Annotated in this window: 52 protein-coding genes and 11 tRNA genes (2 of these 63 cut by a window edge); 16 read left to right on the top strand and 47 right to left on the bottom strand. The window is 64.6% G+C overall.

Features of this window, described 5'->3' with window-relative positions; all coding sequences use genetic code 11:
* A protein-coding gene (locus tag ASD15_RS26305; RefSeq protein ID WP_057157977.1) for a DUF4214 domain-containing protein crosses the window boundary here: on the top strand, positions 1–1078 show its 3' portion. Its footprint begins 761 nt before the window's first position; the window shows 1078 of its 1839 coding nt (coding positions 762–1839); its start codon lies off the left edge, out of view; it ends in the stop codon at positions 1076–1078.
* Between the two features lie 77 nt (positions 1079–1155).
* Here ASD15_RS26305 and ASD15_RS26300 read toward each other — a convergent pair whose 3' ends face one another.
* The 20 genes from ASD15_RS26300 to gltX form a co-directional block, all read right to left on the bottom strand.
* Positions 1156–1731 carry an elongation factor P gene (locus ASD15_RS26300; protein WP_057157976.1) on the bottom strand — a complete coding sequence of 192 codons (576 nt, stop codon included), beginning with the start codon at positions 1729–1731 and terminating at the stop codon, positions 1156–1158.
* Between the two features lie 150 nt (positions 1732–1881).
* On the bottom strand, positions 1882–3078 hold the full coding sequence (earP, locus tag ASD15_RS26295) for an elongation factor P maturation arginine rhamnosyltransferase EarP (protein ID WP_057158085.1): 1197 nt from the start codon (positions 3076–3078) through the stop codon (positions 1882–1884).
* 52 nt (positions 3079–3130) lie between these two features.
* Positions 3131–3206: transfer RNA gene (locus tag ASD15_RS26290), tRNA-Glu, on the bottom strand.
* 29 nt (positions 3207–3235) lie between these two features.
* Positions 3236–3311, bottom strand: a tRNA-Glu gene (locus ASD15_RS26285).
* Positions 3312–3379: 68 nt separating this feature from the next.
* On the bottom strand, positions 3380–3697 hold the full coding sequence (locus ASD15_RS26280; RefSeq protein ID WP_057157975.1) for a cytochrome C oxidase subunit IV family protein: 318 nt from the start codon (positions 3695–3697) through the stop codon (positions 3380–3382).
* A 12-nt stretch (positions 3698–3709) separates the two neighbouring features.
* The gene (locus tag ASD15_RS26275) at positions 3710–4387 is read right to left on the bottom strand and encodes a heme-copper oxidase subunit III family protein (RefSeq protein ID WP_057157974.1); all 678 of its coding nucleotides are present in this window, start codon (positions 4385–4387) and stop codon (positions 3710–3712) included.
* Positions 4388–4390: 3 nt separating this feature from the next.
* Positions 4391–5137, bottom strand: a complete 747-nt coding sequence (locus ASD15_RS26270) for a cytochrome c oxidase subunit 3 (RefSeq protein ID WP_229418340.1) — start codon at positions 5135–5137, stop codon at positions 4391–4393.
* Complete coding sequence (locus ASD15_RS26265) at positions 5134–6960, bottom strand: cbb3-type cytochrome c oxidase subunit I (protein WP_082552158.1); 1827 nt, start codon at positions 6958–6960, stop codon at positions 5134–5136. The genes ASD15_RS26270 and ASD15_RS26265 overlap by 4 nt, the downstream gene beginning before the upstream one ends.
* 13 nt (positions 6961–6973) lie before the next feature.
* Entirely contained in the window at positions 6974–8161 is a 1188-nt protein-coding gene (locus ASD15_RS26260) for a cytochrome c oxidase subunit II (RefSeq protein ID WP_057157973.1), read from the bottom strand.
* Between the two features lie 93 nt (positions 8162–8254).
* Positions 8255–8746: a hypothetical protein gene (locus ASD15_RS26255; protein ID WP_057157972.1), complete on the bottom strand. Its 492-nt coding sequence runs from the start codon at positions 8744–8746 to the stop codon at positions 8255–8257.
* A 188-nt stretch (positions 8747–8934) separates the two neighbouring features.
* Positions 8935–9010 (bottom strand) — tRNA-Glu (locus ASD15_RS26250).
* A gap of 29 nt (positions 9011–9039) precedes the next feature.
* Positions 9040–9115: transfer RNA gene (locus ASD15_RS26245), tRNA-Ala, on the bottom strand.
* Positions 9116–9153: 38 nt separating this feature from the next.
* Positions 9154–9229 (bottom strand) — tRNA-Glu (locus ASD15_RS26240).
* Positions 9230–9248: 19 nt separating this feature from the next.
* A tRNA-Glu gene (locus ASD15_RS26235) sits at positions 9249–9321 on the bottom strand.
* Between the two features lie 29 nt (positions 9322–9350).
* Positions 9351–9426 (bottom strand) — tRNA-Ala (locus ASD15_RS26230).
* 35 nt (positions 9427–9461) lie between these two features.
* A tRNA-Glu gene (locus tag ASD15_RS26225) sits at positions 9462–9537 on the bottom strand.
* A 31-nt stretch (positions 9538–9568) separates the two neighbouring features.
* Positions 9569–9644, bottom strand: a tRNA-Ala gene (locus tag ASD15_RS26220).
* A 48-nt stretch (positions 9645–9692) separates the two neighbouring features.
* A tRNA-Glu gene (locus tag ASD15_RS26215) sits at positions 9693–9768 on the bottom strand.
* Between the two features lie 32 nt (positions 9769–9800).
* Positions 9801–9876: transfer RNA gene (locus ASD15_RS26210), tRNA-Ala, on the bottom strand.
* An 85-nt stretch (positions 9877–9961) separates the two neighbouring features.
* Positions 9962–11371, bottom strand: a complete 1410-nt coding sequence (gltX, locus tag ASD15_RS26205; protein WP_057157971.1) for a glutamate--tRNA ligase — start codon at positions 11369–11371, stop codon at positions 9962–9964.
* A gap of 87 nt (positions 11372–11458) precedes the next feature.
* Between gltX and ASD15_RS26200 the strand changes: the two genes are divergently transcribed.
* Entirely contained in the window at positions 11459–12910 is a 1452-nt protein-coding gene (locus tag ASD15_RS26200) for a serine hydrolase (protein WP_162249948.1), read from the top strand.
* A 53-nt stretch (positions 12911–12963) separates the two neighbouring features.
* Here ASD15_RS26200 and ASD15_RS26195 read toward each other — a convergent pair whose 3' ends face one another.
* Genes ASD15_RS26195 through apbC form a run of 3 tightly spaced genes read right to left on the bottom strand, consistent with a single transcriptional unit; the run spans position 12964 to position 15661 of the window.
* On the bottom strand, positions 12964–13362 hold the full coding sequence (locus tag ASD15_RS26195) for a DUF4399 domain-containing protein (RefSeq protein WP_200954085.1): 399 nt from the start codon (positions 13360–13362) through the stop codon (positions 12964–12966).
* A gap of 33 nt (positions 13363–13395) precedes the next feature.
* Positions 13396–14580, bottom strand: a complete 1185-nt coding sequence (locus tag ASD15_RS26190) for a hypothetical protein (protein ID WP_057157970.1) — start codon at positions 14578–14580, stop codon at positions 13396–13398.
* Complete coding sequence (gene apbC / locus ASD15_RS26185; protein ID WP_057157969.1) at positions 14573–15661, bottom strand: iron-sulfur cluster carrier protein ApbC; 1089 nt, start codon at positions 15659–15661, stop codon at positions 14573–14575. Before apbC ends, ASD15_RS26190 begins: the two co-directional genes overlap by 8 nt.
* A 133-nt stretch (positions 15662–15794) precedes the next feature.
* Between apbC and metG the strand changes: the two genes are divergently transcribed.
* Positions 15795–17966, top strand: a complete 2172-nt coding sequence (metG, locus tag ASD15_RS26180; RefSeq protein WP_057157968.1) for a methionine--tRNA ligase — start codon at positions 15795–15797, stop codon at positions 17964–17966.
* A gap of 4 nt (positions 17967–17970) precedes the next feature.
* On the top strand, positions 17971–18450 hold the full coding sequence (locus ASD15_RS26175; protein WP_057157967.1) for a GNAT family N-acetyltransferase: 480 nt from the start codon (positions 17971–17973) through the stop codon (positions 18448–18450).
* 4 nt (positions 18451–18454) lie between these two features.
* On the opposite strand, the gene ASD15_RS26170 is transcribed toward ASD15_RS26175, so the two are convergent.
* The 4 genes from ASD15_RS26170 to ASD15_RS26155 all read right to left on the bottom strand — a co-directional run bounded on the left by ASD15_RS26170 (position 18455) and on the right by ASD15_RS26155 (position 25416).
* On the bottom strand, positions 18455–19522 hold the full coding sequence (locus tag ASD15_RS26170) for a porin (RefSeq protein WP_057157966.1): 1068 nt from the start codon (positions 19520–19522) through the stop codon (positions 18455–18457).
* A gap of 75 nt (positions 19523–19597) precedes the next feature.
* Positions 19598–23227, bottom strand: a complete 3630-nt coding sequence (locus tag ASD15_RS26165; RefSeq protein ID WP_057157965.1) for a hydantoinase B/oxoprolinase family protein — start codon at positions 23225–23227, stop codon at positions 19598–19600.
* Positions 23228–23271: 44 nt separating this feature from the next.
* Positions 23272–24558 carry an MFS transporter gene (locus ASD15_RS26160; protein ID WP_057157964.1) on the bottom strand — a complete coding sequence of 429 codons (1287 nt, stop codon included), beginning with the start codon at positions 24556–24558 and terminating at the stop codon, positions 23272–23274.
* An 84-nt stretch (positions 24559–24642) separates the two neighbouring features.
* The gene (locus ASD15_RS26155) at positions 24643–25416 is read right to left on the bottom strand and encodes a putative hydro-lyase (protein WP_057157963.1); all 774 of its coding nucleotides are present in this window, start codon (positions 25414–25416) and stop codon (positions 24643–24645) included.
* A 153-nt stretch (positions 25417–25569) separates the two neighbouring features.
* Here ASD15_RS26155 and ASD15_RS26150 point away from each other — a divergent pair, with 153 nt between their 5' ends.
* Positions 25570–26505, top strand: a complete 936-nt coding sequence (locus tag ASD15_RS26150) for a LysR family transcriptional regulator (protein ID WP_057157962.1) — start codon at positions 25570–25572, stop codon at positions 26503–26505.
* Here ASD15_RS26150 and ASD15_RS33580 read toward each other — a convergent pair.
* On the bottom strand, positions 26489–26623 hold the full coding sequence (locus tag ASD15_RS33580) for a hypothetical protein (protein WP_267877839.1): 135 nt from the start codon (positions 26621–26623) through the stop codon (positions 26489–26491). The genes ASD15_RS26150 and ASD15_RS33580 overlap by 17 nt on opposite strands.
* Before the next feature lie 129 nt (positions 26624–26752).
* Complete coding sequence (locus tag ASD15_RS26145; protein ID WP_057157961.1) at positions 26753–27643, bottom strand: DMT family transporter; 891 nt, start codon at positions 27641–27643, stop codon at positions 26753–26755.
* Positions 27644–27738: 95 nt separating this feature from the next.
* Between ASD15_RS26145 and ASD15_RS26140 the strand changes: the two genes are divergently transcribed.
* From ASD15_RS26140 to ASD15_RS26125, 4 genes are all read left to right on the top strand, one after another.
* Positions 27739–27948, top strand: a complete 210-nt coding sequence (locus ASD15_RS26140) for a DUF3460 family protein (protein WP_057157960.1) — start codon at positions 27739–27741, stop codon at positions 27946–27948.
* A gap of 32 nt (positions 27949–27980) precedes the next feature.
* Positions 27981–28826 (top strand): ScpA family protein, encoded by an 846-nt coding sequence (locus ASD15_RS26135; RefSeq protein ID WP_057157959.1) that lies wholly within the window; start codon positions 27981–27983, stop codon positions 28824–28826.
* Between the two features lie 26 nt (positions 28827–28852).
* On the top strand, positions 28853–29692 hold the full coding sequence (panC, locus tag ASD15_RS26130; protein ID WP_057157958.1) for a pantoate--beta-alanine ligase: 840 nt from the start codon (positions 28853–28855) through the stop codon (positions 29690–29692).
* A gap of 101 nt (positions 29693–29793) precedes the next feature.
* Positions 29794–30816, top strand: coding sequence for a porin (locus ASD15_RS26125; protein ID WP_057157957.1), 1023 nt, complete (start codon positions 29794–29796; stop codon positions 30814–30816).
* Here ASD15_RS26125 and ASD15_RS26120 read toward each other — a convergent pair.
* From ASD15_RS26120 to flhD, 15 genes are all read right to left on the bottom strand, one after another.
* Positions 30813–32036 carry an EAL and HDOD domain-containing protein gene (locus tag ASD15_RS26120; protein WP_057157956.1) on the bottom strand — a complete coding sequence of 408 codons (1224 nt, stop codon included), beginning with the start codon at positions 32034–32036 and terminating at the stop codon, positions 30813–30815. The genes ASD15_RS26125 and ASD15_RS26120 overlap by 4 nt on opposite strands.
* Before the next feature lie 70 nt (positions 32037–32106).
* On the bottom strand, positions 32107–32496 hold the full coding sequence (gene cheY / locus ASD15_RS26115) for a chemotaxis response regulator CheY (RefSeq protein ID WP_028104141.1): 390 nt from the start codon (positions 32494–32496) through the stop codon (positions 32107–32109).
* Between the two features lie 122 nt (positions 32497–32618).
* Positions 32619–33689, bottom strand: coding sequence for a chemotaxis response regulator protein-glutamate methylesterase (locus ASD15_RS26110; protein WP_057157955.1), 1071 nt, complete (start codon positions 33687–33689; stop codon positions 32619–32621).
* A gap of 36 nt (positions 33690–33725) precedes the next feature.
* On the bottom strand, positions 33726–34325 hold the full coding sequence (cheD, locus tag ASD15_RS26105; RefSeq protein ID WP_057157954.1) for a chemoreceptor glutamine deamidase CheD: 600 nt from the start codon (positions 34323–34325) through the stop codon (positions 33726–33728).
* A gap of 17 nt (positions 34326–34342) precedes the next feature.
* Entirely contained in the window at positions 34343–35173 is an 831-nt protein-coding gene (locus ASD15_RS26100) for a CheR family methyltransferase (RefSeq protein WP_057157953.1), read from the bottom strand.
* 67 nt (positions 35174–35240) lie between these two features.
* Positions 35241–36959, bottom strand: a complete 1719-nt coding sequence (locus ASD15_RS26095) for a methyl-accepting chemotaxis protein (protein ID WP_057157952.1) — start codon at positions 36957–36959, stop codon at positions 35241–35243.
* A gap of 71 nt (positions 36960–37030) precedes the next feature.
* The gene (locus ASD15_RS26090) at positions 37031–37516 is read right to left on the bottom strand and encodes a chemotaxis protein CheW (protein ID WP_057157951.1); all 486 of its coding nucleotides are present in this window, start codon (positions 37514–37516) and stop codon (positions 37031–37033) included.
* Positions 37517–37593: 77 nt separating this feature from the next.
* Positions 37594–39807, bottom strand: a complete 2214-nt coding sequence (gene cheA, locus ASD15_RS26085; RefSeq protein ID WP_057157950.1) for a chemotaxis protein CheA — start codon at positions 39805–39807, stop codon at positions 37594–37596.
* A gap of 38 nt (positions 39808–39845) precedes the next feature.
* Positions 39846–40211, bottom strand: a complete 366-nt coding sequence (locus ASD15_RS26080) for a response regulator (RefSeq protein WP_057157949.1) — start codon at positions 40209–40211, stop codon at positions 39846–39848.
* A gap of 63 nt (positions 40212–40274) precedes the next feature.
* The gene (locus tag ASD15_RS26075; protein WP_057157948.1) at positions 40275–40823 is read right to left on the bottom strand and encodes a hypothetical protein; all 549 of its coding nucleotides are present in this window, start codon (positions 40821–40823) and stop codon (positions 40275–40277) included.
* A 39-nt stretch (positions 40824–40862) separates the two neighbouring features.
* Entirely contained in the window at positions 40863–41828 is a 966-nt protein-coding gene (motB, locus tag ASD15_RS26070) for a flagellar motor protein MotB (protein ID WP_057157947.1), read from the bottom strand.
* Positions 41829–41887: 59 nt separating this feature from the next.
* Entirely contained in the window at positions 41888–42748 is an 861-nt protein-coding gene (gene motA, locus ASD15_RS26065) for a flagellar motor stator protein MotA (protein WP_057157946.1), read from the bottom strand.
* 94 nt (positions 42749–42842) lie between these two features.
* Complete coding sequence (locus tag ASD15_RS26060; RefSeq protein ID WP_057157945.1) at positions 42843–43613, bottom strand: cyclopropane-fatty-acyl-phospholipid synthase family protein; 771 nt, start codon at positions 43611–43613, stop codon at positions 42843–42845.
* 46 nt (positions 43614–43659) lie between these two features.
* Entirely contained in the window at positions 43660–44202 is a 543-nt protein-coding gene (gene flhC / locus ASD15_RS26055) for a flagellar transcriptional regulator FlhC (RefSeq protein ID WP_057157944.1), read from the bottom strand.
* A gap of 44 nt (positions 44203–44246) precedes the next feature.
* Complete coding sequence (flhD, locus tag ASD15_RS26050) at positions 44247–44564, bottom strand: flagellar transcriptional regulator FlhD (protein WP_057157943.1); 318 nt, start codon at positions 44562–44564, stop codon at positions 44247–44249.
* A gap of 525 nt (positions 44565–45089) precedes the next feature.
* Here flhD and kynU point away from each other — a divergent pair.
* The 4 genes from kynU (at position 45090) to ASD15_RS26030 (ending at position 48593) form a co-directional block, all read left to right on the top strand.
* Positions 45090–46349, top strand: coding sequence for a kynureninase (kynU, locus tag ASD15_RS26045; protein WP_057157942.1), 1260 nt, complete (start codon positions 45090–45092; stop codon positions 46347–46349).
* Positions 46350–46360: 11 nt separating this feature from the next.
* Positions 46361–47257 (top strand): tryptophan 2,3-dioxygenase, encoded by an 897-nt coding sequence (gene kynA / locus ASD15_RS26040; protein ID WP_057157941.1) that lies wholly within the window; start codon positions 46361–46363, stop codon positions 47255–47257.
* A gap of 71 nt (positions 47258–47328) precedes the next feature.
* On the top strand, positions 47329–47871 hold the full coding sequence (locus ASD15_RS26035) for an alpha/beta hydrolase (protein ID WP_057157940.1): 543 nt from the start codon (positions 47329–47331) through the stop codon (positions 47869–47871).
* Positions 47872–48026: 155 nt separating this feature from the next.
* Positions 48027–48593, top strand: coding sequence for a CHRD domain-containing protein (locus ASD15_RS26030; RefSeq protein ID WP_229418339.1), 567 nt, complete (start codon positions 48027–48029; stop codon positions 48591–48593).
* A gap of 57 nt (positions 48594–48650) precedes the next feature.
* Here ASD15_RS26030 and htpG read toward each other — a convergent pair whose 3' ends face one another.
* The 3 genes from htpG to ASD15_RS26015 form a co-directional block, all read right to left on the bottom strand.
* A complete protein-coding gene (htpG, locus tag ASD15_RS26025) occupies positions 48651–50573 on the bottom strand; it encodes a molecular chaperone HtpG (RefSeq protein WP_057157938.1) in 1923 nt (640 codons plus the stop codon).
* A 94-nt stretch (positions 50574–50667) separates the two neighbouring features.
* Positions 50668–51786 (bottom strand): HAF repeat/PEP-CTERM domain-containing protein, encoded by a 1119-nt coding sequence (locus tag ASD15_RS33420; RefSeq protein WP_057157937.1) that lies wholly within the window; start codon positions 51784–51786, stop codon positions 50668–50670.
* A 159-nt stretch (positions 51787–51945) separates the two neighbouring features.
* Positions 51946–53475 (bottom strand): PLP-dependent aminotransferase family protein, encoded by a 1530-nt coding sequence (locus tag ASD15_RS26015; protein ID WP_057157936.1) that lies wholly within the window; start codon positions 53473–53475, stop codon positions 51946–51948.
* 102 nt (positions 53476–53577) lie between these two features.
* Here ASD15_RS26015 and ASD15_RS26010 point away from each other — a divergent pair, with 102 nt between their 5' ends.
* The 3 genes from ASD15_RS26010 to ASD15_RS26000 form a co-directional block, all read left to right on the top strand.
* Positions 53578–54552 carry a threonine dehydratase gene (locus ASD15_RS26010; RefSeq protein WP_057157935.1) on the top strand — a complete coding sequence of 325 codons (975 nt, stop codon included), beginning with the start codon at positions 53578–53580 and terminating at the stop codon, positions 54550–54552.
* A gap of 52 nt (positions 54553–54604) precedes the next feature.
* Positions 54605–55507 (top strand): DMT family transporter, encoded by a 903-nt coding sequence (locus tag ASD15_RS26005; protein WP_057158080.1) that lies wholly within the window; start codon positions 54605–54607, stop codon positions 55505–55507.
* Between the two features lie 77 nt (positions 55508–55584).
* On the top strand, positions 55585–55927 hold the 5' portion of the coding sequence (locus ASD15_RS26000; protein ID WP_057157934.1) for a RidA family protein. Its footprint extends 119 nt past the window's final position; the window shows 343 of its 462 coding nt (coding positions 1–343); its start codon is at positions 55585–55587; the stop codon falls past the right edge of the window.

Here is a 55927-nt window from a genome sequence, read left to right as displayed (position 1 = left end):
CTCCAGCCAGGCCGACAACCTGGTGTGGCGCGACACCAATGGCGTACGCGACGTGTTCCGCAAGGATCTGCTGACCGGCGAGACCATCCGCGTCTCGGTGAGCACCGAAGGCCAGCAAGGGCTGGGCGAATCGAGCAACGCCTCGATCTCGGACAATGGCCGCTACGTGCTGTTCGAGAGCAAGGCCGACTTCACGGCCGGCGACGGCGATGGCCGCACCGACGTCTTCATCAAGGACCTGGAGACCGGCGCCCTGACGCGCCTGTCCAGCGGCGGCGACGCCAACCACTACAACTACGCCAGCAACGCGGCGCTGGCCAGCGCCAGCCTGGACGCCGTGTTCGTCCACTACCAGATGGTGGCCAACACCACCGCCGACCAGCGCACCGTCACCCACACCAAGGTCGGCGCGGGCTTTGGCAGCCTGGCCGGCGAGACCATCACCGGCGGCGCCGGCGTGGACGTGATCAACGCCAACCAGGGCCGCGACCGGATTACCGGGCTGGGCGGCGATGACATCATCGACGGCGGCGGCGGTGTCGACACCGCCGTCTACGCCGGCAACCGCGACGCCTACACGGTGGCCATCACCACCAGCGGCACCCTGGTGACCAGCGTGGCCGCCGGCGACGGCAAGGATGCGCTGGCCAACGTGGAGCGCCTGCATTTCGCCAACGCCGACGTGGCGCTGGACATCAACGGCCACGCCGGCCAGGCCTACCGCCTGTACCAGGCCGCGTTCGACCGCGCCCCCGACCTGCCCGGCCTGGGCTTCTGGATCAATGCCCGCGATGCCGGCGTGTCGATGGAATCCATCGCGCACGACTTCCTGGTGTCGGACGAGGGCAAGTCGCTGTATGGCGTCAATCCAAGCAACGCCGAAGTGCTGACCCGCTTCTACGCCAACACCCTGCACCGCGCGCCGGACGCCGCCGGCTACGCCTTCTGGCTGGACGCGCTAAACAACAATATCGTCTCGCAGACCAGCGTGCTGGCCCAGTTCTCGGACAGCCCGGAGAACCAGGCACAGGTGATAGGCGCAATCCAGAACGGCATCAACTACACGCCGTACGGCTAAAAAAAAGCCAGGTTCCGGAGAACCTGGCTTTTTTGTAGTGGCGCGGCCTTGGCTGCGCCATAAGGCTAGCTTGCAGCTTAGTTGCGAACGACGCGCTTGTATTCGTTGGTACGGGTGTCGATCTCGATCACGTCGTCCTGGGACACGAACAGCGGCACCATCACGATGTGGCGCTTGGATTCGATCGCGTTTTCGATCTTGGCTTCTTTCAGGACGTTGCCCGAAGTGTTGCCCTTGACTGCAGGCTCCGAGTAAGCAACCAGGCGCGCGATGGTGGTCGGCAGTTCTACCGAGATGGCCTTGCCATCGTAGAACACGGCTTCGCATTCCATACCGTCTTTCAGGTAGTTCAGTGCATCACCCAGGTTTTCTTCTTCGATTTCGTACTGGTTGTACTCTTCATCCATGAAGACGTACAGCGGGTCGGCGAAGTACGAGTAGGTCACTGGCTTCTTGTCCAGAACGACGACGTCGAACTTGTCGTCACCGCGGAACACGTTTTCCAGGGGTGCGTTCGTCAGAAGATTCTTCATCTTCCATTTGTAGGTGAAGCCCGTGCGGCTCGAACCGTTGACATCAGAACGCAGAACGATGAAAGGCTTGGCGTCAACCATGATGATGTTGCCAACACGAATTTCTTTTGCGGGTTTCATAGCGAGTGTACGTATAAAGTGGGTTGCGTGAAAATCATCTGTCGCCTGCTGGCTTCTAACGCCGTAAGCTCTAGTTTGATCGAGTAAAAATACCGAGTAAAAATACTTGATAGAGTAACCGGGCAGTATACCTGATTTTTGTTGCGCCGCCTACTTGAGCGACGCAGCGAAACGCAGCAGGTTTGTTGCCAAGTCGCCATGAGCGGTGATCTGCTGCTGCCACTCGGCGGCGCGGCTGGCGGCGGCCGGCATCACCGCCTGCAGCGCCGGCCACAGCGCGCGCCACTCGGCTGCCGCGTCCGGCCCGTTGTCCGCGCCTGGCGGCAGCGCGCCGTTCCAGCGCAGCGAGAACGCGTCCAGCGCGCCCGCGGCCTGCCCGGCCGGATCCGCATAACGCTGCAGGAAGGCGCCCAGTTTCTTGTGGTGCAGGTTTTCGTCCTGCGGGTAGATGTGCCACACGAAAGGCTTGCCGGCCCATTGCGCGCGCACCACGGAATCTTCGCCGCGCACAAAGTTCAGGTCGCACGCCCACAGCAGCTTGTCGTAATCCTGCTGCGGCACGAATGGCAGCACGCGCACGGTCAGCGCGCCGCTGCTGCGGACCGCGCCGGCCGCCGGAGTTGCGCCAAGGAAGGCTTGCACCGCGTCGGCGGCCACGCCTTCCGGCACCAGGCACAGCACCGGCTCGCCGCCCTGCGCCCAGGCGCTGAACAGCTCCGCCACCGGCGCGTGCGGGTAGCAGAACAGCGACACCTTGAGCGAGGCCAGCTCCGCCGGCGTGACGCCGAAGCGCGCCAGGAACTCCGCCATGGCAGCGGCATCGGACAGGAAAGCCTGGCGTTGCCCTTCGAGCGCCGATTCACGCAGCAAGCCGCCGGTCTTGGCGGTGAAGCCCGGGAAGAAGAAATGTTTCGTCAGCGGCAAGCGCGGATGCGAGGATGGCAAGGTGTGGCAGCCCTCCACCCACTCTTCCGCCGTCAAGCCTTCCAGGTTCAGCCATACCGGGCGAGGTTCACATTGCGCCATCGCGGCGATGTAGCCGGGCGGAATGTCGCAGCCGAAAAATTCGATGACGATATCGGCCACATCGGCCGGCGTAAACCCGCCGTCCTGGCCGGCCCAGTGCTGTACCGCCACGCCCGCCACCTGCTGCAGCGGCGCGCCGGTATCCACCTCGGGGCAGATGCGCTGGAAGGTCTGCAGATCGTCCACCCACAGCGTGACGGCCACGCCATGCTCGTGCCGCAGCTGGCGCGCGAGGCGCCAGCATATGCCGATATCGCCGTAGTTATCGACGACCTTGCAGAACAGCGCCAGCGTGAGGGAGGGAGTTATTTCGGTAGCCATGTCGGTAGCCATGCAAGTAACAAAAAAGCCGCACAAGGCGGCTTTCATTGTCTGGCGTCCCCACGGGGATTCGAACCCCGGTACTCACCGTGAAAGGGTGATGTCCTAGGCCTCTAGACGATGGGGACATGATCGGTACACTTTGAATATGTTGACTTGGCGTCCCCACGGGGATTCGAACCCCGGTACTCACCGTGAAAGGGTGATGTCCTAGGCCTCTAGACGATGGGGACGTCGTAAAAGCGTGCGCGAATTGTAGCATGGTAAAAGCTTGAAAATCAAGGCAACGCCATGCGAGGACTCATCCAAAATGCGTCATGCGCGTGAGGAAAGTATAGTCGCCCTCCACCATCATCAGCCACACCAGAACGATGAGCGCGGACGGCGGTATCAGGATGGTGTAGATCAGCGCCAGCCGCTCCCACTTCAGGTGCATGAAATAGGCCACGATCAAGCCGGCCTTGGCCGCCATCAGCAGCAGGATCAGGGTCCAGCGCAGATAGCCTTGCAGGTGGAAAAAGTCGACCGCGTAGGAGAAGGCGCTGAGCACGAACAGCAAGCCCCATATCTTGAAGTAGATGCCGATCGGATGCTGCGTGTGCTCGGTCACGGTGGCCATGGCCCCTCCTCCCTACCACAGGTAGAACAGCGCAAAGATGAAGACCCACACCAGGTCCACGAAGTGCCAGTACAAGCCGGCGATTTCTACAATGTCGTATTTGCCGCCGTGCGCTTCGCCGCGGCTGCGCTCGTAGTGCCCGCGCTGCACGCGGCGCGCCACGATGAGCAGGTAGATCACGCCAGCCGACACGTGCAGGCCGTGAAAGCCCGTGATCATGAAGAAGCAGGCGCCGAACTGCGCCGCGCCCATGGGATTGGACCAGGGCCGCACGCCTTCATGGATCAGCTTGGTCCACTCGAACGCTTGCATGCAGACAAACATTGCGCCGAACACGGCGGTGATAAGCATCAGCCGCGCAGCCACGGCGCGCTCGCCCCGGTAGGCGTAGTTGACCGCCATGGCCATGGTGCCGCTGCTGGTGATCAGCACGAAAGTCATGATGGCGATCAGTATCAGCGGCAGATTGGTACCGGCTATGGTCAGCGCGAACACCTCGCTGGGATTGGGCCAGGCGGCAGTGGCCGACAGGCGCACCGTCATGTATCCGGTAAGAAAGCTGCCGAAGATGAAGGTGTCGCTGAGCAGGAAGATCCACATCATCAGCTTGCCCCACGGCACCTGGTAGGCGACCTGGTCGGCCGAGAAGTCGCTGACCAGGCCCTGCAAGCCGTCACTCGGCGTATTCATGGTTCACCTCGCTTGCGGCGGCCGGATGCCGACGCTTTCACACACCACCTGCACCAGGTCCGGCGTGACCAGGAACAGCAGCGCAAACAATCCCAGCCACAGCAACAGCAAGAAATGCCAGTAACGCGCGCACAGCGCGGCATGCGCTGCGAAGGTGGCGAACGCGGCCTTGCCGCGCCTGGCGGAGACGCCGGCCAGGACCGCCGCCACCAGGCCGCCGCACACGTGCAGGCCATGCAAGCCGGTCAGCAGGTAGAAGAAGCTGCTGGCCGGATTGCCGTTGACGGTGACGTTCATGGCCGTCATGGCTTGCCAGGCCCACAGCTGCACCGCCAGGAAGGCCAGCGACAAGGCGCACGCCAGCAGCCCCGCGCGCCGGGCCGCACCGTCGCCTGCCGCGCCGGCCCTGGGTCCGCGCTCGATGTCCGCGCTGTCCGTCCAGTCCGCCATACGCGCCCTGCCCTGCTGCGCCGCGCGCCGCGCCAACTCCCACGCTGCGCTGGCAAGCGCCAGCACCGCCGTACTCAGCCACAGCTGCCACGGAATGTAGCGCAGCGGCTGCCAGTCGGCCGTCGCCATCCGCATCACGTAGGCGACGCTGAACAGCATGAACAGCGACGTCACCACCGCCATGAAGACCCACAGGCCGACCTTGCGCGCGCCGGGCCCGTCCGGTCCATCCCGTCTGGCCAACCCGCCGTCGCCGGCGCCGCCCGCCATCGGCGCCTGCATGCCGGACGCGGCGCTCACGCCACACCTCCGCCGGCCACTGGCCGCGCGCCGGGGATGCCGCCCGGGGATCCGGCCGGCGCACCGGGAGGATCATCGTCCGGCCCCACGTTTTGCGCAATGTAGTCGCTGTCGCCGGTCTGCTGGCCATAGTCGTACGCGCCGCGGTACACCACCGGCAGCTGCGGCCCCCAGTTGCCGTGCGCCGGCGGCGTCTGCGGCGTAAACCACTCCAGGCTGGCCGCGCGCCACGGATTGCCGTCCGCCACCTTGCCCTTGAAGGTGCTATGGGCGAGATTGAAGATAAACAGCAACTGCGCCACGCCCACCACCAGCGCGGCGATGGTGATGAACTCGTTCATCAGCTGCGCCGACGGCGGGATGAAGGCGTAGTTGTCATAGGCGTAGTAGCGGCGCGGCATGCCCAGCACCCCGAGATAGTGCATGGGGAAGAAAATCGCGTAAGCGCCCAGGAAGGTGATCCAGAAATGCAGCCTGCCCAGGGTGTCGTTGTACATGCGGCCGCTGATCTTCGGGTACCAGTGGTAAATCCCGCCGAACACCGCCAGTACAGGCGACACGCCCATCACCATGTGGAAGTGCGCCACCACGAAATAGGTGTTCGACAGCGGGATATCGACGCTGACATTGCCGAGGAATAGCCCGGTCACGCCGCCCAGCACGAAGGTGCTGATGAAGCCCAGCGCGAACAGCATGGGCACGGTCATGTGTATGTCGCCGCGCCACAGGGTCAGCGTCCAGTTGTAGACCTTGATGGCGGTCGGCACCGCGATGATCAGGGTGGTGGTGGCGAAGAAGAAGCCGAACAGCGGATGCATGCCGCTCACGTACATATGGTGCGCCCACACGACGAAGCTCAGCCCGCCGATGATCACGATGGCCCACACCATCATGCGGTAGCCGAAGATGCACTTGCGCGCGTGCACGCTGATCAGGTCGGAGATGATGCCGAAGGCGGGCAAGGCCACGATATACACCTCGGGGTGGCCAAAGAACCAGAACAGGTGCTGGAACAGCAGGGGGCTGCCGCCCTGGTGCGCCAGGTGCTGGCCCATGGACACGACGGCCGGCATGAAGAAGCTGCTGCCCAGCGTCTTATCGAACAGCATCATCACGCCGCTGACGAACAGCGCGGGAAAGGCCAGCAGCGCCAGGATGGTGGCCACGAAAATGCCCCACACGGTAAGCGGCATGCGCATCAGCGTCATGCCGCGCGTGCGCGCCTGCAGGATGGTGGTGACGTAGTTCAGGCCGCCCATGGTGGCGGCCGCGATGAACACCACCAGCGAGATCAGCATCACGATGATGCCCCACTCCACGCCCGGCGTGCCCTGCAAGATCGCCTGGGGCGGATACAGCGTCCAGCCTGCGCCGGTGGGCCCGCCGGGCACGAAGAAGCTGCCGATCAGGATCAAGACCGACAGCAAATAGAACCAGAAGCTGAGCATGTTCAGGAAGGGAAACACCATGTCGCGCGCCCCCACCATCAGCGGGATCAGGTAGTTGCCGAAGCCGCCCAGGAACAGCGCGGTCAGCAGGTACACCACCATGATCATGCCGTGCATGGTGATGAACTGGTAGTAGCTGGACGCGTCGATGAAGGAGAACTTGCCGGGATAGCCCAGCTGCAGCCGCATCAGGTCCGACAGCACCAGCCCGATCAGCCCCACCACGATGGCCGTCAGCGCGTACTGCACCGCGATCACCTTGTGGTCCTGGCTCCACACGTACTTGGTGACCCAGCTTTGGGGGCCATGGTCGTGGCCGCCATGGTCGTCACCGTGCCCATCGTGCCCGCTGCCGTGTCCGTTGCCATATGCCATCGCAACCTCCGCCTTACTTCACAGTCTTGATGTAGTCCACCATTGCCGCCAGCTCCGCCTCGGTGTGCGGCTGCTGCGGCATGATGGGTGGGAAACCGCGCACGATGGCCGCCTTGGGATCGGCGATGGACTGCTTCAGGTAGGCATCGTCCGCCACGGCGCTCTTGCCGCTGTCCAGTGTTTCAGTCTTGCCGTACAAGCCCTTCCAGGTCGGCCCCACGCCGGGACTGCCGTCCACGCTGTGGCAGGCCATGCAGCCGCGCGCCTGCGCCAGCAGCTTGCCTTGCGCAGCCGTATCGCTGGCCGGCGCGCTCTCGCCGGCGCCGGCCGTGCCGGCCGCCGTGCCTTCCGCGCCCGCCGCGCCGGCGCCGGCGGCAGCGGCGGCAACCCCGGTGCCGCCCGCCGCCCCGGCCCGCATCCTGGCCGCGAAGGTCGGCTGCGCCGCCAGCCATTTCGCATACGCCGCGTCGTCCTCGACCACCACGTAGCCGCGCATATTGGCGTGCCCGATGCCGCACAGTTGGGCGCACATCACTTCGAAGCGGCCGGTGCGCGTGGGGGTAAACCAGAACGACGTGACCATGCCCGGCACCATATTCATGCGGGTGCGGAACTGCGGCACATAGAAGTCATGCAGCACGTCCTGCGAGCGCAGCAGCACCTTGACCGGCCGGTCGAGCGGAATGTGGATTTCCTGCGTGTCGACCAGCACGTCGTCCTGGCCGTAGGGATCCTTGGCGTTCACGCCGAAGGGGTTTTCGGGGCTGATGTGGGTGACGTCGGTCTGCCCCATGCGGCCGTCCTTGCCGGGCAGCCGGTAATGCCATTGCCATTGCTGCCCCATCACTTCGAACTGCATCGCATGGTCCGGCGCCGTGATCAGCTTGGCATACACGTCCAGGCCGGGCGCCAGCATGATGACGATGCCCACCGTCGTCACGCCGATCAGCCACCATTCGAGCTTCTTGCTGCCGTGCTCCGCGGACGCGCGCACGCCGTCGCGGTGACGGAACTTGATCACCGCGTAGGCCACGAACAGATTGATGATGACGAAGATGGCGCCGGTAATCACCAGCGTCAGCATCAGGGCGTCGTCCATTGCCTGCCAGTTCGACGCCAGCGGAGTGAGCCACCATGGGCTCCAGAAGTGGAACGCAAGCGTACCCACCACGATCAGGATCAAAGCCAGTGCCAACGCCATAAGCCGCCCCGTTTCTGTCAGATGTTTCGCTCTAAGCCATGTGCAACTGGTGCCCTACAACATGCTCAACGAACCACGCAACAACGGTGCTGATTACGGTTTTTCCATCCTGCGGTAAATATAGGCGGCCGACATGCCGAACACCACATGGCCCACTGCGGTCGCCCAGCCGCGCATCTCGGCGAACCACGAGAACGCGCCGGACATGCCGTAGAAATTCAGCACGTACAGCACCAGCCCGAATACCGCGCCGGCCAGCAGCACCATGCCGGTACTCGAATCGAGCTGGAACGGCGCGATGATGGCTGCCAGCATGATGCCGAACATGATGCCGAGCACATAGTGGACCACCAGCGCGGCCGCCAGCAGGCCGAATATATAGCCGGTGGACTGCAGCGCCTCCCAGCCGAGCACCATGGCGGCGACCATGTGCGTCACCTGCCACGGATCGGGCACGCCCGCCAGCGCGGCCCAGGCCACTTCCAGTACCATGAGGATACCGCCGGCGCCAAAGCCGGCTACCGCCGCGGCCGCCCAGTCAGGCTGGCGCGCCACCCAGCGGTGCGAGTGCATATGGAGTTCCATGTCCGTCTCCCTTTTGATAGGCGGCTACGGTGGCCACCCTCGTCCAGTGTAGAACAGTTTCGCCAACATGCAATCTCGTTAAGCTTGTGCGCAGATACAGGACAATGAGAGGGGAAACCGGCGTGCGAGAACGAAAAAAGCCGCCCGTGGCAGCTTGCTTGTCGACTAACTGTGATGTTTGCCAGAACTGGCGTCCCCACGGGGATTCGAACCCCGGTACTCACCGTGAAAGGGTGATGTCCTAGGCCTCTAGACGATGGGGACCTGGAACTTCCGATGTGCTTCTGCGCTGTTGGTGGAGGTAAGCGGGATCGAACCGCTGACCTCTTGCATGCCATGCAAGCGCTCTCCCAGCTGAGCTATACCCCCCGGGCGCAGAAACAATGCTACTGCAATTACTGTAAAACTGGCGTCCCCACGGGGATTCGAACCCCGGTACTCACCGTGAAAGGGTGATGTCCTAGGCCTCTAGACGATGGGGACCTGGAACTTCCGATGTGCTTGTCCCCACGGGGATTCGAACCCCGGTACTCACCGTGAAAGGGTGATGTCCTAGGCCTCTAGACGATGGGGACCTGGAACTTCCGATGTGCTTCTGCGCTGTTGGTGGAGGTAAGCGGGATCGAACCGCTGACCTCTTGCATGCCATGCAAGCGCTCTCCCAGCTGAGCTATACCCCCCGGGCGCAGAAAACATTTACTCTTTTTGCCATTGCTGGCGTCCCCACGGGGATTCGAACCCCGGTACTCACCGTGAAAGGGTGATGTCCTAGGCCTCTAGACGATGGGGACCTTGGAACTGCCGAACAACCTCTTCTATGCTTGGTGGAGGTAAGCGGGATCGAACCGCTGACCTCTTGCATGCCATGCAAGCGCTCTCCCAGCTGAGCTATACCCCCTCTGGCACAGAAAATTTACTACCTACTGCCGGCCAGCCTTGGCGAAGCTGGCGTCCCCACGGGGATTCGAACCCCGGTACTCACCGTGAAAGGGTGATGTCCTAGGCCTCTAGACGATGGGGACCTTGGAACTGCCGTACTGCTTTCCCTGCAAACTGGTGGAGGTAAGCGGGATCGAACCGCTGACCTCTTGCATGCCATGCAAGCGCTCTCCCAGCTGAGCTATACCCCCGTTTGCGCGAGAGACAAGAGTATAGCAGAGGCGCCGTATTATGCAAATACCCTTTTGCAACTTTGCCCCTGCTTCAAGAAATAAATCAGAGGAACTTTGACATGCGCGCCACAACCGTGTCGCGGCCGAAGATTTCCAGCACCGCGTCGATGGCCGGCGTCTGCAGCTGGCCGGTGACGAACAGGCGCAGCGGCATGGCGATCTGCGGCATCTTCAAGCCGTGCGCGGCCAGCACGTCCTTGATCATGGCGGCCAGCGCGGCCTTGTTCCACTCCACGGTTTTGCAGCGCTCGGCGAAGTCGGCCAGCGCCGGCTGGACGGCGTCGGTCACGTGCTGGGCCAGCAGCGCGGCGTCCGGCTGCGGCGCGCGGTAGAACAGCATGGCGGCATCGGCCAGCTCGTTGACCGTATTGGTGCGCTCCTTCAGCAAGCCCAGCACCACCGGCAGCGCCGGCGCGCCGTCGAACACGGCGCCGCCGGCCAGCATGCGCGGCTTGGCCAGTCCGGCCAGGCGCGCATTGTCGGCCTGCTTGATATAGTGGTTGTTCAGCCAGTTCAGCTTTTCAATGTTGAACTGCGCGGCCGAGTTGCTCAGGTGCGTGCCGTCGAACCATGCGCACACCTGCTCCATCGAGAACACTTCGTCGTCGCCGTGGCTCCAGCCCAGGCGCGCCAGGTAATTCAAAATGGCTTCCGGCAGATAGCCTTCCGCTGGATACTGCATGACGTTGACGGCATCCTTGCGCTTGGACATCTTGGCGCCGTCCGAGCCCAGTATCATCGGCAGGTGGCCGTACTGCGGCAGCGGCGCACCAATGGCGCGCAGGATGTTGATCTGGCGCGGGGTGTTGTTGACGTGGTCGTCGCCGCGCAGGACATGGGTGATTTCCATGTCCAGGTCGTCGATGGCAACGCAGAAGTTGTACGTCGGCGTGCCGTCCGGACGCGCGATCACCAGATCGTCCAGTTCTTTATTGCCGATGGTGATGGTGCCTTTGACGAAATCGTTCCACGTCACTTCGCCGTCCAGCGGGTTCTTGAAGCGCACCACCGGCTTGCGCCCTTCCGGGATGGCGGGCAGGGTCTTGCCTGCCTCCGGACGCCAGGTGCCGTCGTAGCGCGGCTTTTCGCCGGCCGCGGCGGCCTTGTCGCGCATGGCCTGCACTTCTTCCGGCGACGAGTAGCAATGGTAGGCCGTGCCGGCGGCCAGCATCTGGCCCACCACTTCGCGGTAGCGGTCCATGCGCTGCATCTGGTAGAACGGACCTTCGTCATGATTCAAGCCCAGCCAAGCCATGCCTTCGATGATGGCCTGCACCGCTTCCGGGGTCGACCGCTCCAGGTCGGTATCCTCGATGCGCAGCACGAAGGTGCCGCCGAAGTGGCGCGCGTAAGCCCAGGAATACAGCGCGGTGCGGGCGCCGCCGAGGTGCAGATAGCCGGTCGGGCTGGGAGCGAAACGGGTACGGACGGGAGTTGCAGGTGTGGTGGTCATCTCTGGACTGAAGCAAATGGATTAAACGGGTATTTTAACCCGCCTATGGTTATATACTCGAACCAAACCACTACAAAGGAGCCCGCCTTGCATCCACGCACCCGCCTGTACGCCGCCATCGGCCTGCTGTCCGCCCTGCCGGCAATGACCGCCATGACTGCCTTCGCTGCGGAAGATCCGCTGCAGCAGCGCATCGCCAGAGTGGAACAGGGCTTGCTGCCGGCCATCGCGCTGGAAGGCGCACCGCCGGCCCGGCGCAAGCTGGCCGACGAGATGGCGCGGCTGGGTGTGCCGGGCGTGAGCATCGCGGTGATCCACGGCGGCGAGGTTGAATGGGCCAAGGCCTACGGCGTGGTCACGCCGGGCGGCGCGCCGGTGACCACCTCCACGCTGTTCCAGGCCGCCTCCATCAGCAAACCGGTGGCCGCCATGGGTGCACTCAAGATGGTGGAGGAAGGCAAACTGGAGCTGGACCGCGACGTCAACAGCTACACCGCGCTGTGGAAGCTGCCCAAGGACGCCGACAACAACCCCGTCACGCTGCGCCAGCTGCTGTCGCACACGGCCGGCACCACGGGGCACGGCTTCCCCGGCTACGCCGCCGGCGCGCCGCTGCCGACGCTGGTGCAGATCCTGAACGGCGCCAAGCCCGCCAACACCGGCGGCGTGCATGTCAACGCGCGCCCCGGCAGCCGCTGGCGCTACTCCGGCGGCGGCTACCAGGTGGTGCAGTACGTGATGACGGAGCGCAGCAAGACGCCGTTTGCCGACCTGATGCAAGAGAAGGTACTCAAGCCGCTGGCGATGACGGACAGCACCTTCGCCCAGCCGCTGCCGCAGCCCCTGCTGGCGCGCGCCGCCCTGCCGCACGACCGCAGCGGCAAGCCGATTCCAGGCGGCCCGCACACCTATCCCGAGCAGGCTGCGGCCGGCCTGTGGACCACGCCGTCCGACCTGGCCAAGTTCGCCCTTGAAACGCGGCGTTCGGCCGCCGGCCAGTCCAACGCGGTGCTGTCGCAAGCCATGACTTATCTGATGTTGACGCCGGTGATGCAGAACTATGGACTCGGCCTGGGCATCGAGGGCGACGGCCAGACGCAAAGCTTCGGCCACGGCGGCTCCAATGCTGGCTATCGCGCGCGCATGACAGCCTATACGGAGCGCGGCGACGGCATCGTGGTCATGACCAACGGCGACGGCGGGGATGAGCTGGCGGGCGCACTGGTGCGCGCGGTGGCGGCGGAATACGGCTGGCCCACCATGGGCGCCAAGGTGCGCCGCAATGTGGCGCTGACAGCGGATGCGCTGGCCACGCTGCCGGGCAGGTATGTGATTGCAGGCGAGGGCTTCACCATCCGGCGCGCGGGCGACGGGCTGGTGGTCGAACTGGGGAACGGAACCAGCGAAACGCTGCTGGCGGCGCCGAGCGGTAGCTATTTCATGCAGTCCCGCGAAGCAGAGCTGCACTTCAGCGGCAAGGATGCCGGCCGTTACACGCACGGCACGACCGAGATACCGTTTACCCGCGCCAAGGATTAAGCGCCGGTCTGGCGGGCCGGGCGCGGAGCGCCCCAACCCGCCAACGCGGCCGCTTACTTGACCGTCACGTTGATCGTCTTGCTGGCGCCCGGGCCATAGGATTGGTGGGCGCCGTTGGCGAACTGCATGGTCAGCTTGTATTGTCCGGGCGGCAGCTTCACCTCGGCTTCAGTCTGGCCTTTGCCGAAATGCAGGTGCGTGTCGTCGAAGGGAATCGATTCGCCGGCCTTGATGCTGCTGCCGTTGATGATCAGGTGGTGGTGGCCGGTGTTGGCGGCCATCTCGCCGGCCGGCTTGACTTCCATGCCGCTGACCGCGAACTTCACCTTGAACGGGCTGCCGACCACCGCGCCGTCGGCCGGCTCGGCGAAGGACACCGCCTGCGCCGCAGCGCCAAAACTGGCGCCGCCCAGTGCCAGCGCCAACAAGGCGCGCTTCAGGAATTTCTGCATAAACTCTCCTAATCGTTGTTTCCCATCGTTGGATTACTTCTTGCCGAGTATCGGCCCTGCGTATTTCATCACCAGGCCTTTGGGACCGACCGCCCAGCCCACGGCGGGCGATGCGAAGCCGACCGTGTTCACCGGCGTGCGGTCCAGGATGACCCAGCTTTTGCCGCCGTCGTTACTGTAGCCGGAACCGGCCAGCCCGGCCGCCACGAAGGCGTCCGCCGCGCCGCGCACGGGCACCACCACCGACATGTAACCGGTCGGCAGGATGGGGGCGGGGCTCCAGCTGGCGCCGCCGTCTTCGGTGCGGGCGCCGTTCACGGTCGCCATCGAGGTTTCCTTGTAGTCGCCGCCGGCCGCCAGGCCCACTTTGCCATCGCGGAAGCCGACCGAGAAAATGCCGCGCGCGGGCGCGCCGGCCGGCATCGGCACCGCCGAGGCGCGCCAGGTGCGGCCACGGTCGGAAGAATGGAATACGCGGGCGTGCTCGGCGCCGCCGGTGGAAAACCAGGCGTCGGTACTGCCGGCCACCGTCAGGCAAGTGCCGCTGGCGGCAAACGCGCCCTCATTGGGTAAGGACGCCAGTCCTTTCGCGTCGGCCACCGGCTGCCAGGTGGCGCCGCCGTCCGCCGTCAGCAGCACCTGGAAGGCGCCCTTGACCGGGTCGCCGAACACGATGCCGTGTTTCGCGTCCCAGAAGGCGATCGCATCCCAGAAACCTTCGGCGTCGGGATTGGTGATCTGCAGCTTCCAGCTCGCGCCGCCGTCCGTGGTGCGGTAGATGCGCGAAGCCGCGCCGGGGCCGGCGCTCATGGCGATGGCGGTGTTCGCGTCCACGGCGTGGATGTCGCGCAAGTCCAGCTTGTCGGCGTCGGGCACGGACCGCTGCTGCCAGGAGACGCCGTCCACCGTGCGCAGCACCGTCCCCTTGGCGCCGCTGGCCCAGGCCACCGTCTCGCTCACCACGGACAGGCCGCGCAGCTCGGCGCTGGTGCCGCTGGCCAGCGGCTGCCAGCCCGCAGCCTGCACCAGCGCCTGCCCCACGGCCGAAGGCGGCGGCAACGGCAAGCCGCGCGGGGCGCCGGCCGCGTCCTGCGCCATGGCGCATCCCGGCACGGCGAACGCCGCCAGCGCCAGCGCCGCCACGGATGCCACGGACGCCAGCCCGGCACCTGCGGCCTGCGCGGCGCAGCCCGCCGCCGGCGTTGAGCGCCTAATCATTCTTGATCACGATGCTGGGGAACTTGCTGGTCATGTCCTTCGCCTTTTCCGCGACTTTTACCGCAATTTTGCGGGCGATTTGCTTGTAGACGGCGGCAACCGGGCCGTCCGGCTCGGCCACCACGGTCGGCTTGCCGGAGTCGGTCTGCTCGCGGATGGCCATCGTCAACGGCAGCGAGCCGAGGTACTCGGCGCCGAAGTCGGCGCACATCTTGGCGCCGCCGCCATGGCCGAAGATATGCTCCTCATGGCCGCAGTTCGAGCAGATATGCGTGCTCATGTTCTCCACCACGCCCAGGATGGGGATGCCCACCTTTTCGAACATCTTCAAGCCCTTGCGCGCGTCCAGCAGCGCAATGTCCTGCGGCGTGGTGACGATGACCGCGCCGGTGACCGGCACTTTCTGCGACAAGGTCAGCTGGATATCGCCGGTGCCGGGCGGCATATCCACCACCAGGTAGTCCAGGTCGCGCCAGTTGGTCTGCTCCAGCAACTGCTGCAGCGCCTGCGTGACCATCGGACCGCGCCACACCATGGGCTCGTCCGGATCGATCATGAAACCGATCGACGACACCTGCAGGCCGTGGTTTTCCAGCGGCTCCATGGTCTTGCCGTCCTTGCTCTCCGGGCGGCCGCTGATGCCCAGCATCATCGGCTGCGACGGGCCGTAGATGTCCGCGTCCAGCACGCCGACCGACGCGCCTTCGGCCGCCAGCGCCAGCGCCAGGTTGACTGCCGTGGTCGATTTGCCAACACCGCCCTTGCCGGAAGCCACCGCGATGATGTTTTTCACGTTCGGCATCAGCTTCAGGCCGCGCTGCACCGTGTGCGAAATGATCTTGCTGTATACATTAGCGGACACCTTGCCCACGCCCGGCAGCGCCGCCACGGCGTCCGTCACGCTGGCGCGGATGGCGTCCACCTGGCTCTTGGCCGGATAACCCAGCTCGATGTCGAAGGAAACGTCGGCGCCGTCCACCTTCAGGTTGCGCACTTCCTTCGAGGTGCAGTAATCCTTGCCCGTGTTCGGGTCTGTAACTTTAGACAATGCCGCTTTGACGTCTTCTACCGTGATGCTCATCTGAATCTCCGTAAGTGATCCCGCAGTCTAGCGCAAAATAGACAGAAAAACAGCGTGCCGTCCCCGTCCCGGTGCGCATCGGCGGCCAGCGCTGGTAAAATGCTCTTTTTCCCACCAACAAAGTGCATCAATCATGACCCGCAAGCTGTTCGTCACTACTGCCCTGCCCTACGCAAACGCTGCCTTCCACATCGGCCATATGATGGAGTACATCCAGGCCGACATCTGGGTCCGTTTCCAGCGAATGCAGCGCGAAGGCGACGGTCTGCGCGAAGTGCACTTTGTCGGCGCCGACGACACCCACGGCACGCCGATCATGATCGCTGCCGAAAAAGAAGGCATCACGCCGCAGGAATTCGTGGCCAAGATCGCCGCCGGCCGCGCGCAGTACCTGGACGGCTTCCATATCGCCTTCGACAACTGGTATTCGACCGATTCGCCGGAAAACGTGGAGCTGTCGCAAGGCATCTACCGCAAGCTGCGCGACACCGGCCTGATCGCCACCAAGATCGTCGACCGCTTCTTCGACCCGGTCAAGGGCATGTTCCTGGCCGACCGCAACATCAAGGGCGAATGCCCGAAGTGCGGCGCCAAGGACCAGTACGGCGACAATTGCGAAGTGTGCGGCGCGGCCTACCAGCCGACCGAACTGGTGAATCCGTTCTCCGTGTTCACCAACGCCACCCCGATCCTGAAGCCGTCGGAGCAGTACTTCTTCAAGCTGTCCGACCCGCGCTGCTTCGAGTTCCTGCGCGACTGGCTCAACACGCCCGGCCGCTTGCAGCCGGAAATGGTCAACAAGGTCAGCGAATGGCTGGGCGAAGCCGGCGAGAAGCTGGCCGACTGGGACATTTCGCGCGACGCGCCCTATTTCGGCATCCCGATCCCGGACGCGCCGGGCAAGTTCTTCTACGTCTGGCTGGACGCGCCGGTCGGCTACCTGGCCAGCCTGAAGAACTACTGCGAGAAGAAAGGCATCGACTTCAACGCACTGCTGAACGACGAAGGCACCGAGCAGATCCACTTCATCGGCAAGGACATCGTGTCCTTCCACCTGCTGTTCTGGCCGGCCATGCTCAAGTTCGCCGACCACCCGGTGATCGACAAGCTGAAAGTCAACGTGCACGGCCACCTGACCGTCAACAACGAAAAGATGTCCAAGTCGCGCGGCACCGGCATTTCGCCGCTGCGCTACCTGAACCTGGGCATGAACCCGGAATGGCTGCGCTACTACATCGCCTTCAAGCTGAACGCCAAGGTGGAAGACCTGGACTTCACCGGCGACGACTTCGTGGCCCGCGTGAACTCGGACCTGATCGGCAAATACGTCAACATCGCCAGCCGCTGCGCCGGCTTCATCAACAAGAAGTTCGACGGCAAGCTGGCCTCCAGCCTGTCCGACAACGCCATGGGCTGGATCAAGCGCGCGCTGAGCACCGCCGACGGCGCCGAGCGCCAGGCCAGCATCGCCGCCAACTTCGAGAACCGTGAATTCGGCAAGGCGCTGCGCGAAATCATGGAGATCGCCGACGTCACCAACCAGTACGTCGACGAGAACAAGCCATGGGCGCTGGCCAAGGACGAGTCCAAGGCCGCCGCGCTGCACGAGGTGTGCACCACCGCGCTGATCCTGTTCCGCCAGCTGACCATCCTGCTGTCGCCGGTGCTGCCGGGCGTGGCCGCCAACGTGAGCCGTTTCCTCAACGACGACAAGCTGGTCTGGGCCGACACCGGGCTGGCCTCGGGCGCGGCCTTCCAGCCCATGCTGGGCCGCACCATCGGCGCCTACAACCACCTGATGACCCGCGTCGACGCCAAGATGATCGAAGACCTGTTCGACGCGCAGAACCAGATCGCCGCCGCCGGCAGCGCGCCGGCGGTTGCCGCAGCCAAGCCTGCCAAGGCGCCGAAAGCGCCGCCGCTGGAACCGCTGGTGGCCAAGCACGGCGTGGAAGCGCTGGCGCCGGAAATCGCGATCGACGACTTCATGAAGGTCGACCTGCGCATCGCAAAAATCGTCAATTGCGAGCACGTGGAAGGGTCGGACAAGCTGCTGCGCCTGACCCTGGACGCAGGCGAAAGCCGCCACCGCAACGTCTTCTCCGGCATCAAGTCGATGTACCAGCCGGAAGACCTGATCGGCAAACTGACGGTACTGGTGGCCAACCTGGCGCCGCGCAAGATGAAGTTCGGCATCTCGGAAGGCATGGTCATGGCGGCTTCGGCGGCCGATGAAAACAGCAAGCCGGGCATCTACATCCTGAACCCGTGGCCTGGCGCCGAACCGGGCATGCGCATCCGCTAAGCATATGAACATAGTCGTACGTGAAGCAACGGATGACGATGCCAAACTGATTGCCGAGCTCACGCGCGCCGCGTGGGCCGGCAAGGTCAGCGTCACATCCAGTGGCCACCGTGAAACCGCCGTACTCGTCACGCAGCATTTGCGCGACGGCGGCGGTTTTATTTTACTGGTGGACGACGTGCCGGTGGGTTCGGTGCGCTGGCTGCCGCTGGAAACAGAAACCCACATCTGGGAAATCCTGCGCATGGGCGTGCTGCCCGCCTGGCGCGGCAAGAACATCTCCCAGCACCTGCTGGAAGCGGTCATCCACCATGGCCTGGAAACCGGTGTGGAAGAACTGCGCATGGCGGTGCGCGCCGACCAGCCCAAGCTGATCGACTTCTACACCGCCTTCGAGTTCGAACTGGCGGAGGAGCTGGAATATACCCACGCCAACCCGCTGGAACCGGCGCCCTTTGTCATGCGGCGCCTGCTGAAGTACTGACGCGCTAGAACATGTGCCGCAGCCCGAGGTTGAAACCGCGGTTGCCGGTGCCGCCCTCGATGGCGCTGCCCACGGTGTAGCCGGCGCCGTTCTTGTTGCGCAAATAGGCGTACACCGCGTACACGTCGGTGCGTTTCGACAGGTAGTGGCGATAGCCCGCCGCCAGCTGCTCCGCGTCCTGGTTGAAGCGGGTCTTGTCGTCCTTGCGGATGTACGAGCCCAGCCACACGCCCGCCCCTTGCGGCACGCTCACCCCCAGCAGCACCGCCGTACTGTCGATGGACGGCACCGGCGCGGCGGCGTAGCCGTACGGGTTGGCCAGGTTGCGCGGCAAGGCGCTGTTCAGGCCCTTGTCCACACCGTATGCGAAGTGGGCCTTGAGGAAGACTGCATCGTATAGCGCCGTCAGCACCGTGTTCTTCGCATTGCTGGTGTTGTTCAGCGCGGCCGTGTCGTTGTTGCGGTTGTGGTGGGCCAGGCGCAGCACCAGCGGGCCGGCGGCGTACGCCAGCGCAGCGCCGAACTGGCGCTGCGCCGTGCTGTCGCCGGCCACTTCGCCCACGCCGTACACCACTTCCGCATTGAAGCCCTTGAACACCGGCGACGCATACTTGACCGCGTTGTCCATGCGGCTGGCGCTGTTGCCGGTGGCCGCCATCAGGTTCTTGGTGTCGCCAGCCGTGCCGGAGCCGAACGGGTCCGCCGCGGCCACCGCCAGGTACTGCGGCGTGTACTGGCGGCCCAGGGTCAGCGTGCCGGCGTGCTTGCTGTGCAGGCCCACATAAGCCTGGCGGCCGAACAGCAAGCCGCCCTGCCCCATGGCGCCGGTGTCCGCCTGGAAGCCGTTCTCCAGCAGGAAGACGGCCGACATGCCGCCGCCCAGGTCTTCGGTGCCCTTGAACCCGAGGCGCGAACCGGCTTCCACCCCCGAGGTGAGCCTGGTGCTGCTGGCCGCGCCGCCGCTTTCGCGCACCAGCGCCACGTCCACAATGCCGTACACCGTTACGTTGCTTTGGGCGACAGCCGCCCCTGCCGATGCGCCCAGCATGAGCGCAAGCATGGTCTTCTTCATTTTTTTGTCCCTGTTTTTAGGTGGCTCCGCGATGAAGGCGGGATAGCGAGCCTGGCCATCCCGCCTGTATGGCGCTTACGAACCGAAGCCGCCGCCGCCCGGCGTTTCAATGGCAAACACGTCGCCGGCTTTCATGTCCGCCGTGTGGGTGGCGCCGAACTCCTCGATGGAGCCGTCGCCGCGCTCCACCCAGTTGCGGCCCAGCGCGCCCGGCGCGCCGCCCTGCAGGCCGAAAGGCGCGATGCGGCGGTGGCCGGCCAGGATGTTGGCCGTCATCGCTTCCAGGAAGCGGATGCGGCGCAGCGCCCCGTCGCCGCCCTGCCGCGCGCCCTTGCCGCCGCTGCCGCGCCGGATGGCGTGGGTCTCCACCAGCACCGGGAAGCGCCACTCGAGCACCTCCGGATCGGTCATGCGCGAGTTGGTCATATGGGTTTGCACGGCGGCCGTGCCATCGAAACCCGGTCCGGCGCCGGAACCGCCGGCGATGGTCTCGTAGTACTGGTGCTGATCGTTGCCGAAGGTGAAGTTGTTCATGGTGCCCTGCGAGGCCGACATCACGCCCAGCGCGCCGTACAGCGCATCGGTGACGTACTGCGACACTTCGACGTTGCCCGCCACCACCGCCGCCGGATAGCGCGGATTGAGCATCGAGCCTTCCGGGATGATGAGCTTGAGCGGCTTGAGCACGCCCTCGTTCATCGGGATGTCGCTGTCGATCAGCGTGCGGAACACGTACAGCACGGCCGCCTTGCAGACCGACAGCGGCGCATTGAAGTTGGTCGGGCGCTGTTCGCTGGTGCCGGTGAAGTCCACCGTGGCGCTGCGGCTGGCATGGTCGATGGTCAGCCGCACCTTGAGGATGGCGCCGTCGTCCATTTCGTAGGCGAAGCTGGCGTCGCGCAGGCCGCCGATGGCCTTGCGCACCGCCGCTTCGGCATTGTCCTGCACGTGCTGCATATAGGCCAGCACCACGTCCTGGCCGTGGGTGGACACGGCTTTCAGCAGCTCGTTGGCGCCGGTTTCGCAGGCGCCCAGCTGGGCGATCAGGTCCGAGATGTTCTGGTCGATATTGCGGCTCGGCCAGGGGCCGGCCCCAAACAGGCCGCGCACCAGCGGCTCCAGGAATACGCCCTTGTCGACGATCTTGATGTTGTCCAGCAGCACGCCCTCTTCCTCAATGGTGGTGCTGTTGGGCGGCATGGAGCCGGGCGTGATGCCGCCCACGTCGCCGTGGTGGCCGCGCGCGGCGACATAGAACAGCGGCTCGGGGCCGTCGCCATGCACCGGGCATACCACGGTAATGTCCGGCAGGTGGGTGCCGCCGTTGTAGGGCACGTTGAGCACATAGGCATCTCCCGGCGCCATGCTGGCCGCATGCTCGCGGATCACGCACAGCACGCTGTCGCTCATGGAACCCAGGTGCACGGGAATATGCGGCGCGTTGGCGATCAGGTTGCCGTGGCTGTCGAAGATGGCGCAGGAGAAGTCCAGGCGCTCCTTCATGTTGACCGAGTAGGCGGTGTTCTCCAGCGTGGTGCCCATCTGCTTGGCAATCGCCATGAACAGGTTGTTGAAAATTTCCAGGTGGATCGGGTGCACGGCGGTGGTCATCCGGTGCGCGCTGCCGGCAGCGGCCACGCGCTCAAGCAGCAGCGTGTGGTCCGGCAGCACCCGCGCGCTCCAGCCGGCGTCCACCACCGTGGTGGCGATCTGCTCGCGGATCAGCGCCGGGCCGGCAATGCGGCTGCCCACCGGCAGCTCGGCGCGCACGTGCAGCGCAATCGGCACGGTCCGGCCGTCGACGTAGCTGTCAACGTAGCTGTCCGCGCTCCTGGCGCCCTCGCCGCCCTCGCCGCCCCCGGCGGCGGGAACCTCGATGACGAAGCTGGCGCCGTCGCCGGCGCCGATGGCTTCTGCCGACACCGACTCGATCACCAGCGGCTGGCCTTCCATGACGAAGCCAAAGCGCGCGCGGTACAGCGCCGCGAACGACGCCGACATCTCTTCCACGCTGCCCAGCGCGATCACGAAGGCCGAGTCGCTGTCCTGGTATTTCAGGCGCGCGCACAGTTCAACACGGATGTCTTCCTGCGCCACCTGCTGCTCCAGCAGTTCGGTGGCGGCCTGCTTGGCCAGCGCGACCAGGCGCGGCTGCAGCGCGTCCAGCACTGCCTCCGTCAGCGGCTGCTCGACGGCGCCTTCGCGCATGGCGCGGATATCGGCCAGGCCCATGCCGAAGGCCGACAGCACGCCGGCAAAGGGATGGATCACGATCTTGGTCATGCCCAGCACGTCGGCCACGCGGCAGGCATGCTGGCCGCCGGCGCCGCCGAAGCAGCACATGGCGTAGCGGCTCACGTCGTAGCCGCGTTCGACGGAAATCGACTTGATGGCCTGCGCCATATTGTCCACCGCCACCGCCAGGAAGCCGTCGGCCACGGCCGAGGGCGACAGCCGGGTGCCGGTTTCGCGTTCGATCTTCTGCGCCAGCTCGCCGAAGGCGCGCGCCACCACTTCGCGGTCCAGCGGCAGGTCGCCGCTGGGCCCGAACACGTGCGGGAAGTGCTCCGGCTGGACCCGGCCCAGCATCACGTTGCAGTCGGTGACGGTCAGCGGGCCGCCCTTGCGGTAGCTGGCCGGGCCCGGGTTGGCGCCGGCCGATTCCGGCCCCACCTTGAAGCGGCCGTTCTCGAAGCTGCAGATCGAGCCGCCGCCCGCCGCCACCGTATGGATATGCATCATCGGCGCGCGCACCCGCACGCCGGCCACCACGGTTTCAAACACGCGCTCATAGGCGCCGTCGTAATGCGCCACGTCGGTCGAGGTGCCGCCCATGTCGAAGCCGATCACCTGCTGCAGGCCGATCGCCTCGCAGCTCTTGACCGCGCCGACGATGCCGCCGGCGGGGCCGGACAGGATGGCGTCCTTGCCCTGGAAGCGGGCGGCGTCGGTCAGGCCGCCGTTCGACTGCATGAACATGATGCGCACGTCCCCGGTGTCGGCCGACACCCGCGACACGTAGTCGCGCAGCACCGGCGACAAATAGGCGTCCACCACCGTGGTGTCGCCCCGGCCGACGATCTTCATCAGCGGGCTGACCTGGTGGCTGACCGAGATCTGCGCAAACCCGGCTTGCTCGGCCAGCGCCCGCAGGCGCTGCTCATGCTGCGGGTAGCGGTAGGCATGCATCAGCACGATCGCAATGGCCCCGATGCCCTGCTCGCGCAGGCCGGCGAACTGGCGCCGCAGCTGCGCCTCGTCCGGCGCCTGCAGCACTTCGCCGTGGGCGCCGATGCGCTCGTCGATCTCGATCACCTGCTCGTAGATCAAGTCCGGCAGCGCGATGCGCATGGCAAAGATGTCCGGCCGGTCCTGGTAGCCGATGCGCAGCTGGTCGGCGAAGCCGCGCGTGATGGCCAGCGCGGTACGCGCGCCCTTGCGCTCCAGCAGCGCGTTGGTGGCGACGGTGGTGCCCATCTTGATCACTTCGATCTGTTCGGCCGGCAGCGGATCGCCGGTTTTCAGGCCCAGCAGGTCGCGCATGCCTTGCGTCACGGCGTCTGCATAGCGTTCGGGATACTCGGACAGCAGCTTGTGCGTGACCAGCTTGCCGTCCGGGCGGCGCGCCACGATGTCGGTGAAGGTGCCGCCCCGGTCTACCCAGAACTGCCAGCGGAGTTGTTGCGCACGGATGTCGTTTTTCATGGTGTTGCCTCTGTTATTTCTTGGTTTCTGAAGTTCTTGATTTCTCAATGGCCAACCAGGTCGGATTCAAGCTTCTTGCCTGCGGTCTCGGGCAGCGTCAGGGCCGCCAGTATCATCACGCCGTAGGCGGTGCCGGCGAACACGCCGATGGCCTCGCCCAGCGCCATCGACTGGCTGCTCAGGCCTATCATCAGCGGGAACAGCGAGCCCACCGCGCGGCCCATGTTGTAGCTGAAGCCCTGGCCGGAGCCGCGGATCTCGGTCGGGAACAGCTCGGTCAGGAAGGCGCCCATGCCGCTGAACACGCCGGACACGCAGAAGCCCAGCGGGAAGCCGAGGAACAGCATCACGTTGTCGGTCACCGGCAGGCGGGTGTACGCCAGGGCGACGCACATGGAACCGGTGGCGAACAGGATGAAGTTCTTCTTGCGGCCCAGGTAGTCGGTCAGGAAAGCGCTGACGATGTAGCCCACGTAGGAGCCGACGATCACCATGGCCAGGTAGCCGCCGGTGCCCAGCACCGTCAGGTGGCGCTCGGTCTTCAGGAAGGTCGGCAGCCAGGTGGTAATGGCGTAGTAACCGCCCTGGGCGCCGGTGGTCAGCAGCACGGCGCGCACCGTAATGCTGAGCATCTTGGGCGAGAAGATCGCCGTGAACGGGGCGCGCTGCTCGGTGCTGGCTTTCTTCTGCAGCGCCACGAACACTTCCGGCTCATCGACGAAGCGGCGGATGAAGATCACGAACAGCGCCGGCAGTATTCCCAGCAGGAACAGCGAACGCCACGCCCATTCCGGCGGCAGCAGCGAGAACATCAGCGCGTACAGCAGTGCCGACACGCCCCAGCCGATGGCCCAGCCAGCCTGCACCATGCCGACCGCCTTGCCCCGGTCCTTGGCGCGGATCACCTCGCCGATCAGGATGGCGCCGGCGGTCCACTCGCCGCCCATGCCAAAGCCCATCAGGCCGCGCGCCCACAGCAGCTGCTCGAAGTTCTGCGCAAAGCCGCACAGCACGGTGAAGAAGGCGAACCACAGGATGGTCAGCTGCAGCGTCTTGACGCGGCCGATGCGGTCCGACAGGATGCCGGCGATCCAGCCGCCGGCGGCGGAAGTCAGCAACGTGACAGTGCCGATCAGGCCCGCGTCGCCCTTGGACAGGCCCCAGGTGGCAATCAGGGTCGGTATCACGAAGCTGAGGAATTGCGTGTCCATCGCGTCCAGCGCGTAACCGATCTTGCAGCTCCAGAAGGTGCGCCGCTCCTTGCCCGTCAATTCAAAGAACCAGGAAAAAAATCCTTCCTTGCGTTCGCCGCTTAGTGCTGATGTGTTCATGCTGGTCTCCCGTTTTTTTGGCGCAGCACTCCCCGTTCGGACACGTTGGGCGGGTCCGTTGGCGGCGCTGCATGGTTTATGAAACTAGAATGCTGCTAATGAGGCATTGCGTATGTCCGTCACCAGCATGTAGCCCGGCTGGTGCGTGATCGCAAGCGGAAGCTTGGCCTGCCGTATGGCTTCCTGGGGCGTCACCCCGCAGGCCCAGAAGACAGGCAGCTCGTCCGGCATGATTTCGACCGGGTCGCCGTAGTCGGGCCGGTGGATGTCGGCAATGCCGATGGTGGCCGGGTCCCCGAGATGCACCGGCGCGCCGTGCACCGCCGGGTAGCGGCTGGTGATCTGGATGGCGCGGATCGCATCGGCGGCCTTCATCGGCCGCATCGACACCACCATCTGGCCGCCAAACGGGCCGGCGCTCTGGTTCAGGATATTGGTGCGGTACATGGCCACGTTGCGGCGCTGTTCGATGTGGCGCAGCCGGATGCCGGCATCCATCAGCATCTGCTCGAAGGAGAAGGAGCAGCCGATGGCAAACACCACCAGGTCGTCGCGCCACAGCTCGTGCAGCGCATAGGCCTGCTCCGCCAGCTGGCCGCCACGATAGATGTTGTAGCCGGGCGTGTCGGTGCGCAGGTCCATGTCTTCCCCCAGCCGGCCGACATTCCACTGCCCCGGCTCGCCCACCGCCAGCAACGGGCAGGCACGCTGGTTGCGCTGGCAGAACAGCAGGAAGGCATCGGCCTGCGACTGCGGCAGGATCACCAGGTTGGCCTGGGCGTACTCGCCGCAATAACCTGCCGTGGGCAAGCGGAACTCGCCGCTGCGTACCTTGTGCCGTAATTCGAGTGGGGTCATGGGTGTCTCGCTGAAAAGGATGAACAAAACTGCATGAGTGAAGAATAGTCTTGAACCTTACCGCTTGCTATCTAGTTATTTTTGCTGTTGCTGTTCAGTTTTTCTTACCGCCGTGCGCTATCCCGGTGCAGAGGGTTAAGGTATTCTTTACTAATGAATACCCGCTTCCTGGAAACCTTCGTCACGCTCGCCCAGCTGCGCAGCTTCCGTGCCACGGCCCGCGCCCTGCACGCGACGCCGGCCGCCATTTCCTTGCGCATCAAGACCCTGGAAGAGGAATTGCAGACCGAACTGATCGACCGGGGCAGCAAGGATTTCCGCCTGACGGCCAACGCCGAGTACTTGCTGGGGCACGCCAAAGCGGTGGTCGACGCGGTGCGCAGGCTGCAGACGGCGGCGCACAAGGACAGTGCAATCCGGGGCCGGCTGCGGCTCGGGGTGATCGAATCGGTGGTCCACAGCTGGCTGGCGCAATACATCCGCGAGCTCAATGTGTTGTATCCGGAACTCGAAGTCGACCTCGCGGTCGATATGAGCAATGTGCTGGAGCGGCGCTTGCGGGCGCGCGAACTGGACCTGGTGATCCAGGTGGAAGGCGTGGAAAGCAGCGATATCGTATCGGAGGCGCTGGCGGTATATCCGTTGCACTGGATTGCGCGCCGCGGATTAATCGACACGCGCAAAGAGGGATTGAATCAGCGCCTGCTGCAGCTTCCCATATTAACTTTTGGACGTGGAACCGCACCGCACCGCATGGTGGAAGAAATCGTCAGCAAAATGGCAAATCTGGCGATGATACCGCTGGAACAAACGCGTATTACCTGCTCGCCATCGGTGGCCGCCATCGTGCAGCTGATAAAAGACGGCTATGGCGTGGCCGCCATTCCCAGCCTGTTTGTCGTCAGCTCGCTCGACAGCGGCGAGTTTATCGAATTGCCGGTACAGCCGGAACCGCCGTCGATTATCGTTTCGATGTGCTTTCATTCAAATGCGGAAATGCTGGTGCATGCTGCCGCCAATGCAGCGCGGCAAGCGTGCGCCGGTTATTGCGCGCAAGTCGATCCGCGCTATATTAAATCGCTGGGCTGATATGGACAGCGCTGTGCCAGGCCACCCGGGGCTTCATCGGCTCAATCGGTTTGTCCTGGCAGGCAGCCAATGTGAAGGCGGCAGCCAGCATCAAGGTCAGCAAGGTCACGTTTCGCATCACGTTCTCCCTCCCGTTGCGGTTCTTTCAGCATAGCAGCTAGCGCGGCAGATGGGCGCACGCGGCGGCCGCACGCCTGGCCCCGCCGGCGTGACTTTCATGCCAACTTCCGGCGCGAACGCGCCAGTTCTAGGTTCGCCGCGAGGACACCACGATGCCGCCCACAATGAGCAGGAAGGCGGCGCCGTGGTACAGATGCGGCGCCTCGCCCAGAAACGCGGACGACATCAGCGCGGCGAACAGCGGCGTGAGATTGCTGAAGAACGCCGCCACGCTGGGCCCGGCGCGCTGCACGCCGGCGCCCCAGCAGCGGAAAGCAATCACCGCCGGCCCGATGGCCACATAGGCCAGCGCTGCCGCCAGCGTCCAGCTCCATTGAATATGCGCATCGGTAACAGCCCATTCGCCGGCGGCAAATATGCCGGACCACATCACTCCGAATCCCACTTGCGCCAACAGGAAACTGGCCCATTGCGAACGTATCGCCGCCGGTTCAATCGGGCGCGTCAGCAGCCAGCTGTATATAGACCAGGCGATGGTGGCGAATATCATGAAGATATCGCCGGCCACCAGCCGCAATTCAAGCAAATGCCGCGCATCGCCGCGCGCCAATACCAGCAAGACGCCGGCGATCGATAATGCCGCGCCCATCATTTGCTGGCGCGAAACCTTGGCGCCGAAAAACAGCCAGCCGGTCAGCATCATCCATACCGGCATGCCCGCGGCCACCAGCGTGACATTAATCGGCGTGGAGCTTTGCAATGCGAGATATTGCAGCGCGTTATATAAGCCGATACCCAACAGGCCCAATAAGGCAAAGCGGCGCCAGTTTTGCCATAAGCCGCTGCCGCGCCGGAATACCGGGCCGGCCAATGGCAGCAATATTAACAGGGCGATGCCCCAGCGCAGGAAATTGAGCGTAATGGGCGGCACCACGTCATGGACCATGCGGCCGACAATGGCATTACCCGCCCACAGCAGCGGCGCGAGCGTCAGGAGAAATATGGTGTAGGGAGTCATAGAGGGTGGATTCTAGCAGGGGCGGCAAGAGAAGTTCCCGCCGGGGGCTGGGGCGCGGTAAAATAGCCGTTGCTTCTTCTACGAACTCTCACAATATGAAACTCTCCAAACAGCACAGCATGTACGAGTCGGACCACACCCTGTTCATCAAACAGCTGAAGGCCCAGAATCCAAAAATGGAGCAAGGCCAGCGCGAAGGCCGCGCCCTGCTGTGGGACAAGGAATCGACTCCGCTGACCGAACAGGAACGCGTGCGCGCTTCGACCGTGAAGCAGCAGGCTTACGTCTACCAGAACAAACTGTAAGACCGGCCTGAACGACACCTGAACGGCACAGCATGTCGCCGACGGATGCGGTGGAGGTCGCCGCAGCGCTTGAACACAGCGCCGAACCGGTAGCGGATGGCGCCGCGCTGGCACGCCTGTATGGCGAGCCCATGCTGAAAATGCCGAACGACCTCTACATTCCGCCGGATGCGCTGGAAATCTTCCTGGAGGCGTTCGAAGGCCCGCTGGACTTGCTGCTGTACCTGATCCGCAAGCAGAACTTCAACATCCTCGACATCCCGATGGCGCAGCTGACGCTGCAATACCTGAAGTATGTGGACCAGATCCGCCTGTCCAACCTGGAACTGGCGGCCGAGTACCTGCTGATGGCGGCCATGCTGATCGAGATCAAGTCGCGCATGCTGCTGCCGCAGCGGCAGTCCGAGATCGAGATCGAGGCGGGCGACCCGCGCGCCGAGCTGGTGCGCCGCCTGCTGGAGTACGAACAGATCAAGCTGGCGGCCTACGACCTGAACGCCGTGCCGCAGCTGGGACGCGACTTCGTACGCAGCCAGGTGTACATCGAGCAGAGCCTGGCGCCGGCCTGGCCGGACGTGTGCGCGGCCGACCTGCAGCAAGCCTGGCTGGGCCTGATGAAGCGGGCCAAGCTGGTGCAGCACCACAAGATCAGCCGCGAGGAGCTGTCCGTGCGCGAGCACATGACCGGCATCCTGCGCCGTTTGCAGTCGCAGCGCTTCGTCGAGTTCGCCGAGCTGTTCGACGTGGCCGGCGGTCCGCCGGTGGTGGTGGTCAATTTCGTCGCCCTGCTGGAGCTGGCGAAAGAGACGCTGATAGAAATTACCCAGGCCGAACCGTTCGCGCCTATCTATGTGCGGCTGGCGTATTCGCCGGCCTGAATAAGAAGATAAAAGAGAACAAGACCATGAAAATCATTTCCTCCATCGAAGAACTGCGCGACCACCTGAGCGGCCAGCTGCGCACCGCATTCGTGCCGACCATGGGCAACCTGCATGAAGGCCATTTGTCGCTGATGCGCCTGGCGCGCAAGCACGGCGACCCGGTGGTGGCGTCCATCTTCGTCAACCGCCTGCAGTTCGGCCCGAACGAGGATTTTGAAAAATACCCGCGCACCTTCCAGGCCGATGTGGAGAAGCTGGAAAAGGAAGGCGTGTACGTGCTGTTCGCGCCGACCGAGAAGGATATGTACCCGGAGCCGCAGGAATACCGCGTGCAGCCGCCGGACGGCCTGGGCAACACGCTGGAGGGCGAGTTCCGCCCCGGCTTCTTCACCGGCGTGAGCACGGTGGTGATGAAGCTGTTCTCCTGCGTGCGTCCGCGCGTGGCCGTGTTCGGCAAGAAGGATTACCAGCAGCTGATGATCATCCGTAACATGAGCCGCCAGTTCGCACTGCCCACCGAGATCATCGCCGCCGAAACCTACCGCGCCGACGACGGCCTGGCGCTGTCCTCGCGCAATATGTATCTGTCGCCGGACGAGCGCGCCGAAGCGCCGGCGCTGTACCAGAGCCTGAACTTCGTGGCCAATGAAATGCGCGCCGGCCATCTGGACATCTACCAGCTGGAGCACCAGGCCATGGAAGCGCTGGCCAAGCGCGGCTGGCAGCCGGACTATATTTCCATCCGCAAGCGCAACGACCTGCAGCCGCCGGCCGCCGGCGACCTGGCGCAAGGCACGCCGCTGGTGGTGCTGGCCGCCGCCAAGCTGGGCACCACGCGCCTGATCGACAACCTGGAAATCTGAGCCGGAGCGGCACTGCGGCAAAACAACGGTGGCGGTCCGCAGCGGCCACCACCGTGCTAAGCTGTTCTTTCCGAGCTGCAGCTCCCATCGCGAGGCGCCCCATGCGGTTTGCACACCCTGCCCTGCTTTCCCTGCTCTGCACAGCCCTGCTGCCGCTTTCCGCCGGCGCCCAGCCCGGCACCGTCCACGTCTACGGCCTGGTCGACCTGTATCTCGGCCGCTCGGCCACCAGCGGCGTGCCCGTGCGCGGCAACGTCCTCAACAGCGGCGGCATGACCACCTCCTACTGGGGCGTGGGCGGCCTGGAGAAGCTGGGCGGCGGCCAATCGGCCAGCTTCGCCATCGAAGGCTTCATGCGCGCCGACACCGGCGAGCAGGGCCGCACACCGGGCGAAGGCCAGTTCACGCGCGCCGCCTATGTGGGCCTGAACGGCAACTGGGGCGCCACCAAGATCGGCCGGGTGCCGAACCCGCTGTTCCAGGCCTCGGCGGCGCTCAACCCCTACGGCTTCTCGACCCGGCTCTCGCCGCTGATGACGCAGATGTGGATCGTGCCTTACGGCAGTTCCTCGGCCGGCGATTCAGGCTGGAGCAATGCGGTGCACTACACCTCGCCGGTGGTCAACGGCGTCAACGTGGTGGCGCAGTACGGCCTGGGCGAGCATGCGGCCAACAGCCCCGGCAACAACAAGGTGGCGGTATTGAAATACACGGGATCGGCGCTGAGCGCGGCGGTGGCGGCGCAGGACATCGGCTACGGCATCGGCATCAGCAACGCGGCGCCCAGCCAGCGCACCTATTTCGCCGGCGCGGCGTATGACTTCAAGGTGGTCAAGGCATATGCCAGCGTGGCGCGCAATACCCAGGAAGGCAGCGGGCGCACCACCCGCACCACGCACCTGGGCCTGCAAGTGCCGCACGGCGCCGGGCGCTGGCTGCTGGCCTGGGCGCGCGCCCAGGAGCGCGCGTTCCTGAAGGCGCCGTTCCGGCGCGACACGGCGGCGGCCGGCTACGACTACAACCTGTCGCTGCGCACCGACGTGTATGCGTCCTACCTGTACGACAAGATCAGCACCACCGCCGACGGCAACAGCTTCGCCCTCGGCATCCGGCACAAGTTCTAGCCCGCTTCGCCGGAGATGCTCTGGGTCCAGGCCAGCGCCGACAGGTGGGCCTTGTTGACCTCGGCCGGTGTCAGGCTGAGCGCGCCGGCCAGCGAGGACACCAGGTTGCTGTTCAGTTCGCACGCCTCGGCCAGCGCCAGGTACTGGCCGTATTTGCCCGAGCGCGACAGCAGCGCCGCCACCACGTCGTCCGACAGCTGGATGCTGGACAGCACCTCCTCCATCGGAATGCCGAGCAGCCGGTCCAGCAGCGAGAACATGCCGGCCACGAAGATATTCTCGGCGTCCGCCTTGCCCAGCGCCTTGGCGCCCAGCAGCTCGGCCAGGCGGCCGCGCACCACGGCCGTTTCCAGCAGCACCGGCGAGTAGCCGCTGGTGCTGGCCGTGGCCAGCAACAGCGTCAGCCAGCGGTACAGCGGCGCATAGCCCAGCAAGGTGATGGCCTGGCGCAGCGAGGCGATCTCGCGCCCGGCGCCGAAGCCGGCCGAATTGATGTAGCGCAGCAGCTTGTAGGACAGCGCGGCGTCGCGCTTGAGCACATCCTCCAGCTGCTTGATGTCGGCGTTCGCGTTCACCATCTGCATCAGCTGCATGATGATGGTCTGCGCGGGGTTCATGCCCTTGGCATCCCCGCCGGGGCGCGGCGTCAGGTGCAGCTTGCCGACGAAGGCGTCCAGGCCGAGCGCGGCGCAGGCGTCGAAGTCGGCCCAGGTGGTGACCGGGCGGCCCACCATGCGCAGGTTGGACGCTTTCAGCGCCGCGTAGGAACGCGCTTGCGCGGCCACGTCGGCGCCGGTGAATTTCACTTCCACGTAGGAGGCGATGGTGCCCAGCCGGCTGCCCACGCGGGCCAGGTCGGCGTCGCGCAGCAGGATGCCGACGCCGCCGGCGCGCAGCGCCTGCACCGCCGCCAGCGTGTCCGGGTTGGCCAGCGCCACCGCCTTCAGCGACAGCACCGTGTGCTCGGGCGGCATGTTGTACAGCGCGTCGGTCGACAGCATGCCCGGCACCGCTTCCAGGAACAGCGTCTTGTCGCGCAGCAGCCAGCCGTGTTCTTCGCTGTTGACTTCGGCGGCCACGAAGGCCACCAGGTCTTCCAGCGCGGCCTGGGTCGGCAAGGCGACCTGGCCGGCGCCGCCCTGCCACGTCAGTTCGTACCCGACCACGCGCTGCCTGGGGTCCAGCAGCGGTTCACGAACAAGATAATTGGTCTGATGCATGTTGTGGTCGCATAAAGTCAAAAAGGCCGGCGCGTGCGCCGGCCCGTGCCCCGCGGGCCTGCCGTTGCGGTCAGGCGCCGAGTTTTTCGAAGATCTTGTTCAGCTTCTCGTCCAGCGTGGCGGCCGTGAACGGCTTGACCACGTAGCCGTTGGCGCCGGCCTGGGCGGCGGCGATGATGTTTTCCTTCTTCGCTTCGGCCGTCACCATCAGCACCGGCAGCTTGGCCAGCGCGGGATCGGCACGGATATTTTGCAGCATGGTCAGGCCGTCCATATTCGGCATGTTCCAGTCGGAGACCACGAAGTCGAACTGCTCCGCGCGCAGCTTGGCCAGGGCCATGACACCGTCTTCTGCCTCGTCCACATTGGCGTAACCCAGTTCCTTCAACAGATTCCGGACGATGCGGCGCATCGTCGAAAAATCGTCAACTACTAAAAATTTCATCTTTGGATCTGCCATGAATTACTCCGTTGTTTCTCTTACGCGGTTGTTAATAGTGTCTATAAGCACGAGCTATTTGTAGCATAGCATTTTCGTTGCCCTAAGGCGAACAAAGTAGCAGTAATACGTCACCCTGCACGTCATACGCGCAACGCGCGCATGCCGTGCGTTGCCAGGTAACCAAGCACCATGCCCGGCAAGGCCTGCAGCGCTCCCACCTCGTGCGTGGCGCCGACCGCGATCGCTTCGCGCGGCATGCCGAACACCACGCAGCTGGCTTCGTCCTGGGCAAAATTATACGCCCCTGCATTCTTCATCTCCAACATGCCGGCCGCGCCGTCCTTGCCCATGCCGGTCAGGATCACGCCGACCGCGTTCTTGCCGGCGAACTGAGCGGCCGAGCGGAACAGCACGTCGACCGACGGGCGGTGGCGGTTGACCGGTTCGCCCTGGTCGATCTTGGTCATGTAGTTGGCGCCGGACCGCGCCAGGGTCAGGTGCGAATGGCCGGGGGCGATGTAGGCGTGGCCAGGCAGCACGCGCTCGTTGCCTTGCGATTCGATGACGGCGATCTTGCACAGCGAGTCCAGGCGCTTGGCGAAGGACTTGGTGAAGCCCTCCGGCATGTGCTGCGTGATCAGGATGCCGGGGCAGTCGGACGGCATCTGCATCAGGAATTCGCGGATCGCCTCGGTGCCGCCGGTGGAGGCGCCGATGATGATCAGTTTTTCCGACGACATCAGCGGGTTGCGCAGCTGCGGCAAGGCGGCCTGGCCGGCGGCGCCGGCCTGCGGCAGGGTACGCGCGCGCACGCGGGCCTTGGAGGCGGCCCGGATCTTGTCGGCGATCAGGTCGGTGTATTCGCGCATGCCGCTCTGGATGGAAATTTTCGGCTTGGTGACGAAATCGACTGCGCCCAGTTCCAGCGCGCGCATGGTGATTTCCGAGCCGCGCTCGGTCAGCGAGGACACCATCACCACCGGCATCGGGCGCAAGCGCATCAGCTTTTCCAGGAAGTCGAGGCCGTCCATTTTCGGCATTTCCACGTCCAGCGTCAGCACATCCGGGTTGGTCTGCTTGATCAGCTCGCGCGCCACCAGCGGATCGGGCGCCGCGCCCACCACTTCCATGTCGGGCTGGTTGTTGATGATTTCGGTCATCACGCTGCGGATCAGCGCGGAGTCGTCTACGATCAGGACTTTGATCTTCATGATGGGTACGGTGTTTTTATTGGTTGGAACGCTGTGTCAAAACAGCTCGATCTCGCCGGCCACGGGCTGCTTCTTGAGGCGGCTGGCGTATTCGATCTCGCGTTTGGCCAGCGTGTCGTTGTGCGACTGCATCAGCTTCTTGACCAGCACCTTGCCGGTGCGCGGGAAGAAGTACACCTTGCGCGGGTAGATGTCGTTCAGGTCCTCGGCCACGATGCGGATTTTTTCATTGCGCAGGAAGCTCTGCACGAAGGCGGCGTTGCGTTCGCCCACGTTGATGGCGGTGAAGCCCTTGAGCACCGCGCCGCCGCCGAACACCTTCGCTTCCAGGTTGTCGCGCCGCGCGCCCGCCTTCAGCAGGTCGTTGATCAGGATCTCCATGGCGTAGGTGCCGTAGCGCGCCGAGGCCGAGATCGGGCTGTTCGGATCGCTGCCGCCGTCGGGCAGCATGAAGTGGTTCATGCCGCCCAGGCCCGTCACGCGGTCGCGGATGCAGGCCGACACGCAGGAACCGAGCACCGTCACGATCAGCATGTCCTTGGCCGTGAAATAGTACTCGCCCGGCAGGATCTTGGCCGCGTCGCAGTCGAAGGTCCGGTCGTAATAGACGTTGGTGGCAAATTGTTCTAAATCCATGGCGCGCCCTTAGTGTTCTATCTTCTGTCCAGCTCATACACGGTCTTGCCGCGCAGCTTCAGCGAATCGGACACATACAGGAAATTCTCCGAGTGGCCGGCAAACAGCAGCGCGTCCGGTTTCATCAGCGGGACGAAGCGGGACAGTATTTTACGCTGAGTCGCCTTGTCGAAGTAAATCATCACGTTGCGGCAGAAGATCACGTCGAACGGGCCGGTCACCGGCCACTGGTCGGCCAGCAGGTTGAGCTGCTTGAAGGTGATCATGTTGCGCAGCTCGGGACGCACCCGCGCCATGCCTTCCTTGTCGCCCTTCCCTTTCAGGAAGAAGCGGCGCTGGCGCTCGGGCGACATCTTGTCCAGCCGGTCCATGGTGTAGACGCCGTTCGCGCCCGCGGCCAATACGTTGGTGTCGATGTCGGTGGCGATGATGGTGGCCGGGGGCGTCAGCGTGTTGTAGGCCTCGCACAAGGTCATGGCGATCGAGTACGGCTCCTCGCCGGTGGAGGCGGCCGAACACCAGACCGTGATGTCGCGCTTGTTCTTCACATGCTCGGCCAGCAGCGGGAAGTGGTGCGCCTCGCGGAAGAAGGAAGTCAGGTTGGTGGTCAGGGCGTTGGTGAAGGATTCCCACTCGTCGCCCAGGCGCCCCGCCTCCAGTTCGTCCAGGTATTTCATGAACGACGAAATGCCGGTGGCGCGCAGACGCCGCGCCAGCCGGCTGTACACCATCTCCTGCTTGCTGTCGGCCAGCGAAATGCCGGCCCGCTTGTAGATCAGGCCACGGACCCGTTCGAAGTCCCTGGAGTTGAAATCAAACTCTTTGACGGTGTCTTTTGAATGCGGCATTTGTAAACCCTTAAATCAACCTGCCTTGGAACAATGCCTGCTACGGCGTGCTGCCTGAAATCGCCTGTTAAAACTCTTCCCAATCATCGCCCGGCGCTGCCGAGGCGAGCTTCTTGGGCGGCGCCTTGGGGCTGGCCGTGGCCACCACCGCGGCGCGCGGCGCCGGCTTCGGGGCCGGCCTGGCGACGGACTTGACCGCCGCCGCGCGCGGCGCCGGCTGCGCCATCTGGTGCATGGCGTCGCTCGACAGCTTGAAGATGCTGACCGCGTGCGCCAGGTTCTGCGCCTGCTCCTGCATGCTCTCGGCCGCCGCCGCCGCCTCTTCCACCAGGGCCGCGTTCTGCTGCGTCATTTCGTCCATCTGCGTGATGGCCTGGTTCACTTCCTCGATGCCGTTGCTCTGCTCCTGCGTGGCGGCGGTGATTTCGCCCATGATATCAGCGACCTGCTTGATCGACGTGACAATCAGCTCCATGGTCTGGCCGGCTTCGTCCACCAGGCGGCTGCCCGCGTCCACCTTGTCCACCGAATCGCCGATCAGCTCCTTGATTTCCTTGGCGGCGCCGGCCGAGCGCTGCGCCAGGTTGCGCACCTCGGATGCCACCACCGCGAAGCCGCGGCCCTGTTCGCCGGCGCGCGCCGCTTCCACCGCCGCGTTCAGCGCCAGGATGTTGGTCTGGAAGGCGATGCCGTCGATGACGCCGATAATATCGACGATCTTGCTGGACGAGGCCTTGATCGAACCCATGGTTTCCACCACTTGCGACACCACCGAACCGCCCTTCACCGCCACCGAGGAGGCCGACACGGCCAGCTGGTTGGCCTGGCGCGCGTTGTCCGCGTTCTGTTTCACGGTGGAGGTCAGTTCCTCCATCGAGCTGGCGGTCTCCTCCAGCGAGCTGGCCTGCGACTCGGTGCGCGAGGACAGGTCGGCATTGCCGGAGGCGATTTCCTGCGAGGCCACGGTGATGGTCTCGGTGCTGGTGCGCACGTCGCTGACGGTGCGTACCAGGCTGTCGTTCATGTCCTTCAGCGCCTGCAGCAGTTCGCTGGTTTCATCCTTGCCCTCCACCCGCACCTGCGAGGTCAGCTCGCCGCCGGCCACCTTCTGCGCCACCGCCACCGCGCCCTGCAGCGGACGCACGATGGAGCTGGTGATGATGATGGCGCCCACCACGCCGATGGCCACGGCCACGCCGCCCATCACGAACAGCATCACCATCAGCCGGGTGTCGGCCGAGACCGAGCCTTCCAGCACGTTGGTGGCCGCTTTCTGCTGCATGTCCACCAGGCCGTTCAGCGCCGCCAGCGTCTGCTGGTTGAGCGGGTCGATGCGGCTGGCGATCACTTTCGCCGCGCCTTCGCTGTTAAACGCCAGTACCTGGCCGATGGCTTCCTTGAAGGCCACGTCCACTTCCTTGTCGAGCGCGGCGATGTCGCTCAGCGCTTTCTTTTCCGCGTCGTCCAGGCCCAGGCTTTGCAGCTTCTCGCGCGCGCCGTCGTAGCGCTTGCGCTGTTCCTTGACTTTGTTCTCTTCCTTCTGCATCAGGCTCACGTCCGACTGCAGGCCGATATTGCGCATGGCGATGCCGGTTTCCAGCATCGCGCTCTTCATGGCGGCGGCCTGCAGCGTCTTGGCCGTGGTCAGTTCCAGGCCGGTGCGCAGCTCGCCCTTGTTGCGGTAGTTCAGTACGTTCGTCAGCAACACCATCGCGACCAGGATCAGCAAAATGCTGCCAAAGCCCAAACGCAGGCGGGTACCAATTTTAAAGTCGCGTAAATTCATCTCTATCTCCCTGTTTTTTTATGCGCGGCGGCGCCGCCTCTGCGGGCAGTCGCCACCGCTACTGCGCGGTCTTACGCAGCCAGCTTGTCGATCAGGCCCATCTCGGGGCTCGACATCAGCTTGTCGATGTCCACCAGGATCAGCATGCGCTCATCGATCGTGCCCAGGCCGATCATGTACTCGGTGCTGAAGGCCGTGCCCATTTCCGGCGCCGGCTTGACCTGCTCGGGCATCAGCGTGGTCACGTCGGACACCGAATCGACCACCATGCCGACCACGCGGCCGTTGATGTTCAGGATGATGACGACGGTGAACTGGTCGTACACCGGTTCGCCCAGGTTGAACTTGATGCGCATGTCCACCACCGGGATGATGATGCCGCGCAGGTTGATCACGCCCTTGATGAACTCCGGCGCGTTGGCGATGCGGGTCACCGCTTCGTAGCCGCGGATCTCCTGCACCTTCAGGATGTCAATGCCGTACTCCTCTTTACCGAGGGTGAAGGCGAGGAATTCTCGGCCGGCGATATCGCCGGCGTTCTGGATTGCGTCTGACATGATGGCTTCCTTCTAGCTAATGTACTTACTGATGTACTTACCGTGCTTACCGATACGAACTCAGTGTATTGGTTTATTCAGGAAAAAATGGATTCGTCGGCCAGTTGGCGCGAAGAGCGTATCAACGCCGCCACATCCAGGATCAGCGACACGCCGCCGTCGCCCAGTATGGTGGCGCCGGAAATGCCCGCCACCTTGCGGTAGTTCGACTCCAGGTTTTTTACCACCACCTGCTGCTGCCCGACCAGGTCGTCGATGAACAGCGCAGCCTTGCGCCCTTCTGTTTCCAGTATCACCACCAGCCCCTCGGACGGGTCCGTGAAGCGGGGCGTGATGTCGAACATCTGGTACAGGGGGATCAGCGGCAGGTATTCGCCGCGCACCTTGATGACCTTGCCCTTGCCGGAAATTTCCTTCACGTCCTCCGGCACCGGCTGCATCGATTCGATCACGAAGCCCAGCGGCAGGATGTAGATCTCTTCGCCCACCTTGATCGACATGCCGTCCAAAATCGCCAGCGTCAGCGGCAGCGAAATCGAAATCGTGGTGCCGAAGCCCTTGGCCGAGCGGATGTCCACCGTGCCGCCCATGGCGGTGATGTTGCGCTTGACCACGTCCATGCCCACGCCGCGCCCGGACACGTCGGTCACCTGCTCGGCGGTGGAGAAGCCCGGCGCGAAAATCAGCTGCCACACGTCGGCGTCGGCCATGTTGTCGGCCACCGGCAGGCCGGAAGACCTGGCCTTGGCCAGGATCTTGTCGCGGTTCAAACCGCCGCCGTCGTCCGACACTTCGATGATGATATTGCCGCCCTGGTGGCTGGCCGACAGGAACAGCCGTCCCGCGTCGGTCTTGCCGGCGGCGCGCCGCACCTCCGGCATTTCAATGCCGTGGTCGATCGAGTTGCGCACCAGGTGCGTCAGCGGATCGACGATGCGCTCGATCAGGCCCTTGTCCAGTTCCGTGGCGGCGCCGTTGGTGATGAAGTCGACCTTCTTGCCCAGCTTGGCGGCCAGGTCGCGCACCATGCGCGGGAAGCGCGAGAACACGAAGTCCATCGGCATCATGCGGATCGACATCACCGCTTCCTGCAGGTCGCGCGTGTTGCGGGTCAGCTGGCTCACGCTGTTGAGCAGGCGCTCGTGCACCATGGGGTCCAGGGTATCGACGCGCTGCTCGATCATGGCCTGCGTGATCACCAGTTCGCCCACCAGGTTGATCAGCTGGTCGACCTTTTCAATCGACACGCGGATCGAGGACGACTCGGCGCCACCGGCCGCGGCGGCGGGCTTGTCAGCCTCTTTCTTGACCACGGCGGCCTTCTTCTCCTCCTCGGCCGGCGTCACCGGCGCTGCCGGCTCGTCCTTGATGCCGGCCTTGGCGCGGATCGCCTCCACCGGCTCGAAGAAGCCGTAGCCGCGCGCGTCGTCGGCGCCGGCGGCCGCGTCCGCGCGGATCTGGTCGAGCGGCTGGAAGAAGCCGTAGCCCGGGCCTGCTGCGGCCGCCGGCTGGGCGGCCGCCGCCGCCGGCTCGGGGTCGAAGAAGCCGTAGCCCTGGTCCTGTTCCACCCGCTTGCGCTCGGCGCTTTCGACCGCCTGCTGCTCGGGCGTGAGCGCTGGCAGTTCGGACACCTGCATGTCGTCCGGGTTCAGGATGAAGGAACAGATCGAAATGATGTCGTCCAGGCTCTCGTGCGTGGTCACCAGCAGCGCGGTGCGGCCGCCGTCCAGCGGCGTGGTGCTCACCGCGCCCAGCAGGCCCACTTCGGCCGACAGCGCGTTGATCTCGCGCAGCTCCATCTGCGGCAGTTCCAGGCGGTAGCGCCGTCCGCCGCTGTGGTCCACGGCCTCCTCCTGCGCAGCGCTGAGGAAGGACGGCGCCACGTGCGACAGCTCGGCCACCACGTCCTGCGACAGCGACTGCAGCATCATGCGCACATTGGCCACCGCGTCCTGGTCCACCGCCGAACCGAGGCGGTGCCCGTCCAGCTGCATCTTCAGGATGTCCTTGGCCGCCAGGAAGGCGTCCACGTGCTCGGAAGTGAGCGCCATCTCGCCCTTGCGGATGCGGTCCAGCAGCGTTTCCAGGATGTGGGTCACTTCCGTCATGTCGTTCAGGCCGAACGTGCCGGCGCCGCCCTTGACGGAATGGGCGGTGCGGAAGATCGCGTTCAGATCCTCTTCGGTGGGCGCGGCCAGGTCGACCGCCAGCAACAGCCGTTCCATTTCAGCCAGCAGCTCCTCGGCCTCGTCGAAGAAGACCTGGTAGAACTGGCTAATGTCGATGGTCATGGCGCGACTCCATCAAGTGCTAAATACATGGCAGCCCCTTAGCCAATGACCTTTTTGACAACCTCGATGAGACGCTGCGGATCGAAAGGCTTGACCAGCCAGCCGTTGGCGCCGGCCGCGCGGCCCTTGGCCTTCATCTCGTCGGACGACTCGGTCGTCAGCATCAGGATCGGCGTCTTCTGGTAGGTCGGCAGCTCGCGCAGCAGCTTGATCAGCTGCAGGCCGTCCATGCGCGGCATGTTCTGGTCGGTCAGCACCAGGTCCACTGCCTGCAGCTTGGCTTTTTCCAGGCCATCCTGGCCGTCGACCGCTTCCACCACCTGGTAGCCGGCAGCCTTCAGGCTGAAGGCCACCATCTGGCGCAGGGAGCTGGAATCGTCAACTGCAAGTATTGTTTTAGCCATTATGTTTTCTCGCTATGTTCAAAGGTGTTACATTCGAATTGCATTCAGGGCGGCAGACCGGGCTCAGAACAGCTCGATGTCGCCGCTTTCCAGGTGTTTTTGGCTCACCGCCTTGCGTAGCACGCTGCGCAGCTCCAGGCTCTGGATCGCCAGCGCCATGCTGACTTTTCCAAGCAGGTCCACGATTTCTTCATTGTCGCTGTCGGGCACCATCTCGGCGCCGTGCGCGCCCAGGGTGCCGAGGAATTCGCGCAGGCCGGTCACCCGCTTCAGGGTGCGGTCGATCAGCTGGCTGGTCATGTCCTGGAACTGCATGCTGGTCACGGCCGCGTTCACATAGGCGCCCACCTGCTCGGACAGGGCCGACAGTTCGGCCTTCTGCTCGGGCGACGGCGAGCCGCCGTCCAGCAGCAGGTTGATGGCGGCCTGCTGCGCCGTCACGGTTTCATGGATGGCCATGAAATTGCGCGACAGCTTGTCGATCGCCTCTTCCAGCAGCAGATTGGTCTGGATCAGGTCGGTCTCGACTTCCGTCAGGTGGCGCCGCCCGTGGTCCGAAACGCCCGACAGCAGGCGCTTCACATGGGAACCCAGGATTTTTTTTCTCGTCATATCAGTCTCGTTCTCGATACCCGCCGTGGTGCGGCGTTGCTACTTCTTGTTCGGTGCGGCCGGCGCCGGCTGCCCCGCCGCTGCGGCCGCTGCCGCCGCTGCATTGGTCGCGTCGGTGTCGGTGCCCACGTCCAGTTTGGCGCCGTCGCGCGACACCGCGTCCTCGGTTTTCTTGTTCATCACCACGATGCTGATGCGGCGGTTGATGGGATTGAAGGGATCGAGCCGGTCCAGGTGCACGGCCGAAGCCAGGCCCACCACGCGCAGGATCTTGGTGTCGGCCATGCCGCCGGCGATCAGCGCGCGGCGCGAGGCGTTGGCGCGGTCGGCCGACAGTTCCCAGTTGCTGTAGCCGGCATCGGTGAAGTACGGCGTGGAGTCGGTGTGGCCGGACAGGCCGATCTTGTTCGGCACGTCGTTCAGCACCACGCCGATCTCCTGCAGGATCTCCCTGGTGTAGGGCTGCAGCTGGGCGCTGGCCAGCGCGAACATGGGCCGGTTCTGCTCGTCGACGATCTGGATCCGCAAGCCTTCGCTGGTGAAGTCCAGCAGCAGCTGCTTCTTGTACTTGGCCAGCAGCGGATTGCTCTCGATCTTGGCTTCGATTTTTTCCTTCAGCTTTTGCAGGCGCTCGGTTTCCTGGCGCTCCAGCTCGGCCTTGGCGGCGGTCAGGTTGAAGGTCTTCTTGCTCACGGTCGGGTCGTCGGCCAGCTTGACCTGGCCTTCCTTGCGCGTCAGGTCCTTGCCGCCGCCGGGAATCACGGACGAGCTGTCGCCGCTGCCGGAGCCGCCCTGCATGGCCACCTTGAGCGGCGTCTTGAAGTATTCGGAAATGCCGTTCAAGTCGCCCTTGGTGGTCGAACCCAGCAGCCACATCAGCAGGAAGAAGGCCATCATCGCCGTCACGAAGTCGGCGTACGCAATCTTCCAGGCGCCGCCATGGTGGGCATGGCCGCCCTTCTTGATGCGCTTGACCACGATTGGCCGCAAGCCCTCATCAGCCATCGCGTTTCCTTAGTGTTTCCATAATTCAATAATGATACGAATCATACGCCAAGCCGGGCTTATTTGGTCTTGGATTTTTTGATGTGTTCTTCTAATTCGGAGAACGTCGGACGCTCGGTCGAGTACAGCACTTTGCGGCCGAACTCGATGGCCAGCGCCGGTGCATAGCCGTTCAGGCTGGCCAGCAGCGTCACTTTCACGCACTGGTACATCTTGGTTTCTTCTTCCAGCTTCTGCTCGTGCAGGCCGGCCAGCGGGCCGACGAAGCCGTACGCCAGCAAGATACCGAGGAAGGTACCGACCAGCGCCTTGGCGATCAGCAGGCCCAGTTCGGACGGCGGAATGCCGACCGATTCCATGGTGTGCACCACCCCCATCACGCAGGCCACGATGCCGAACGCCGGCATGCCGTCGCCCAGCTTGGCGATCGCGCCGGCCGGCACCATGCCCTCGTGGTGGTGGGTGTCGATCTCGTTGTCCATCAGGTTCTCGATCTGGAACGCATCCATATTCCCCGATACCATCAGGCGCAAATAGTCTGTCATGAATTCGACGATGTGGTGGTCCTGCAGAACCGCGGGGTATTTGCTGAACAGCGGGCTGTCGCTGGGCGAATCGATGTCGCCCTCGATGGACATCAGGCCTTCCTTGCGCACCTTGGAGAGCACGTCGAACATCAGCGACATCAGCTCCATGTACAGGTCTTTGGTGTGGCGCGAGCCGCGGAACAGGCCGGGGATGGCTGCCAGCGTGGCCTTGATGGCCTTGCCGTTATTGCCCACAAAAAAAGCGCCGATTGCGGCGCCGCCGATCTGCAGCAGTTCTATGGGCTGAAACAACGAGGCCAAGTGCCCGCCGGCGGCGGCGAAGCCGCCGAACACGCAGGCGAGAACGACTAAATATCCAAGTATGACTAACAAGAGTGCCAGCTCCGTAGAATGATAGGGGAACGCTAAATTAACAGGTAGAACTACAATAGCGTGAGACAGGGGGGGCGGGCAAGCAAAAGACGCGTTAAAAGCGCCAGACGTAGAGTGCGGGACCGTGCTCTGTGGTAACTATGGTCTTGACGGGCGGACAAGCCTCGATCTCGAATTCGTAGCTGATCAGCAAGCTGCCGGGCCGCATCTCGACCGCGGCCTTGGCCCACAGGCCGCTCATGACGGCCGGCGACAGGTAGGCGAACACCATGTCGTAGTCGCCGAAATGGAGCTGCTCGTAGTCGCCGCGCACGAAGCGGGCGCGGCTGCCGCTGAGTGCGGCGCGCAGCGTCGAATACAGCCAGGGCAGCGGCGCCAGTTCGATGCCGGTCACGTGCGCGTCCGGCCGCACGCGCGCCAGGTGCAGCGCCATGCCGCCCATGCCGCTGCCGATGTCGATCAGGCGCAGCCCCGGCGTGGCCGGCAGCTCGGCCGCCACCGCCGCCCACGCGGCCGGGCCGGACGGATACAGCGGCACCTGGGTGCGGTAGGTGGACCAGAACAGGCCCATCAGCACAACAAACACTATTAAATAGAAAGCCGGCGGCAGCGCCAGCGTGCCGGCGGCCACCAGCGCCAGCGGGAACAGCAGCTGGATCAGGCGCCACCACGGCGCCAGGCCGTAGCGCACGGTGAGCAAGGCGGCAATCACGCCCTGCACCACGGCCACGTCCGGCAGGCCGGGCTTCATGCCCAGGGTGGCCAGCAGGTAGATGATGACCAGCGTGATGGGATAGGCGCCGGCCTGGATCAGGGCGGCGCGCAGGGCCGGAACGTGCAACAGCCGGCGCAGGCGGAGACTCATGCTCGCACCCTGCCCCGGCTGGCGAGGAAGATGGGGGTAAGGTGGCTCAAGCGGCCAGCGCGTCTTCTTTGGCTTTTTTGGTCTTGCCGGCGCGCGAAGGCATGTGGCACAGGCCGCACACGTAGTCGCCGTGCAGGTCCATGGTGTTGACCACGAACTTGCCCTGGCATTTGCCGCACGGGGCCAATTTCAGCATGTCGCTATTAAAGAAGCGCACCAGGGTCCAGGCGCGGGTCAGCGACAGCACCGCTTCCTGGCCGGGCTCCGGCGGCATTTGTTCGAGGTAGAGCTGGTACGCCTTCATCACGGCCTGGATGCCGGTGGCGCCGGCGTGCAGCACCAGGAAGCTGTGGATGTTGATGAACAGCGAGGAATGGATGTTCGGCTGCCAGGTCAGGAACCAGTCGGTGGAGAACGGCAGCATGCCCTTGGGCGGCGACACGCCGCGCAGTTCCTTGTACAGCTTGAGCAGGCGTTCGCGCGACAGCGACACTTCCGACTCCAGCAGCTGCAGGCGGGCGCCCAGGTTGATCAGCTCGATGGCCAGCTGGATTTCCTGCGCTTCGCTAACGACGCTCTTCTTGCTCATGGTGTGCTCCTGGAACCTGGGTAGACGAATCTTACGCGCGCATCTTAAGCGATTTCTTCGGCGGGCTGGCCGGCCATCAGGATGGCGGCGTGCGACTGGGCCAGCGAGCGGTCTTTATTGTAATTGGTCAGCATGCCCAGGATGGCGCCGTCGTCGAAACGGAAACGGGCCAGCATCATGTTGCCGCCGGCCAGTTTCAGGATTTGGGCATTGCTCATGCCTTCGATCAGTTCGGCGATGTCGGCCGAGATGCCGAGGCGGAAGATTGCGGTCACTTTGTCGGCACGGATCATCTGCTGAGCCAGCATCAAGTAGCTCAGGTTTGCATCGCGGATCTCAGCCATCATGTCGTTCGCAGTCATTTCCATCTCCTCATCAGCACTCGTTAGTAACGCAATTGCGTTTCCGTTGAGATACATTCTGCTGGAGCGGACACAGCACGAGAAGCGGACGGCGGCTGTATTTTGGGTCGGGAAATGGCGGACGCGCCCTGTCAGCATTTGTCTGACAAACGCAGGGCGATCATAGTGCAACACCAGAGCTGGTGCGGGTTTGCGGACTTATTACTTTCAAGATACAACCTTGTTTTCAGGCAAAAAACAAAGGGGTGATCTGACTCTTTTTTGCTACATCTAAACCGGTAACGGCACGGTTTTCAGGAACTTTAGGGGGCAGCACAAAAATATTTGCCTATTTTTGAAGTTTTTTTCTTGCCCCTCAGACAACTCCCGAAGACGCTTTGCGCCGCATCTAGAACAGGTAACGGCGGGGTTTTGGGGAACTTTAGGGTGGCTTTGACTTTTTTTTTCAAAAAACTTCAAAAAACTTCGCGCCCGCCCGCGGTTTGCTACACTTCGCCATCCCCACACTAGTTGAAGCCTAAAGTAATGACTGCACAGACCAACCGCAACGACTGCCTGGCCCGCGACGCGCAAGACCCGCTCGCCCCCCTGCGCGACCAGTTCGATCTGCCCACCGGCGTGATCTACCTGGACGGCAACTCCCTGGGCGCCCGCCCCAAAGCGGCGCTGGCGCGCGCCCAGGACGTCATTGCCCGCGAATGGGGCAAGGACCTGATCAAGAGCTGGAACACGGCCGGCTGGTTCGACCTGCCCAAGCGCCTGGGCAACCGCCTGGCGCCGCTGATCGGCGCCGCCGAGGACGAAGTGGTGGTTACCGACACCACCTCGCTGAACCTGTTCAAGGCGCTGGCCGCCGCCGTGCACCTGCAGGCGCAAACGCCGGCGCGCGCCACGCGCCGCGTGATCGTAACCGAGCGCAGCAACTTCCCGACCGATATCTATATGGCGCAGGGCCTGTCGAGCTGGCTGGAGCGCGGCTACACCGTCAAGCTGGTCGACAGCGTGGACGAGCTGCCTGCCGCCGTGGACGGCGACACCGCCGTGCTGATGCTCACCCACGTCAACTACCGCACCGGCTACCAGCACGACATGGCCGCCGTCACCGCCCTGGCCCAGGCGCGCGGCGCGCTGGTGGTGTGGGACCTGGCGCACTCGGCCGGCGCAGTGCCGGTCGCCCTGAACGCGGCCCACGCCGATTTCGCGGTCGGCTGCACGTATAAGTACCTGAATGGCGGCCCCGGCGCGCCGGCCTTCATCTGGGTGCCGAAAAAGCACCAGGACGCGTTCACCCAGCCGCTGTCGGGCTGGTGGGGCCACGCCGCCCCGTTCGCCATGGCGCCCGACTTCGAGCCGGTCACCGGCATCGGCCGCGCGCTGTGCGGCACCCAGCCCATCGTGTCGCTGTCCATGGTGGAAAGCGGGCTGGAAGTGTTCGAACAGACCAGCATGGCCGCCATCCGCAGCAAGTCGCTGGCGCTGACCGACCTGTTCATCGAGCTGGTGGAGGCGCGCTGCGGCGGCCACCCGCTGGGCCTGGTCACGCCGCGCGGGCACGCGCAGCGCGGCAGCCAGGTCAGCTTCACGCACCCGCACGGCTACGCCGTCATGAGCGCCCTGATCGCGCGCGGCGTGATCGGCGACTACCGCGAACCGGAAATCATGCGCTTCGGCTTCACGCCGCTGTACACCAGCTACGCCGACGTGTGGGATGCGGTCGAAATCCTGAAACAGATCCTGGACAATGAAGACTACGACGTCGCCGCCGAGCGCGGCGCCGTGACCTGAGAAAGCATGCCATGAGCGACAACAACACTATCCCCAGCGGCTGCCCGATGCACGCGGCCGCGGCCGGCCCGGCCGGCGACACCGGCAACGCCCAGTGGCACGGCGCGCAGATGGATTTCAGCAAATCCATGAGCTACGGCGACTACCTGGGCCTGGACCGCATCCTGACCGCCCAGCACCCGCTCTCGCCCGAGCACAATGAGATGCTGTTCATCGTGCAGCACCAGACCAGCGAATTGTGGATGAAGCTGATGCTGCACGAAATGCACGCCGTGTGCGCCAAGCTGCAGGCCGGCGAGCTATCGCCGGCGTTCAAGATGCTGGCCCGCGTGGCCCGCATCATGGACCAGCTGGTGCACGCCTGGGACGTGCTGGCCACCATGACGCCGCCCGAATACACAGCCATCCGGCCGTACCTGGGCGCCTCCTCCGGCTTCCAGTCCTTCCAGTACCGCGAAATCGAGTTCATCCTGGGCAACAAGAACGCCGCCCTGCTCAGCGTGCACACGACCACGCCAGAGAACCACGCCATCCTGGACCAGGCGCTGCGCTCGCCGTCGGTGTACGACCACGCCATCCAGCTGCTGGCGCGCAGCGGCCTGCACATCGCCCCCGAGCGCCTGGCGCGCGACCCCAGCCTGCCCACCGAAGCCGACGAATCGGTCAAGGAAGCCTGGCTGGCGGTCTACCGCGACCCGGCCAAATACTGGGCGCTGTACGAACTGGCGGAAAAGCTGGTGGACCTGGAGACCGCGTTCCGCTTCTGGCGCTTCCGCCACGTCACCACGGTCGAGCGCATCATCGGCTTCAAGACCGGCACCGGCGGCACCGCCGGCGTCAGCTACCTGCGCAAGATGCTGGACGTGGTGCTGTTCCCGGAACTGTTCTCGCTGCGCACCGCGCTGTGAGCCCGGCCCCGGAACGGCCGGCGAATCTCCTGTAAGATTGGCAGTTTGACCAACCGCCTATCGGAGCACACATGGATTCCGCAGTCCTCACCCTGGCCGGCCTCTGGAACTCGGGGCCGCAACACTGGCAGACGCACTGGGAAGCCAGGCACGGCTGGCAGCGCGTGCCGCACCGCGACTATGCGACGCCGGACCGGGATGAGTGGGTGGCGGAACTGGACGCGGCCATCGCGCTGTGCGAGCGGCCGCCGGTGCTGGCCGCGCACAGCCTGTCCTGCTCGCTGGTCACGCGCTGGGCCGCATCCGGCTCGCCGCACAAGATCGCGGGGGCATTGCTGGTCGCGCCCAGCGATACCGACGCGCCCTCCTACCCCGGCTGCACCACCGGCTTCCAGCCCATGCAACTGGCGCGCCTGCCTTTCCCCAGCGTCGTCGTCTCCAGCAGCGACGACGTGTATGTCAGCGACGCGCGCGCGCGCCAGTTCGCCGAGGCCTGGGGCAGCCGCTTCGTCTCCATCGGCCCGGCCGGCCATATCAATGGCGACGCCGGCTACGGCCCATGGCCGGAAGGCGAAGCCCTGGTGCTGGAACTGTGCGCCCGGGCGCAACCATAGTCCGCAACGCTGAGCAGTGACGCAAAGCATTGGAATATTGCAATCTTTGCATTATTTCGATTGCGGCCTATAGTGAAGAAGTTGGGTTTCCTGCCCTACTCTCGACGAAAGGTTGCGCCATGAAGACACCAATAAGGACACCAATAAAGATCGGTTTGGCATTTTGCGCCCTGATGCTGGCGGCAACGGCCGCCAGCGCCGCGCCAGTCACATATACGGGCACGCTGAGCGGCGCGTCCGAATCCCCGCCGGTGCCTTCGCCTGCCACCGGCTCCACCATCGTCGTGTTCGACATGGACGCCCACATGCTGACCGTGAACATGACCTTCAGCGGCCTGCTCGGTACCACCACCGCCGCCCACATCCACTGCTGCACCGCCGTGCCGAACACCGGCAATGCCGGCGTGGCAAGCGAGACGCCGACCTTCAACGGCTTCCCGCTGGGCGTAAGCAGCGGCTCGTATTCGATGAGCTACGACACCACGCTGGCGTCGAGCTGGAGCCCGACCTTCCTGGCCAATAACGGCGGCACCACGGCCGGCGCCGAGGCGGCCCTGGGCGCGGGACTGGCCAGCGGCTCGGCCTATCTCAATATCCACACCAATTTGTACTCGGCGGGTGAAATCCGCGCCAACCTGGCGCCGATACCGGAACCGGGAACGTGGGCCATGCTGCTGCTGGGAATTCCGGCCGTGCTGGGGCTGCGCCGCCGGCAGCAATAAAAAAGGCCGGCGCCCTTGCGGGTCGCCGGCCTTGGCGTCAGCCGGGGGCTGCGCAGCTTACTTGGCCGCGCCGCTCAGCAGCATTTCGTTCAGGCGCTTGACGAAGCTGGCCGGGTCGGCCAGCGAGCCGCCTTCGGCCAGCAGCGCCTGGTCGAACAGGATGTGCGCCCAGTCCGCGAACTGCGCGCTGTCCGCGTTTTCATACTTCAGGCGCGTCACCAGCGGGTGGTTCGGGTTGATCTCGAGGATGGGCTTCGATTCAGGCGCGGCCTGGCCCGCCGCTTTCAGCATGCGCAGCAGGTTGCCGGACAGCTCGTGCTCGTCCGCCACCAGGCAGGCCGGCGAGTCGGTCAGGCGGAAAGTCACGCGCACTTCCTTGGCTTTGTCGGCCAGCGCGGTCTTCATCTTCTCGGTCAGCTCCTTGTACGAGGTTTCCGTTTCCTCGTGCTCCTTCTTCTCGGCTTCGTCTTCCAGCGAGCCCAGGTCCAGGCCGCCCTTGGCCACCGACACCAGTTCCTTGCCTTCAAACTCGGTCAGGAAGGACAGCATCCACTCGTCCACGCGGTCAGTCATCAGGATCACTTCCACGCCCTTCTTGCGGAAGATCTCCAGGTGCGGACTGTTTTTCGCGGCCTTGTAGTTATCGGCCGTGACGTAGTAGATCTTGTCCTGGCCTTCCTTCATGCGCGCCACGTAGTCGGCCAGCGACACGGTCTGCTGTTCGCTGTCGGCGTTGGTGGTGGCAAAGCGCAGCAGCTTGGCCAGCCGGTCCTTGTTGGCGGCGTCCTCGCCCACACCTTCTTTCAGCACCTGGCCGAATTCGGTCCAGAAGGTGGCGTACTTGTCTTTCTTTTCCTGCTCGTCGGCGTTGGCCAATTCCTCCAGCATGCCGATCACGCGCTTGGTGGAACCGTCGCGGATGACTTTCACGTCGCGCGATTCCTGCAGGATTTCACGCGACACGTTCAACGGCAGGTCGGCCGAGTCGATCACGCCCTTGACGAAGCGCAGGTAGGTCGGCATCAGCTGCTCGGCGTCGTCCATGATGAACACGCGCTTGACGTACAGCTTGATGCCGCCGCGCTTGTTGCGGTCCCACAGGTCGAACGGGGCCTTGGCCGGGATGTACAGCAGCTGCGTGTATTCGCTGCGGCCTTCCACCCGGTTGTGGGTGTGGGTCAGCGGCGCGGCGAAGTCGTGCGACACGTGCTTGTAGAACTCGTCGTACTGTTCCGGGGTGATATCGGACTTGGAACGGGCCCACAGCGCGCTGGCCTGGTTCACGGTTTCCAGTTCGTCCTTGAGCACGGTTTCCTTCTTCTCGTCGTCCCATTCTTCCTTGGCCATCACGATGGGCAGGGAGATGTGGTCGGAGTACTTGCGGATGATGGACTTGATCTTCCACGACGACAGCAGCTCGTCCTCGCCTTCGCGCAGGTGCAGGATGATGTCGGTGCCGCGCGCCGGCTTGTCGATCTGCTCGACCGAGTAGTCACCCTCGCCTGCCGATTCCCAGCGCACGCCTTCGGACGCGTCCAGGCCCGCGCGGCGGGTTTCCACGGTGATCTTGTCGGCCACGATGAAGCCGGAGTAGAAGCCCACGCCGAACTGGCCGATCAGCGCCGCGTCAGCCTGCTGGTCGCCGGACAGTTTGCCGAAAAATTCCTTGGTGCCGGACTTGGCGATGGTGCCCAGGTGCGAAATCGCGTCCTCGCGGCTCATGCCGATGCCGTTGTCCGAAATGGTGATGGTGCGGGCCGCTTTATCGAAGCTGACCTTGATTTTCAGTTCATGATCGTTGCCGTACAGGGCGTCGTTGTTGATCGCCTCGAAGCGCAGCTTGTCGGACGCGTCGGACGCGTTCGAGATCAGTTCGCGCAGGAAGATTTCCTTGTTCGAATACAGGGAATGAATCATCAACTGCAGCAGTTGCTTGACTTCAGCTTGAAAACCCAGTGTTTGCTTTTCGTGGTCAGCCATTTTTACCTCAATAGTCTACATGTTATGGGGGTGTTGCTTTACTCCCCGCCAGATGAGGATGCAGACACTGATTTCAAGGGCTTTGCAGCAACTTTTACGCTGCCGGGGTGGGCGCCGCAGCCTGGCGCGCCCGACGGCGCCATCGGGCGGCTGCACCCAGCACCGCCAGGCCGCCCAGCAGCATGCCATAGCTGGCCGGCTCGGGCACCGGCGACAGCAGCGCGCCGACGCACTCGCCGTAGCCGTTGCAGGCTTGCCCGACGATCTGCCCCAGGTCGTTGATGCCGACCGCGCTGGCGATATGCCATGCGCCGGGCGCGATCAGCGTGTCGAGATCAGTCATCACGCCGTTGGCATACAGGAAGCCGCCACTTTTGCCGCGCCCCACCACCTGGCCGGCGTTGTTGATATCGAAAGCCTCGCTGTCGGCGCCACCGGGATCCAGGTCGACCATGACGCCATCGGCGTAGAGGAAGGCGTGCACGCCCTCGCCCGCCAGGCGGCTCACGCCCACAACGGCGCCGCTGTCGTTGATGCCGGTGGCCCAGCTCTCGGCGCCGCCCAGCGTGCCCAGGTCGATCATCCCGGCGCCGTCGTGCAGGAAAGCGCGCCGGATACCGTCGCCGGCGCGTTCGCGCGAGTGCCCGGCCACTGCGCCGTCCGCGTTGATGGCGGCGGCGCTGCTGTAGCGGTGACCGGCCAGCGTGCCCAGGTCGGCCATCGCGCCGTCGCGGTAGACGTAGGCGTGGCTGTCGAAGCTGCCCTCGCCGTAAGGCCCGCTGCCATCGGGGCGGTAAATGGCGTCCGCCGAGCCCACCGCGTGCCCCTTCCCGTTCAGCGCCGCCACGCTGACCGAGCCCTGCGGCTGCATCGGCGGCAGCATGACGGCGCCGGCGCCGCCCACCACATAGCCGGCGGTGATGATATCGCCGGCGGTCCCGCCGATGGCGCCGGCGTCGTTGATGGACGAGGCGAACATCAGCGTATCGAGCCAGGTGCGGCTGCCGCCCTTGTCGATGAAACCGGTGGAAGCATGCGTCTCCTCCCGCCATTCATTGCCGAGGACCACCCCTTGGTTGTTGATGCCCGTTAGCACCAGCCCGTTGGGGTAGCCGACCGGCGCGATGGTGCGCAGGGCATACAGCGGCGCCGCCTGCGCCAGCGCGCCCGATAGCGCCAGCAGGGCGGGCGCCAGAATGTGGATAATTCGCATGATCCCGATCTCCGAAAGGTTGATTTAAAAACCATTTTAAGGACGGGATAGCCGAATTTTGTTAATTTTTACTCTATATTTTTAATTTCACAAAAATGTGATTTAGCGCATATAGACTGCATGGCAATTAACGTATGCTGGCAGCGCGGCGCCACGTCCCTACGCCTGCAGCTCCCGCTCCAGGAAGCGCCACACCGCAGGGTCCTGCATGGCGGCCAGGTTCAGGCGCATGCGGGTGGACGGCAACTGGCTGGGCGAGAACAGGCTGCCCGGCGCCAGCAGCAGGTTTTCCGCCATGGCGTGCGCGGTCAGCACGTTGGTGTCGCGGCCCGCGTCGGCCCATACGAACATGCCGGCCGGCGCCACCACGTCCACTTTCAGGCCCACGCGCTCCATCTGCCGCAAAGTGCGCCCGCGCAGCGCGTCCAGGCGCGCGCGGATACGGTCGACATGCTTGCGGTACAGCCCTTCGGACAGGATTTTGTACACCACCCGCTCGCCGATCTCGCCGGTGGTGAGGGTGGACAGCATCTTGCGGTCCGACAGGCGCTGCGCCCACTCCGGCTTGGTGGCGATAAAGCCCACGCGCAGGTTGGCGGCCATGGTCTTGGAAAAGCCGCCCAGGTAGATCACGCGGTTCAGCTGGTCCAGCGCGGCCAGGCGGGTGGCCGGCTGCACCGCGCTGCCGGGATGCAGGTCGCAATAGATGTCGTCCTCCACCACGGTGAAGCCGTGCTCCTCGGCCAGGCGCAGCACCTGGAAGGCCTTGGCTGCCGACAGCGAGGTGGAACTGGGGTTGTGCAGCACCGAGTTGATCACATACAGGCGCGGCTTGTGCAGCGCGGCCAGCTGCGCCAGCTGGGCGATGTCGGGGCCGTCGGCCAGGCGCGGAATGCCCACCACCTTGGCGCCCAGTGCGGCGAAGGAGCCGAACATCAGGAACCAGGCCGGATCATCGACGAAGATGGTGTCGCCGGGCAGCGTGAACTCGCGCGCCACCAGGTCCAGCGCCTGGGTCACGCCGGCCGTGGTGACGATCTGCTCCGCGGCCGCGGAAATTTCCAGCTCGCCCAGCTTGTGCTGGAGCTGCTGGCGCAGCGGCAGAAAGCCTTGCGGCACGCCGTAGTTGACCAGCTGCGTGGGATTCTGGCGGCTGATCGCGCGCAGCGCATTGGCAATGCTGGCGCCGTCCAGCCATTCGGACGGCAGCACGCCGGCGCCCGGCATCTGCTGGTGCGGCACCTGGCGGAACATATTGCGCACCAGCCAGACCACGTCCAGCTGGCCGCCGTCGCCGTCCGCGGGCGAAGACAGGGTGGCCAGCGACACGCCCGCCGGCGATGAGCGTTCCCCTGCGTTCATTGGCGAGCGCTCGCGCACGAAGAAGCCCGCGCCGCGCCGCGACTCCAGGTAGCCGCGCGCCACCAGCTTGTCATAGCCGGCCACCACGGTAAACGGCGACACCCCGTGCGCCGTGGCAAACGCGCGGATGGACGGCATGCGCGCGCCGCTGCGCAGCAGCTTGTCGTCGATACGCGCCGCCACCGAGCGCACGATCTGGTCGATCAGCGATTCGCCCGATTCCCGCGACAGCAGCGCCATGAGGGGGATGGGTTTTACACGCGCCGGCCGCGCAGCTTTCTGTGCAGCCTCCTGTGCAGGTTCTTCGCGCAGCTTTGTATTGGTCATATCGCCATCACAGTATGTGAAATTATATGTAAAAGTGTATCGGCACTGTACTGGTGTTATCACATAGGATACACCCATCACCCCATGAAATGAAAGCGAACCATGTCCTTGCCCAGCCTCGCCGAACTCGATGCGGCCGCTGCCACCGTGTACGAGGCCATGCCCGCCACGCCGCAGTTTTCCTGGCCCCTGCTGAACGCCGCGCTGGGCACGCAGGCATGGATCAAGCACGAGAACCACACGCCCACCGGCGCCTTCAAGGTGCGCGGCGGCCTGGTCTACATGCAAGCGCTGACCGAGCGCGAACCGGCCCTGGATGGCGTGATCCTGGCCACGCGCGGCAACCATGGGCAGTCGCTGGCCTACGCGGCAGCGCGGCACGGCCTGAGCGCCACCATCGTGGTACCGCACGGGAACAGCGTGGAAAAGAACGCCGCCATGCGGGGGCTGGGCGCGCAGCTGATCGAGCATGGCGAGGACTTCCAGGCCGCGCGCGAACATGCGCAAATGCTGGCGGCGCGCGACTGCCTGCACATGGTGCCCTCCTTCCACCCGGACCTGGTGAGCGGCGTGGCGACGGCCTGGGTGGAGCTGCTGCGCGCGCAGCCGGATCTGGAGACGCTGCTGGTGCCGATCGGCCAAGGCTCGGGCATCTGCGGCGCCATCGCCGCGCGCCAGGCGCTGGGCCTGGCGCGCAGCTTGCGCATCATCGGCGTGGTGTCCAAGCACGCGCCGGCCTACCAGCTCTCGTTCCGCGCCAAGGCCAGCGTGTCGGCCGACGTGAGCACCGTTCTGGCCGACGGCATTGCCTGCCGCGTGCCGGACGCGCGGTCGCTGGACATGATATTCGAATTCGTGGACGACGTGGTCAGCGTGACCGACGACGACGTCGCCAGCGCCATGCGCCTGTTTTACCGCGCCACGCACAACCTGGCCGAGGGCGCGGGCGCGGCCGGGCTGGCGGCGGCCATGCGCCTGAAGGACGATACGCGCGTGCGCGGCCGCAAGATCGGCCTGCAGCTGAGCGGCGCCAACGTGGACGCCGACCTGTTCCGCCGCGTGCTGGTGGGGGATTAAGATGGCCGATACCACGCACAGCGTTGCCGCGCCGCCGCCCGCAGCCGGGGCCATGCGGCCCGGCCTGGCAGGCGCCTTGTCCGCCGAGACCCGCGGCATGCTGCTCGGCCTGGCGGGCGTGGCCATCTTCAGCCTCACGCTGCCCTTTACCCGCATGGCGGTGGGCGCCTTCGAACCCACCTTCGTGGCGCTGGGCCGCGCGCTGGTGGCGGCGCTGCTGGCCAGCCTGTGGCTGCTGTGGAAGCGCGCCCCGCTGCCGTCCCGCGCCGCGCTGCCGCAGCTGGCCATGGTGTCGCTCGGCTGCGTGATCGGTTTCCCGTGGCTGACATCGATCGCCATGCGCACCCTGCCAGCCTCGCATGGCGCCGTGCTGGTGGGCGTGCTGCCGCTGGCCACCGCCATGTTCTCCGCCCTGCGCGGCCATGAAAAACCGTCGCTCGGCTTCTGGCTGATGGCCCTGCTCGGCTCCTCCCTGGTGGCTGGCTTCGCGCTGTTCCAGAGCGGGGGCAGCCTGCACCCGGCCGACCTGGCCGTGTTCGGCGCGGTGCTGCTGGCCGCGCTGGGCTACGCCGAAGGCGGCCAGCTGTCCAAGACACTGGGCGGCCAGCAAGTCATCAGCTGGGCGCTGCTGCTCTCGGTGCCGGTGGTGCTGCCGGTGGTGCTATGGCAGTCCTGGGGCGAATGGGACGCCATGCTGCACGCAGGCATACGCGCCTGGACCGGTTTCGCCTATGTGTCCGTGTTCTCCATGTTCATCGGATTTTTCTTCTGGTACCGCGGCATGGCGCTGGGCGGGGTGGCGCGCGTGGGCCAGGTGCAGCTGGTGCAGCCCTTCCTGTCCATCCTCGGCGCGGCGCTGGTTTTGGGCGAAACTATTGAATTCAGCAATATTCTGTTCGCTTTGGCCGTTATTTCCGTAGTTGCTATGGGCCGCAAAATGCAGATCCGCAGCTAGAAAGACGTACAATATCGGTCTCGCGGCCCGATAACAGCAAGCCGCCACCACTTTTGCCACTTTTCTGGAATACCAAAATGTCCGTCTACGAAAAACTCAAATCGCTCGATATCACCCTGGCTCCACCGGCAGCTCCTGTCGCGGCCTATGTCATGTACGTGCAAACCGGCAACCTGGTATTCATCTCCGGCCACATCGCAAAAAAAGCCGACGGCAACCCCTGGGTAGGCCAGCTGGGCAAGGACATCTCCACCGAAGAAGGCCAGCAGGCGGCGCGCGCCATCGCCATCGACCTGATCGGCACGCTGCAGGCAGCCTGCGGCGGCGACCTGACCCGCGTCAAGCGCATCGTCAAGCTGATGAGCCTGGTGAACTCCACGCCCGACTATACCGAACAGCACCTGGTCACCAACGGCGCCT

The sequence above is a fragment of the Massilia sp. Root351 genome, from assembly GCF_001425045.1.
Lineage (GTDB): Bacteria > Pseudomonadota > Gammaproteobacteria > Burkholderiales > Burkholderiaceae_D > Rugamonas.
Note: the sequence above shows the minus strand (reverse complement) of the source record. Positions and strands in the feature narration are given on the sequence as shown.

What these genes read in the sequence shown, in the direction of transcription:
- ASD15_RS26265 (WP_082552158.1), bottom strand. Translation starts at nt 6,960, where the DNA reads ATGGCATATGGCAACGGACACGGCAGCGGGCACGATGGGCACGGTGAC.
- ASD15_RS26110 (WP_057157955.1), bottom strand. Translation starts at nt 33,689, where the DNA reads ATGAAGATCAAAGTCCTGATCGTAGACGACTCCGCGCTGATCCGCAGC.
- panC (WP_057157958.1), top strand. Translation starts at nt 28,853, where the DNA reads ATGAAAATCATTTCCTCCATCGAAGAACTGCGCGACCACCTGAGCGGC.
- apbC (WP_057157969.1), bottom strand. Translation starts at nt 15,661, where the DNA reads ATGAGCATCACGGTAGAAGACGTCAAAGCGGCATTGTCTAAAGTTACA.
- ASD15_RS26175 (WP_057157967.1), top strand. Translation starts at nt 17,971, where the DNA reads ATGAACATAGTCGTACGTGAAGCAACGGATGACGATGCCAAACTGATT.
- ASD15_RS26190 (WP_057157970.1), bottom strand. Translation starts at nt 14,580, where the DNA reads ATGATTAGGCGCTCAACGCCGGCGGCGGGCTGCGCCGCGCAGGCCGCA.
- kynA (WP_057157941.1), top strand. Translation starts at nt 46,361, where the DNA reads ATGAGCGACAACAACACTATCCCCAGCGGCTGCCCGATGCACGCGGCC.
- ASD15_RS26095 (WP_057157952.1), bottom strand. Translation starts at nt 36,959, where the DNA reads ATGAATTTACGCGACTTTAAAATTGGTACCCGCCTGCGTTTGGGCTTT.
- ASD15_RS26125 (WP_057157957.1), top strand. Translation starts at nt 29,794, where the DNA reads ATGCGGTTTGCACACCCTGCCCTGCTTTCCCTGCTCTGCACAGCCCTG.
- ASD15_RS26260 (WP_057157973.1), bottom strand. Translation starts at nt 8,161, where the DNA reads ATGGCGTTGGCACTGGCTTTGATCCTGATCGTGGTGGGTACGCTTGCG.
- ASD15_RS26090 (WP_057157951.1), bottom strand. Translation starts at nt 37,516, where the DNA reads ATGTCAGACGCAATCCAGAACGCCGGCGATATCGCCGGCCGAGAATTC.
- ASD15_RS26150 (WP_057157962.1), top strand. Translation starts at nt 25,570, where the DNA reads ATGAATACCCGCTTCCTGGAAACCTTCGTCACGCTCGCCCAGCTGCGC.
- ASD15_RS26145 (WP_057157961.1), bottom strand. Translation starts at nt 27,643, where the DNA reads ATGACTCCCTACACCATATTTCTCCTGACGCTCGCGCCGCTGCTGTGG.
- ASD15_RS26160 (WP_057157964.1), bottom strand. Translation starts at nt 24,558, where the DNA reads ATGAACACATCAGCACTAAGCGGCGAACGCAAGGAAGGATTTTTTTCC.
- ASD15_RS26015 (WP_057157936.1), bottom strand. Translation starts at nt 53,475, where the DNA reads ATGACCAATACAAAGCTGCGCGAAGAACCTGCACAGGAGGCTGCACAG.
- ASD15_RS26170 (WP_057157966.1), bottom strand. Translation starts at nt 19,522, where the DNA reads ATGAAGAAGACCATGCTTGCGCTCATGCTGGGCGCATCGGCAGGGGCG.
- cheD (WP_057157954.1), bottom strand. Translation starts at nt 34,325, where the DNA reads ATGGATTTAGAACAATTTGCCACCAACGTCTATTACGACCGGACCTTC.
- ASD15_RS26155 (WP_057157963.1), bottom strand. Translation starts at nt 25,416, where the DNA reads ATGACCCCACTCGAATTACGGCACAAGGTACGCAGCGGCGAGTTCCGC.
- ASD15_RS26080 (WP_057157949.1), bottom strand. Translation starts at nt 40,211, where the DNA reads ATGGCTAAAACAATACTTGCAGTTGACGATTCCAGCTCCCTGCGCCAG.
- ASD15_RS26280 (WP_057157975.1), bottom strand. Translation starts at nt 3,697, where the DNA reads ATGGCCACCGTGACCGAGCACACGCAGCATCCGATCGGCATCTACTTC.
- flhD (WP_057157943.1), bottom strand. Translation starts at nt 44,564, where the DNA reads ATGACTGCGAACGACATGATGGCTGAGATCCGCGATGCAAACCTGAGC.
- ASD15_RS26165 (WP_057157965.1), bottom strand. Translation starts at nt 23,227, where the DNA reads ATGAAAAACGACATCCGTGCGCAACAACTCCGCTGGCAGTTCTGGGTA.
- ASD15_RS26005 (WP_057158080.1), top strand. Translation starts at nt 54,605, where the DNA reads ATGCGGCCCGGCCTGGCAGGCGCCTTGTCCGCCGAGACCCGCGGCATG.
- kynU (WP_057157942.1), top strand. Translation starts at nt 45,090, where the DNA reads ATGACTGCACAGACCAACCGCAACGACTGCCTGGCCCGCGACGCGCAA.
- ASD15_RS26035 (WP_057157940.1), top strand. Translation starts at nt 47,329, where the DNA reads ATGGATTCCGCAGTCCTCACCCTGGCCGGCCTCTGGAACTCGGGGCCG.
- ASD15_RS26195 (WP_200954085.1), bottom strand. Translation starts at nt 13,362, where the DNA reads ATGCAGAAATTCCTGAAGCGCGCCTTGTTGGCGCTGGCACTGGGCGGC.
- flhC (WP_057157944.1), bottom strand. Translation starts at nt 44,202, where the DNA reads ATGAGCAAGAAGAGCGTCGTTAGCGAAGCGCAGGAAATCCAGCTGGCC.
- gltX (WP_057157971.1), bottom strand. Translation starts at nt 11,371, where the DNA reads ATGACCACCACACCTGCAACTCCCGTCCGTACCCGTTTCGCTCCCAGC.
- ASD15_RS26075 (WP_057157948.1), bottom strand. Translation starts at nt 40,823, where the DNA reads ATGACGAGAAAAAAAATCCTGGGTTCCCATGTGAAGCGCCTGCTGTCG.
- motB (WP_057157947.1), bottom strand. Translation starts at nt 41,828, where the DNA reads ATGGCTGATGAGGGCTTGCGGCCAATCGTGGTCAAGCGCATCAAGAAG.
- ASD15_RS26255 (WP_057157972.1), bottom strand. Translation starts at nt 8,746, where the DNA reads ATGGAACTCCATATGCACTCGCACCGCTGGGTGGCGCGCCAGCCTGAC.
- ASD15_RS26300 (WP_057157976.1), bottom strand. Translation starts at nt 1,731, where the DNA reads ATGAAACCCGCAAAAGAAATTCGTGTTGGCAACATCATCATGGTTGAC.
- ASD15_RS26135 (WP_057157959.1), top strand. Translation starts at nt 27,981, where the DNA reads ATGTCGCCGACGGATGCGGTGGAGGTCGCCGCAGCGCTTGAACACAGC.
- ASD15_RS33580 (WP_267877839.1), bottom strand. Translation starts at nt 26,623, where the DNA reads ATGCGAAACGTGACCTTGCTGACCTTGATGCTGGCTGCCGCCTTCACA.
- ASD15_RS26010 (WP_057157935.1), top strand. Translation starts at nt 53,578, where the DNA reads ATGTCCTTGCCCAGCCTCGCCGAACTCGATGCGGCCGCTGCCACCGTG.
- cheY (WP_028104141.1), bottom strand. Translation starts at nt 32,496, where the DNA reads ATGGCAGATCCAAAGATGAAATTTTTAGTAGTTGACGATTTTTCGACG.
- ASD15_RS26060 (WP_057157945.1), bottom strand. Translation starts at nt 43,613, where the DNA reads ATGAGTCTCCGCCTGCGCCGGCTGTTGCACGTTCCGGCCCTGCGCGCC.
- ASD15_RS26140 (WP_057157960.1), top strand. Translation starts at nt 27,739, where the DNA reads ATGAAACTCTCCAAACAGCACAGCATGTACGAGTCGGACCACACCCTG.
- htpG (WP_057157938.1), bottom strand. Translation starts at nt 50,573, where the DNA reads ATGGCTGACCACGAAAAGCAAACACTGGGTTTTCAAGCTGAAGTCAAG.
- cheA (WP_057157950.1), bottom strand. Translation starts at nt 39,807, where the DNA reads ATGACCATCGACATTAGCCAGTTCTACCAGGTCTTCTTCGACGAGGCC.
- earP (WP_057158085.1), bottom strand. Translation starts at nt 3,078, where the DNA reads ATGGCTACCGAAATAACTCCCTCCCTCACGCTGGCGCTGTTCTGCAAG.
- ASD15_RS33420 (WP_057157937.1), bottom strand. Translation starts at nt 51,786, where the DNA reads ATGCGAATTATCCACATTCTGGCGCCCGCCCTGCTGGCGCTATCGGGC.
- ASD15_RS26120 (WP_057157956.1), bottom strand. Translation starts at nt 32,036, where the DNA reads ATGCATCAGACCAATTATCTTGTTCGTGAACCGCTGCTGGACCCCAGG.
- ASD15_RS26275 (WP_057157974.1), bottom strand. Translation starts at nt 4,387, where the DNA reads ATGAATACGCCGAGTGACGGCTTGCAGGGCCTGGTCAGCGACTTCTCG.
- ASD15_RS26100 (WP_057157953.1), bottom strand. Translation starts at nt 35,173, where the DNA reads ATGCCGCATTCAAAAGACACCGTCAAAGAGTTTGATTTCAACTCCAGG.
- metG (WP_057157968.1), top strand. Translation starts at nt 15,795, where the DNA reads ATGACCCGCAAGCTGTTCGTCACTACTGCCCTGCCCTACGCAAACGCT.